This is a genomic window from Longimicrobium sp. (genome assembly GCF_048594345.1).
Taxonomy (GTDB): domain Bacteria; phylum Gemmatimonadota; class Gemmatimonadetes; order Longimicrobiales; family Longimicrobiaceae; genus Longimicrobium.
In genome coordinates this window covers 1-54,371 of the sequence record NZ_JBMDXM010000051.1, presented here as the reverse complement: position 1 = coordinate 54,371, position 54,371 = coordinate 1, and the positions used below count along the sequence as shown (strand labels likewise).

The 54,371-nt window shown below is 69.0% G+C and carries 59 protein-coding genes (1 of these 59 running past the window's edge); 52 read left to right on the top strand and 7 right to left on the bottom strand.

Annotated elements, in window-relative coordinates; all coding sequences use genetic code 11:
* From ACOJUJ_RS06040 to ACOJUJ_RS05925, 24 genes are all read left to right on the top strand, one after another.
* Positions 1–97 carry the end of a DUF1801 domain-containing protein gene (locus ACOJUJ_RS06040; protein WP_420125953.1) on the top strand. It extends 299 nt beyond the left edge of the window, so only the last 97 of its 396 coding nucleotides appear in the window; its start codon lies off the left edge, out of view; it ends in the stop codon at positions 95–97.
* Between the two features lie 49 nt (positions 98–146).
* Positions 147–431, top strand: a complete 285-nt coding sequence (locus tag ACOJUJ_RS06035; RefSeq protein ID WP_420125952.1) for a thioredoxin family protein — start codon at positions 147–149, stop codon at positions 429–431.
* A gap of 150 nt (positions 432–581) precedes the next feature.
* Positions 582–989, top strand: coding sequence for a hypothetical protein (locus tag ACOJUJ_RS06030; RefSeq protein ID WP_420125951.1), 408 nt, complete (start codon positions 582–584; stop codon positions 987–989).
* 164 nt (positions 990–1,153) lie between these two features.
* Entirely contained in the window at positions 1,154–1,891 is a 738-nt protein-coding gene (locus tag ACOJUJ_RS06025; RefSeq protein ID WP_420125950.1) for a carboxypeptidase-like regulatory domain-containing protein, read from the top strand.
* A 48-nt stretch (positions 1,892–1,939) separates the two neighbouring features.
* The gene (locus tag ACOJUJ_RS06020; protein ID WP_420125949.1) at positions 1,940–2,992 is read left to right on the top strand and encodes a hypothetical protein; all 1,053 of its coding nucleotides are present in this window, start codon (positions 1,940–1,942) and stop codon (positions 2,990–2,992) included.
* Positions 2,993–3,658: 666 nt separating this feature from the next.
* Positions 3,659–5,200, top strand: coding sequence for a TolB family protein (locus tag ACOJUJ_RS06015; RefSeq protein WP_420125948.1), 1,542 nt, complete (start codon positions 3,659–3,661; stop codon positions 5,198–5,200).
* Positions 5,201–5,225: 25 nt separating this feature from the next.
* The gene (locus ACOJUJ_RS06010) at positions 5,226–5,498 is read left to right on the top strand and encodes a DUF1905 domain-containing protein (RefSeq protein ID WP_420125947.1); all 273 of its coding nucleotides are present in this window, start codon (positions 5,226–5,228) and stop codon (positions 5,496–5,498) included.
* A gap of 387 nt (positions 5,499–5,885) precedes the next feature.
* Entirely contained in the window at positions 5,886–6,422 is a 537-nt protein-coding gene (locus ACOJUJ_RS06005) for a YdcF family protein (RefSeq protein WP_420125946.1), read from the top strand.
* A 420-nt stretch (positions 6,423–6,842) separates the two neighbouring features.
* Positions 6,843–7,646 (top strand): class I SAM-dependent methyltransferase, encoded by an 804-nt coding sequence (locus tag ACOJUJ_RS06000; protein WP_420125945.1) that lies wholly within the window; start codon positions 6,843–6,845, stop codon positions 7,644–7,646.
* 51 nt (positions 7,647–7,697) lie between these two features.
* The gene (locus ACOJUJ_RS05995; protein WP_420125944.1) at positions 7,698–8,204 is read left to right on the top strand and encodes a response regulator transcription factor; all 507 of its coding nucleotides are present in this window, start codon (positions 7,698–7,700) and stop codon (positions 8,202–8,204) included.
* 124 nt (positions 8,205–8,328) lie between these two features.
* Positions 8,329–8,877, top strand: a complete 549-nt coding sequence (locus ACOJUJ_RS05990) for a DUF4199 domain-containing protein (protein ID WP_420125943.1) — start codon at positions 8,329–8,331, stop codon at positions 8,875–8,877.
* Positions 8,878–8,942: 65 nt separating this feature from the next.
* Positions 8,943–9,314 (top strand): VOC family protein, encoded by a 372-nt coding sequence (locus ACOJUJ_RS05985; RefSeq protein ID WP_420125942.1) that lies wholly within the window; start codon positions 8,943–8,945, stop codon positions 9,312–9,314.
* A gap of 100 nt (positions 9,315–9,414) precedes the next feature.
* On the top strand, positions 9,415–9,861 hold the full coding sequence (locus ACOJUJ_RS05980) for a globin family protein (RefSeq protein ID WP_420125941.1): 447 nt from the start codon (positions 9,415–9,417) through the stop codon (positions 9,859–9,861).
* A 742-nt stretch (positions 9,862–10,603) separates the two neighbouring features.
* Positions 10,604–11,110, top strand: a complete 507-nt coding sequence (locus ACOJUJ_RS05975) for a DUF6653 family protein (RefSeq protein ID WP_420125940.1) — start codon at positions 10,604–10,606, stop codon at positions 11,108–11,110.
* A gap of 38 nt (positions 11,111–11,148) precedes the next feature.
* Positions 11,149–12,219 carry a S41 family peptidase gene (locus tag ACOJUJ_RS05970; protein ID WP_420125939.1) on the top strand — a complete coding sequence of 357 codons (1,071 nt, stop codon included), beginning with the start codon at positions 11,149–11,151 and terminating at the stop codon, positions 12,217–12,219.
* Between the two features lie 414 nt (positions 12,220–12,633).
* Positions 12,634–13,782, top strand: coding sequence for a TolB family protein (locus ACOJUJ_RS05965; protein ID WP_420125938.1), 1,149 nt, complete (start codon positions 12,634–12,636; stop codon positions 13,780–13,782).
* 153 nt (positions 13,783–13,935) lie between these two features.
* Positions 13,936–15,048 carry a DUF5700 domain-containing putative Zn-dependent protease gene (locus ACOJUJ_RS05960; RefSeq protein ID WP_420125937.1) on the top strand — a complete coding sequence of 371 codons (1,113 nt, stop codon included), beginning with the start codon at positions 13,936–13,938 and terminating at the stop codon, positions 15,046–15,048.
* A gap of 135 nt (positions 15,049–15,183) precedes the next feature.
* Positions 15,184–15,939: an Ig-like domain-containing protein gene (locus ACOJUJ_RS05955; protein WP_420125936.1), complete on the top strand. Its 756-nt coding sequence runs from the start codon at positions 15,184–15,186 to the stop codon at positions 15,937–15,939.
* A gap of 556 nt (positions 15,940–16,495) precedes the next feature.
* A complete protein-coding gene (locus tag ACOJUJ_RS05950; protein WP_420125935.1) occupies positions 16,496–17,614 on the top strand; it encodes a serine hydrolase domain-containing protein in 1,119 nt (372 codons plus the stop codon).
* A gap of 97 nt (positions 17,615–17,711) precedes the next feature.
* Positions 17,712–18,257 carry a GrpB family protein gene (locus ACOJUJ_RS05945; RefSeq protein ID WP_420125934.1) on the top strand — a complete coding sequence of 182 codons (546 nt, stop codon included), beginning with the start codon at positions 17,712–17,714 and terminating at the stop codon, positions 18,255–18,257.
* Positions 18,247–18,807, top strand: coding sequence for a GrpB family protein (locus ACOJUJ_RS05940; RefSeq protein WP_420125933.1), 561 nt, complete (start codon positions 18,247–18,249; stop codon positions 18,805–18,807). The genes ACOJUJ_RS05945 and ACOJUJ_RS05940 overlap by 11 nt, the downstream gene beginning before the upstream one ends.
* Complete coding sequence (locus ACOJUJ_RS05935; RefSeq protein WP_420125932.1) at positions 18,800–19,597, top strand: RDD family protein; 798 nt, start codon at positions 18,800–18,802, stop codon at positions 19,595–19,597. The genes ACOJUJ_RS05940 and ACOJUJ_RS05935 overlap by 8 nt, the downstream gene beginning before the upstream one ends.
* 207 nt (positions 19,598–19,804) lie before the next feature.
* Positions 19,805–20,581, top strand: a complete 777-nt coding sequence (locus ACOJUJ_RS05930; RefSeq protein WP_420125931.1) for a methyltransferase domain-containing protein — start codon at positions 19,805–19,807, stop codon at positions 20,579–20,581.
* Between the two features lie 531 nt (positions 20,582–21,112).
* On the top strand, positions 21,113–21,613 hold the full coding sequence (locus ACOJUJ_RS05925) for a VOC family protein (RefSeq protein ID WP_420125930.1): 501 nt from the start codon (positions 21,113–21,115) through the stop codon (positions 21,611–21,613).
* A gap of 152 nt (positions 21,614–21,765) precedes the next feature.
* Here ACOJUJ_RS05925 and ACOJUJ_RS05920 read toward each other — a convergent pair whose 3' ends face one another.
* Positions 21,766–23,040, bottom strand: coding sequence for a M12 family metallo-peptidase (locus ACOJUJ_RS05920; protein WP_420125929.1), 1,275 nt, complete (start codon positions 23,038–23,040; stop codon positions 21,766–21,768).
* Positions 23,041–23,460: 420 nt separating this feature from the next.
* Between ACOJUJ_RS05920 and ACOJUJ_RS05915 the strand changes: the two genes are divergently transcribed.
* The 8 genes from ACOJUJ_RS05915 (at position 23,461) to ACOJUJ_RS05880 (ending at position 29,605) form a co-directional block, all read left to right on the top strand.
* Positions 23,461–24,426, top strand: coding sequence for an alpha/beta fold hydrolase (locus ACOJUJ_RS05915; RefSeq protein ID WP_420125928.1), 966 nt, complete (start codon positions 23,461–23,463; stop codon positions 24,424–24,426).
* Between the two features lie 239 nt (positions 24,427–24,665).
* Positions 24,666–25,472 (top strand): FRG domain-containing protein, encoded by an 807-nt coding sequence (locus ACOJUJ_RS05910; protein ID WP_420125927.1) that lies wholly within the window; start codon positions 24,666–24,668, stop codon positions 25,470–25,472.
* Between the two features lie 34 nt (positions 25,473–25,506).
* Positions 25,507–26,058: a contact-dependent growth inhibition system immunity protein gene (locus tag ACOJUJ_RS05905; RefSeq protein WP_420125926.1), complete on the top strand. Its 552-nt coding sequence runs from the start codon at positions 25,507–25,509 to the stop codon at positions 26,056–26,058.
* A gap of 162 nt (positions 26,059–26,220) precedes the next feature.
* Positions 26,221–27,045, top strand: coding sequence for a GNAT family N-acetyltransferase (locus ACOJUJ_RS05900; protein WP_420125925.1), 825 nt, complete (start codon positions 26,221–26,223; stop codon positions 27,043–27,045).
* 82 nt (positions 27,046–27,127) lie between these two features.
* Positions 27,128–27,748 carry a class I SAM-dependent methyltransferase gene (locus tag ACOJUJ_RS05895; RefSeq protein WP_420125924.1) on the top strand — a complete coding sequence of 207 codons (621 nt, stop codon included), beginning with the start codon at positions 27,128–27,130 and terminating at the stop codon, positions 27,746–27,748.
* The gene (locus ACOJUJ_RS05890) at positions 27,741–28,424 is read left to right on the top strand and encodes a TolB family protein (protein WP_420125923.1); all 684 of its coding nucleotides are present in this window, start codon (positions 27,741–27,743) and stop codon (positions 28,422–28,424) included. Before ACOJUJ_RS05895 ends, ACOJUJ_RS05890 begins: the two co-directional genes overlap by 8 nt.
* Before the next feature lie 5 nt (positions 28,425–28,429).
* Entirely contained in the window at positions 28,430–28,903 is a 474-nt protein-coding gene (locus ACOJUJ_RS05885; protein WP_420125922.1) for a GNAT family N-acetyltransferase, read from the top strand.
* A gap of 207 nt (positions 28,904–29,110) precedes the next feature.
* Positions 29,111–29,605, top strand: a complete 495-nt coding sequence (locus ACOJUJ_RS05880; RefSeq protein WP_420125921.1) for a TspO/MBR family protein — start codon at positions 29,111–29,113, stop codon at positions 29,603–29,605.
* 207 nt (positions 29,606–29,812) lie between these two features.
* On the opposite strand, the gene ACOJUJ_RS05875 is transcribed toward ACOJUJ_RS05880, so the two are convergent.
* Positions 29,813–31,618 carry a DUF885 domain-containing protein gene (locus ACOJUJ_RS05875; RefSeq protein WP_420125920.1) on the bottom strand — a complete coding sequence of 602 codons (1,806 nt, stop codon included), beginning with the start codon at positions 31,616–31,618 and terminating at the stop codon, positions 29,813–29,815.
* 23 nt (positions 31,619–31,641) lie between these two features.
* The gene (locus tag ACOJUJ_RS05870; protein ID WP_420125919.1) at positions 31,642–32,319 is read right to left on the bottom strand and encodes a TetR/AcrR family transcriptional regulator; all 678 of its coding nucleotides are present in this window, start codon (positions 32,317–32,319) and stop codon (positions 31,642–31,644) included.
* Positions 32,320–32,992: 673 nt separating this feature from the next.
* Between ACOJUJ_RS05870 and ACOJUJ_RS05865 the strand changes: the two genes are divergently transcribed.
* The 9 genes from ACOJUJ_RS05865 to ACOJUJ_RS05825 all read left to right on the top strand — a co-directional run bounded on the left by ACOJUJ_RS05865 (position 32,993) and on the right by ACOJUJ_RS05825 (position 41,775).
* Positions 32,993–33,490, top strand: coding sequence for a GyrI-like domain-containing protein (locus ACOJUJ_RS05865; RefSeq protein ID WP_420125918.1), 498 nt, complete (start codon positions 32,993–32,995; stop codon positions 33,488–33,490).
* A gap of 40 nt (positions 33,491–33,530) precedes the next feature.
* Positions 33,531–34,472, top strand: a complete 942-nt coding sequence (locus ACOJUJ_RS05860; protein ID WP_420125917.1) for an aminoglycoside phosphotransferase family protein — start codon at positions 33,531–33,533, stop codon at positions 34,470–34,472.
* A gap of 418 nt (positions 34,473–34,890) precedes the next feature.
* Complete coding sequence (locus ACOJUJ_RS05855) at positions 34,891–35,445, top strand: GNAT family N-acetyltransferase (protein ID WP_420125916.1); 555 nt, start codon at positions 34,891–34,893, stop codon at positions 35,443–35,445.
* A 40-nt stretch (positions 35,446–35,485) separates the two neighbouring features.
* Positions 35,486–36,313: an alpha/beta hydrolase gene (locus ACOJUJ_RS05850; RefSeq protein ID WP_420125915.1), complete on the top strand. Its 828-nt coding sequence runs from the start codon at positions 35,486–35,488 to the stop codon at positions 36,311–36,313.
* A 401-nt stretch (positions 36,314–36,714) separates the two neighbouring features.
* Positions 36,715–38,310, top strand: coding sequence for a serine hydrolase domain-containing protein (locus ACOJUJ_RS05845; RefSeq protein ID WP_420125914.1), 1,596 nt, complete (start codon positions 36,715–36,717; stop codon positions 38,308–38,310).
* A gap of 127 nt (positions 38,311–38,437) precedes the next feature.
* A complete protein-coding gene (locus tag ACOJUJ_RS05840; RefSeq protein ID WP_420125913.1) occupies positions 38,438–38,746 on the top strand; it encodes a hypothetical protein in 309 nt (102 codons plus the stop codon).
* 2 nt (positions 38,747–38,748) lie between these two features.
* Complete coding sequence (locus ACOJUJ_RS05835; protein WP_420125912.1) at positions 38,749–39,312, top strand: GNAT family N-acetyltransferase; 564 nt, start codon at positions 38,749–38,751, stop codon at positions 39,310–39,312.
* 432 nt (positions 39,313–39,744) lie between these two features.
* Positions 39,745–40,881 carry a S1 family peptidase gene (locus ACOJUJ_RS05830; RefSeq protein WP_420125911.1) on the top strand — a complete coding sequence of 379 codons (1,137 nt, stop codon included), beginning with the start codon at positions 39,745–39,747 and terminating at the stop codon, positions 40,879–40,881.
* Between the two features lie 336 nt (positions 40,882–41,217).
* Entirely contained in the window at positions 41,218–41,775 is a 558-nt protein-coding gene (locus ACOJUJ_RS05825) for a hypothetical protein (RefSeq protein WP_420125910.1), read from the top strand.
* Between the two features lie 12 nt (positions 41,776–41,787).
* Here the strand turns inward: ACOJUJ_RS05825 and ACOJUJ_RS05820 are convergent, their stop codons facing one another.
* Entirely contained in the window at positions 41,788–42,024 is a 237-nt protein-coding gene (locus tag ACOJUJ_RS05820; protein WP_420125909.1) for a hypothetical protein, read from the bottom strand.
* A 155-nt stretch (positions 42,025–42,179) separates the two neighbouring features.
* On the opposite strand from ACOJUJ_RS05820, the gene ACOJUJ_RS05815 reads away from it, so the two are divergent.
* The 5 genes from ACOJUJ_RS05815 (at position 42,180) to ACOJUJ_RS05795 (ending at position 45,389) form a co-directional block, all read left to right on the top strand.
* The gene (locus tag ACOJUJ_RS05815) at positions 42,180–42,410 is read left to right on the top strand and encodes a helix-turn-helix domain-containing protein (protein WP_420125908.1); all 231 of its coding nucleotides are present in this window, start codon (positions 42,180–42,182) and stop codon (positions 42,408–42,410) included.
* A 459-nt stretch (positions 42,411–42,869) separates the two neighbouring features.
* A complete protein-coding gene (locus tag ACOJUJ_RS05810; RefSeq protein ID WP_420125994.1) occupies positions 42,870–43,163 on the top strand; it encodes a GIY-YIG nuclease family protein in 294 nt (97 codons plus the stop codon).
* 91 nt (positions 43,164–43,254) lie between these two features.
* A complete protein-coding gene (locus ACOJUJ_RS05805; protein ID WP_420125907.1) occupies positions 43,255–43,956 on the top strand; it encodes a hypothetical protein in 702 nt (233 codons plus the stop codon).
* A gap of 188 nt (positions 43,957–44,144) precedes the next feature.
* Positions 44,145–44,492, top strand: coding sequence for a hypothetical protein (locus ACOJUJ_RS05800; protein WP_420125906.1), 348 nt, complete (start codon positions 44,145–44,147; stop codon positions 44,490–44,492).
* Between the two features lie 99 nt (positions 44,493–44,591).
* The gene (locus ACOJUJ_RS05795) at positions 44,592–45,389 is read left to right on the top strand and encodes a carbon-nitrogen hydrolase family protein (protein WP_420125905.1); all 798 of its coding nucleotides are present in this window, start codon (positions 44,592–44,594) and stop codon (positions 45,387–45,389) included.
* A gap of 302 nt (positions 45,390–45,691) precedes the next feature.
* Here the strand turns inward: ACOJUJ_RS05795 and ACOJUJ_RS05790 are convergent, their stop codons facing one another.
* Together ACOJUJ_RS05790 and ACOJUJ_RS05785 are read right to left on the bottom strand one after the other, a co-directional pair.
* Positions 45,692–47,434: a hypothetical protein gene (locus tag ACOJUJ_RS05790; RefSeq protein WP_420125904.1), complete on the bottom strand. Its 1,743-nt coding sequence runs from the start codon at positions 47,432–47,434 to the stop codon at positions 45,692–45,694.
* Between the two features lie 93 nt (positions 47,435–47,527).
* A complete protein-coding gene (locus ACOJUJ_RS05785) occupies positions 47,528–49,318 on the bottom strand; it encodes a hypothetical protein (RefSeq protein WP_420125903.1) in 1,791 nt (596 codons plus the stop codon).
* A gap of 155 nt (positions 49,319–49,473) precedes the next feature.
* Between ACOJUJ_RS05785 and ACOJUJ_RS05780 the strand changes: the two genes are divergently transcribed.
* The 6 genes from ACOJUJ_RS05780 to ACOJUJ_RS05755 all read left to right on the top strand — a co-directional run bounded on the left by ACOJUJ_RS05780 (position 49,474) and on the right by ACOJUJ_RS05755 (position 53,741).
* A complete protein-coding gene (locus ACOJUJ_RS05780) occupies positions 49,474–50,400 on the top strand; it encodes a LysR substrate-binding domain-containing protein (protein ID WP_420125902.1) in 927 nt (308 codons plus the stop codon).
* Between the two features lie 172 nt (positions 50,401–50,572).
* On the top strand, positions 50,573–51,178 hold the full coding sequence (locus tag ACOJUJ_RS05775; RefSeq protein ID WP_420125901.1) for an SF0329 family protein: 606 nt from the start codon (positions 50,573–50,575) through the stop codon (positions 51,176–51,178).
* Positions 51,179–51,229: 51 nt separating this feature from the next.
* A complete protein-coding gene (locus tag ACOJUJ_RS05770; RefSeq protein ID WP_420125900.1) occupies positions 51,230–51,904 on the top strand; it encodes a hypothetical protein in 675 nt (224 codons plus the stop codon).
* Positions 51,905–52,206: 302 nt separating this feature from the next.
* On the top strand, positions 52,207–52,626 hold the full coding sequence (locus tag ACOJUJ_RS05765) for a DUF1801 domain-containing protein (RefSeq protein ID WP_420125899.1): 420 nt from the start codon (positions 52,207–52,209) through the stop codon (positions 52,624–52,626).
* A gap of 295 nt (positions 52,627–52,921) precedes the next feature.
* Entirely contained in the window at positions 52,922–53,362 is a 441-nt protein-coding gene (locus ACOJUJ_RS05760) for a DoxX family protein (RefSeq protein ID WP_420125898.1), read from the top strand.
* Positions 53,363–53,378: 16 nt separating this feature from the next.
* Positions 53,379–53,741 (top strand): iron chaperone, encoded by a 363-nt coding sequence (locus ACOJUJ_RS05755; RefSeq protein WP_420125897.1) that lies wholly within the window; start codon positions 53,379–53,381, stop codon positions 53,739–53,741.
* Positions 53,742–53,778: 37 nt separating this feature from the next.
* On the opposite strand, the gene ACOJUJ_RS05750 is transcribed toward ACOJUJ_RS05755, so the two are convergent.
* Positions 53,779–54,201, bottom strand: coding sequence for an amino acid-binding ACT domain-containing protein (locus tag ACOJUJ_RS05750; RefSeq protein WP_420125896.1), 423 nt, complete (start codon positions 54,199–54,201; stop codon positions 53,779–53,781).
* Positions 54,202–54,371: the final 170 nt, after the last annotated feature.

Here is a 54,371-nt window from a genome sequence, read left to right as displayed (position 1 = left end):
GACGGTCGATCCCCGGACGGTGCGCCGCCTGACGCGGGAGGCCGTCGCGCTGAACGGAACCCACGGCAATCCCACGGATGATGCCCGGCGGAGCTGACATGGAACCGGGTGGCTCGCCAGCGCACGGCGACGTAACGGGCGAACCCATGCACCTGGCCTATTTTCGCGCCCCCTGGTGCGGCGTCTGCCACGAGAAGGCGCCCGTCGTGGAGCAGATCGCGGCGCGGGCAGGGATGGAGCTGGCGCGCTGGGACATCGACGAGGACGATGGACGCGCGGAGGCCGATCGCCGGCGCATCAAAACGGTGCCTACCCTTGCGCTCATCCGCGGGGAGCGCGTTCCCTTTCGGCTGGTGGGACGGATGATCACCCCGGAGAACGTGCGGCACCTGCTGGCGCAGTGCGCCCCTGACCGGGACGTTGCGCCGTAGCGGCGACCGCAGGGCGGGGGAGAAGGCCGTGGCGAAAAGTATTGCTTCGCCGTGCGGATGTTCTTACTTCATCAGAAGTCCCGGCCCTGGATGGGCCGGGACGTGGTTCATCCCAGGCGGTTTTTCTTTCAATTTTCCGCGGAGGAAGTAATGGGTGCCGTAACCATCCTCAACTCGGCGCAAAACCAGCAAGAGGTGTCCGCGTCCGGCGTGAACTCGGCCCAGGCCCGGCTGCAGATCGGGCCGTACGCGGGAAGGGCTATGGTGCTCATCACCGCGTCCGGGTGGGCGCACTACAAGGGAACGCCCGCGGGTGCCGGGATCCTGCTGACGCTCAAGGTAGGTGGAAACGTGGTCGCCCAGGACGACTCGTTCGAAGGCGAGTCGTCGAACATCGGCTTCATGGCGTCGGCGGCGCACAACTTTTTCCTGCGGAAGGGGCAAACCTTTACCATCGAAGCGACGGTTGAGCCCCGGGGATCCGGCGGGGCAAGGAACACGAACGCGAAGGTAAATCTCTCCTGCTTTGCGCTGCAGGCTGAGCTCGCCGCCCCCTGAGCTGCCCCGGCCCGGGACGTACGCCATCAGCTTTCTTTCCCTTTGGGCTGTGTGCACCCGTCCCAAACGCGAATGCCGGAGCGGCTCCGGGCGCTCCGGCATTTCGTAATCAGAAAGAACACGGTCCGCCCGCGCGTTGCCGCGGGCTCACACCAGATAGTGAAATGGGTATCGTAGCACACTGCCTTGCGGGCTCGTGGCTTCGCGCCGCGGCTGCCGCGCTGGTCATCCTTTTCGTCCCGCTGTCCACCCCGGCGGCCGCGCAGATCGTCCGGGGGCGCGTCGTGGACGCGGAGTCCGGCGCGGCGGTGGCGCTGGCGCGCGTGGCGGTGATCGGCAGCGGCCAGCGCGCGCTGCGGACGACCACGGCGGCGGACGGGCGCTTTTCGGTTCGGCTCAGCCGCGGCGGGCCGTTCCGGGTGCAGGTCGTACGCGCGGGCTACGCCGAGGCCGGCCGCTCGAGCACGGTGGGACCCAACGACACGGTAGACGTGGACGTGCGCGTTGCCGCGGTCGCGCACCGGCTGGAGCCCGTCACGGTTACCGCGCGTCCGCGCCGTCTGCGGGTGGTGGGGGTCTTCGACCAGATTTCCGAGTTCCCGTACGCACGCGTGAACGCGGTCGCGCAGCGGCGGGGCGTGGGGGTACGCGGCTGGTTCCCCACGCCCAGCTTCTGCTATCACCTGTCCGGGAACGCCGAGCGCACGGGCTCCGTCATCACCCTGACCGTCCAGGCGCGCGCGACGGGCGAAGCCTGCGACGCGGGGAGCGGGTCGCTGTTCTACAACGTGGTGGTGCGCAGCCTGCCGCCCGGCGACTACATTTTCCGCGTCCTCCACACCTTTCAGGACGACGCCGCGCAGCCGGCGCTGGTGCTGGATACGACCCTGGCCGTCCGGTAATCGCGGACGCCGCGTTCATCCCCCGCCTGCTCAACCGGAGATGCGATCATGGTGAATGCGGCGCGTGTCTTTCTGCTCTCCACGGCGCTGATTGGATGCACGTCTCGTGCGGCTCCAGTGCTGAACGTTGCTCCCGACTCGCCGGGTGATTCCTTCGTGCCGCGGGCGAGCGCGCAAAGCTTCTGTCCGGGTGAGCGCTTCTCGATCAAGACACCGCCGCTCTCGAGTGAGCCGTACGTCGAGCTGACGGTGGGCGGCAGAAGGGGGCCTTTTCTGATCGACTACGGAGCCACGGCGTCGTCGGTGGAGAAGGGGTTGCTGGCCAACGGTGATGGTCCGGTGACGCTGGCGGGACCTGAACTCCCCGGGCTCCCCGAACGAAACCGGTTTGAAGTCTATGACCGAAACGTCGTTCAGCAGGGAGTTGGCGACCAGCTGGGTGTGATCGGCACCGATCTGCTGTCGAAGATGGTTGTGGAGATGCGGTTCGAGAACGCCAACGACGAGCACCTGGTGGTATCGGAACGTTGCGATACGGATGGGCTTGGCGCGCGAGGTTTCTGGCGGTTCGATCAGAAGGGATTCTTCAGCGCGAACCCCGTGGGGCAGAGCCGTGCGAACGTGCCGGTGCTCTACATCGACTTTCAGAACGGCTGGAGTGGCAACGCGATCGGAACCAGGACATGGGCACAGATAGACCCGGGTTATGGAGATGCCGTCTGGCCGTATTCGGTCGACATCAACGATGCGTACTACGCAATGCTGATCGCGGCCAACCTGCCGCTTGTCGAGGTGGCCAGTACCACGGTGGAGGACTGCGAAAAGGTTGCACGGACCGATCTGGTCTACGTACTACCCGGCCATCTTCTCCGCATCGAGGCTCCCGATGGAGCCGCCATGTATCGCCACTCTAGCGTTTACCTGGTGCGAAAAGGCAAAGGCTCGGGGGAGTGCGGCGGGATCGCGACGATCGGTGAGCCGGCGGCGCAACTCGGGTCTTCGTTTCTCAGGGTTTTGGGACGCATGATCTTTGACCCCGCGCGCGAAGCCGTGTGGATTCTGCCGACGATCTTCCGTGAGCAGGTGCCCGGGACCGACTGACGTTGCTCCTTTTGCGGTGCCTGGCAGCATCACGATGCGCGGACTTCTGACATTTACGGAAACGTGCTGGCGGGCGCAGCCACATGCAGTTCCGTGCAGGCCGGGATCAAGCCGATCCCCCGGCTGGCTACTGTAGAGCGATTGCACCGCGACGAACTGGTTCCGGGAGAACGTGAGCTTCATAGGCAGGCCGTACGGCTTTACCGTGAAAGGCTGATCGCGAGCCTTTTCCAGGCGAGCCGGTCCGGTCCGTCCGCGGTGCTTACGAAACCGATCGTACGCGCCCGCGCGCTGGTACCGGCTGGAGATCGCGTCCAGAAGATCACTCATTCTGAGGAAGGCGCGCGCCACGAGCGTGCGGAAACGCGCGGCGGTCCCGTGCGCCGACGGAAGAATCTCTTTTCGGAAACGGGCGGGTTCTCGCGCGGAACCCCACGCAGCCGACAGGACCGTGCGCCCATCCGGCAGATTCTTCGGTCGGCGCACGGGCGTCGGTGTGTCTGGAGAGGACCGAGTGCGCGCCTCTCTCAGAATGACACCTTCCGCCGGGTTTACCCGTGTTCTTTTCCGGATCCGGGTGAGTCCGTCCGGTTCCGGGGCTGCCAGATGTTCACGGCGCGTGGTATCTTTGTCCTCGTTCCCATCCACCCGCTTCGCTGTATCTCCATGCACCGCCGTCATTCCATCCTGGGGCTTGCCCTGGCACTCGTGCTGTCCGGCTGCGACGGGCTTACGGGTCCCGGCAAGGAGTCGGGCTCGCCCGGGCTGCACGTCATCGGCACGCTTCCCAGCGACACCGTGCTGAGCACACTGGAGAATCCGCTCGTCGTGGAGGTAAGGGATTCGCTGGGCAGGGTGGTGCCGGGGGTGGAAGTCCTGTTCCAGCCGGTCGGGCGTCCCCTGGAGCCCCCGCACTGGTCCGGGACCCAGCCGGTGCCGCGGGTGCTTGTCGGTGAGTCCGCCACGGGCGACTTCTTCGGCGGCTATCTGCCGCGCACCACGGACCGCAGCGGCCGCGCCGCCGTGCGCGTGCGCTTTGGGCAGTACGCCGACAGCGGCCAGGTGGTCGTTTCCGTCCCCAGCCTGGGGTACCAGGACACGGCCCGGTTCACCATCCTCCCCGGCCGCGCCGTGCGCGTGGTGGCCGAGCCGCGCGACAGCGCGCTGTACGTGAACGCCACGTACGCCCTTCGCGGCCACACGCGCGACATCTGGGGCAATCCGCGGCCCGATCCCGTGACGTTCGTACAGGAAAGCGGGCCGGTCGTGGTGAGCGGCGCCACGGTGCGCGGCACGGCGATTGGCCGGGCGCGCCTGATCGCCCGCTCGGGCACGTTCGCCGACACCGCGTGGGTGAGCGTGGTGCCCACCGGCACCCTGGCCGCCCGCACGCTCAAGCTCACGGAGCCGGACCTCTCCGGCCGGTACTCGGTGGTGCGGTTCGGGCTGGACGGCTCGGGGTACCAGCCGGTGCTGCGGCGCGAGGCGGTGGAGCTGGACCGGCATCCCGCCATCCGCTGGTCTCCCCAGGGCGACCACCTGCTCCTGACCGGGACCGCCCCCGACGGCGTCCTGAAGATCTTTCGTGCGGACATGGATGGCACCGCGCGGCCGCTGTTCCATCCGCCGGCCCGCACCTTTGACCTGGGCGGCGCGTATTCGCACGACATGGCCTGGATCTACTTCTCCCGCTCTCCGCGCGGCGAGCGGCAGGAGATCGACCTGTACCGGGCACGCCCGGACGGCACCGGCGTCGAGCGCATCTCGCCGGATCCCACCCAGTGGTTCTACGAGGATCACAACCCCGATCCGTCGCCGGACGGGCGGTACGTGGCCTACTCCACCAACCGCGACCGCGACTATAACGCGGGGCGGCTGGGCGACGGGTACCTGCGCATTCTGGACATGCAGACGGGCGGCGTGGTGGCGCTGGGGCTGGAGGCGTACCGGCCCGTATGGTCTCCGGACGGGCAGTGGATCGCGTTCGATGACGGCAGCTCGATCAAGGTCGTCCGGCCGAACGGTTCGGATCTCAAGGTCCTGTCGCAGCCCGGCTACTGGCACGGCGTCACGTGGTCGCCGGACGGGCAGTGGGTGGTGGCCGTCACAATCAGCGGCACCTTCATGCTGATGAGCGTGGACGGGCAGCACGCGCTGCCGCTGGCGTACACGGACGGGCTGCTGGATCCCGCCTGGCGGCCGCGGTAGGCAGCGCCCGCACGGGATCGCCGCAATGAACCACGGGGTGGAGTTCGCGTCGACGCTCTTCAGGACGGACGGCAAGGGCGGCTGGACCTTCGCCCCCGTGCCCGAGCACCTGGCGCCGCCGGTGACGGAGGGGTGGGGGCGCACGCCCGTCGTGGCGACGGTGGATGGGCGGGAGTGGAAGACGAGCGTCTGGCGCGAACGCTCCGGCCGCACCCTGCTGCCCGTCCCGAAGAACATCCGCGCGGGCAAGGAGCACGGTGACGTGGTCCAGGTCACCCTGCGGTTTGGCCTGGTGTGAAGGCGTGGATCGGGACCGTGCAGGATGCCGAGGCCAGCAGTGCAGAAAGGGATTGCCCGAGGCTGAGCGGGTGTTGCTGACCCCCCGCGCGAAACCCGTCATCCTGAGGCTGAGCGGGTGTTGCCAAACCTCCTCTGCTCCCCACGGAAGCACACTGTCATCCTGAGGGAGCGCACGCCCGCAACTTTCATTGCCGCAGAAGCTTGCGCGCGACCGAAGGATCTTTGTCGGGTCGCGCGAGGCCCAGCCACCGGGAGCCGTTCAAGGGCTCCTGGTTCTGCGGGCAAGGTCCTTCGGCTGGCGCCAAAGTGTTGCATGTCAGCAGGTTGCGGAGCGGCGCCTCCCTCAGGATGACTGGCTTTTGCGGTCGGATCACGAATCTCCCGAATGAGTCGCCTGTCTACCGCGCGAAGGATCATCAAGCGGATGCTGGTGGGTGTGGTGTGCGCGGTCGTGCTGTGGACGCTGTGCCTGGCGTGGCTGATTACCCGCTACGGCCGGCGGCACGATCCCGCGGCCGCGGACGTGGCGATCGTGCTGGGGGCCGCCGTGTGGGGCGCGGAGCCTTCGCCGGTGTTTGCCGCGCGGATTGACCACGCCATCGCGCTGTACCGCGGCGGCCGGGTGCGACGCATGGTATTCACGGGCGGCGTGGGCGCCGGCGAGCGCCACGCCGAGGCGGAGGTCGCCCGCCGCTACGCCGTCGCGGCGGGGATTCCCGAGAACCGGATCGCGGTGGAGACGCGCTCCCGTATCACGTACGGCAACCTGGTCGAAGCGCGGGCGCTCCTGGCGCCAGATGCCAGGCCCCGCGTGCTCATCGTCAGCGATCCCCTGCACATGCGCCGCTCCGTCACCATGGCGCGCGACCTGGGCATCGACGCGCATCCCGCGCCCACCCCCACCAGCCGGTATCGCACCTGACGCAGCAAGGCGCGGTTCCTGGGGCGGGAGATCTTCTTCTACTCGCTCTACCTCGTCCAGCGCCCGTTCGCGTGAACGCCCGATCGTGAGATGTTGATTCTGAGAGGTTGCTGAACCTCAAAGCACGAAGTGAAGCGGTGTCATCCTGAGGCTGAGAGGGTGTTGAGAAACCTCGAATCGTGCCAGTCATCCTGAGGGAGGCGCCGCTCCCTAACCTGCTCATACACAATCCTCTGGCGCCGACCGAAGGACCTTCTTTCCGCTCGCGAGCGGCCCGATCCACGCCGAAAATCCAGCCCCTCGACACTGCCGGCAAGGTCCTTCGGTCGGCGCCAAAGCCCTTCGTGCAAGCAGGATGCATCGCGGCGCCTCCCTCAGGACGACTGTCCATGGGGACCTCACCACCACCCGCACATTCCCGTGGATCCCACGATCGCCGCGTTCTACGCACGGTCTCCCGAGGAGGATCGCCATACGCGCGGGCTCGCGCAGCTGGAGGCGTACCGCACCCGGCAGCTGATCGAGCGGCACGCACCGCCGGCGCCGGCCACCGTGCTGGACGTGGGCGGCGCGGCGGGGGCGTACGCGGTGTGGCTGGCGGAGCGCGGCTACACCGTGCATCTGCTGGATCCCGTCCCGCGCCTGATCGACGAGGCGCGCATCCGCTCCGGCGGGCTCGCGCGGCCGCCCGCGTCGTGCGTGGTGGGCGACGCGCGGGCGCTGCCGTACGCGGACGGGTCCGCGCAGGTGGTGCTGCTGCTGGGCCCGCTGTACCACTTGACCGATTCGCTGGACCGGGCGCGGGCGCTGGCGGAGGCGGCGCGGGTGCTGGCGCCCGGCGGGGTGCTCTTTGCCGCCGCCATCACGCGCTGGGCGTACGCGCTGTACGGCCTGATGCGCGACCTGCTCGCCGACCCCGCGTTTGCGCGGATCGTCGACGCGTCCGTGCGCGACGGCGTGCACCGTCCCGGGCGGGACGGATTCTTCACCAACGCCTACTTCCATCGACCCGACGAGCTGGGTGACGAGTTGCGGAACGCGGGGTTCCGGGTGGATGGATGCTACGGCCTGGAGGGTCCCTGCGGCATGCTTCCGGACTTCGACGAGCGGTGGAGCGATCCCCAGCGCCGGGACGGGATGATCCGCATCGCGGAGATGGTGGAGGCCGAGCCATCGCTGCTCGGCATGAGCCCCCACATCCTCGCCGTCGCCCGGCGGAGCTGACGCCGAAACCGTCGTGGTGACAACGCCGCGGCGGGCGGCCATATTCGTCGCGTGAAAAAGATCATCCTGCTTTACGGCCTGCTGGGCGGCGTGCTGATCGCCGGCCTCAAGCTCATCGAATACCGATTTCTCGTCATCGAGCACTCGATCGAGATCTACGGCGGCCTTGTCGCGCTGCTCTTTTCCGTCCTGGGCATCTGGCTGGGCCTCAAGCTTACAAAGACGAAGGAACGCGTCATCGTCCGCGAGGTGCCGGTCGAGGTGCCCGTCGAAATCCACGTCCCCGTCGAAGTCCACGTGCCGGTGGAGGTGCCCGTGCGCGTGACCGAGCCGTTTGTCGCGGACCCGGAGCGGGTGCGGCAGCTGGGCATTACCCCGCGCGAGATGGAGATACTGGAGGCCATCGCCCAGGGGCTCAGCACGCGCGAGATCGCGGCCCGGCTGTTCGTCAGCGAGAACACGGTAAAGACGCACTCCAGCCGCCTGTTCGACAAGCTGAACGCCCGGCGCCGCACGCAGGCGGTGCAGATTGCCAAGAAGGCGGGGCTCATCGCCTGAACGGGTGATTTTGGGCCATCCGCGCCCGAATCACCCGTTCGGGTGACGCGCGCTTCTCCCCGCCGGGGCTACCGTTGCGGCACACGGAACGCCTCACCCATCTGCGCTTGCGGAGAACCGATCGATGAAGAAAACCGTCTGGACCTTTGGGCTGATCTCGGGCGCCATCCTGTCGGCGATGATGCTGCTGACGATGCCGTTCATGCACGAGATCGGCTACGACCGCGGGATGATCGTCGGCTATACGACGATGGTGCTCGCCTTTCTGCTCGTCTTCTTTGGCGTGCGCTCGTACCGCGACAACGTGGCCGGCGGCCGGGTGGGGTTCGGGCGGGCGTTCGTGGTGGGGGCGCTGATCGCGCTGGTGGCGTCGGCCTGCTACGTCGCCACCTGGGAGGTCATCTACTTCAAGCTCAACCCCGAGTACGCGGCCAGCATCCAGGAAGCGATGATCGAGCGGGCGCGGACCAGCGGCGAGAGCCCGGCGGTGATCGAGCAGAAGGTTGCCGAAGCGGAGCGCTTCATGGAGATGTACCGCAATCCCGCCGTCAACATCGCCTTTACTTTCCTGGAGCCGCTTCCCGTGGGACTGGTGTTCGCCCTGGTTTCCGCGGGCATCCTGAGCCGCGCCCGGCGCAGCGAAGAGCCCGAGCTGGAGACGGCCCTGGCGTAAGCCGGCGGGAGCGCGGCCTCCGCATCTCCCGATCCCCCAATTCTTTCATCCAACGGAGAAAACCCATGCAGCTCGGCGCGTTTTCCATCAGCCTGGCCGTGCAGGACCTCGCGGCGTCGCGGGCGTTCTACGAAAAGTTCGGATTTACCGCGTTTGGCGGCGACGCCTCGCAGAACTGGCTGATCCTGAAGAACGGTGACCACGTGATCGGCCTGTTCCAGGGGATGTTCGACCGCAACATGCTCACCTTCAACCCCGGCTGGGACAGCAACGCGCGCCCCGTCGACGGCTTTACCGACGTCCGCGAGCTGCAGCGCCGGCTCAAGGAGCAGGGCGTGGAGCTGATGGCCGAGGCGGACGAGACGACGACGGGTCCCGCGTACCTGATGGCCATCGACCCCGACGGAAACCCCGTCCTGATCGACCAGCACGTGTAGCCGGCGGGTCATTCTACCCATCTCCAGCGCCCGGCCGCACGCTACTTTCGCTCCAACCCGCACGACGCGGGATCCCCACCGGAGCCTGGAGAGAGCCACGATGGACGTTCGTGTGAAGCAGCTGGTGCAGGAAAGCTGGATGCAGGTGGAGCCGATCGCCGACACGGCCGCCACGCTGTTCTACGATCGGTTGTTCGAGCTGGACCCGGCGCTGCGTCCGCTGTTTCCCGCGACGGACCTGCGCGATCAGAAAAAGAAGCTGATGCAGACGCTCACGGTGGCCGTGCGCGGGCTGTACCGGCTGGAGGAGCTTGCCCCCGCGCTGGAGGCGCTGGGCCGCAGGCACGTGGGGTACGGCGTGCAGGACGCGCACTACGAGACGGTGGGCCAGGCGCTGCTCTGGACGCTGGAGCAGGGGCTGGGCGCGGCGTTCACCCCCGAGGTGCGCGACGCCTGGGCCGAGACGTACGCGCTGGTGACGTCGGTGATGCAGCGCGCCGCCCGCGAATCCGCCGAGGAAACCACGCTCCTCCGCGCGGCGGCCTGAGGTACGGGGCGTCGCCGGCCCCGTTCACGCCACAGCCAGTCATCCTGAGGGAGGCTCCGCGCTGCATCCTGTTTGTACGACGCGGCTTGGCGCCGACCGAAGACCTTGCCGGCAGAGCCGGAGGGCTGGATCTCTGCCCAGGAGCAGGCCTCACGGTGGCGGAGAGAAGGTCCTTCGGTCGCGCGCAGACGGCGGTGCGGGTGTCAGGGCTTTGCGCGGCGCTCCCTCAGGATGACTGATCTCGGAAAGTACGGGCGAGAACAGCTTTCGCCGGCCGTGTTGCGGCTGCGGCGCAAGGACGGGCAACGTGGGAGCGCTACTCGCTCACGGCCGAACCCCGCTCGGCGTACCTGATGCGCGGCCCTTCGCACACGGAGTGGGAGCACAGCATTCCCGGCGTGGATTCGCTCCGCTACTCGCTCACCTTCCGCACCCTGCGCGCGGGCCGCTGACGCCGGACATGGTCCGCTGTCCGACCCAATGCCCAAAGCCAGTCATCCTGAGGGAGCCGCCGCGCAGATCCTTGCCTTTGCACGATCTGTGGCGGCGACCGAAGGACCTTGCCGACAGAACCGCGGGGCTGGATTGCTGCCCAGGAGCAGGCCTCACGGTGGCGGAGAGAAGGTCCTTCGGTCGCGCAATCGATTGCGCGGGTCAGGGTTGGGCGTGGTGCGCTCCCTCAGGATGACTGTCTTGGTGACGTGATGCCCGACCCCTCCCACACCCCCGCAGCGGAGGACGGATGGCGTACGAGCAAGCGATGGCCAGCGCGTTCGGGATGGACGAGCGCACCTGGGCGCGCCACGCGAACCCGTGGAGCGTGTGGACGCGCAACACCGGGCTTCCGCTGCTGATCCTCGCCATCTGGAGCCGTACGTGGCTGGGCGGGTGGGCGGCGCCGGCCGTGGTCCTGGCGATGCTGTGGATCTGGATCAACCCGCGGCTTTTCCCGGTGCCGGCCTCCACGGACAACTGGGCTTCCCGCGCCGTGCTGGGCGAGCGCGTGTGGCTGGCGCGCGGCCAGGTGCCCGTCCCGCCGCACCACCGCCGCATGCCGCACCTGCTGAGCGCCGTGGCGGCGCTGGGCCTGCCCTTTCTGGCGTGGGGCCTGTATCATCTCCAGATCTGGCCCACGCTGTTCGGCACGCTGCTGGTGTTTTGCGGCAAGCTGTGGTTCCTGGACCGCATGGTCTGGCTGTACGGGGAGATGAAGGACGCACACCCCGACTACCGCCGCTGGCTGTACTGACGCCCTCGCGCGGCTCCACCCCCACCGGACGCTCCTCCATGCGCCGAGCCTTCCGCCCTCCGCTCCTCGTGTCGCTTGCCCTGGCCGCGGCCGCGTGCATGCCGGCGCAGGTGGAAAGCGACGATGATGCCGACCCCACACCGGCGGCGATGATCGAGAACATCGCGGAGGCGGTGGAGGGCCTGTACGTCTATCCGGATGCGGGCGCCCAGATGGGCCGGACCCTGCGCGCACGGCTCGCCCGCGGCGAATACGACGGGCTTCCGGTGGGCGAGGCGCTGGCCGATTCGCTCACCGCGCATCTGCGCGCCGTCCGCCACGACAAGCACCTGGAAGTCACCTTCATCCCCGATGCGCCCCAACCGCCGGCCGATGCCGAGTTCCCGGACGCGGCTCTCCGGGCGGCGGCGGACGAGATGCTGCGGGAGCAGATCGGCCTGGAGAAGGTGGAGATCCTGGAGGGAAACGTGGGCCTGCTGGACCTGCGCGTGTTCGGGTCCGCGGAGCTGCGGCCGGCGAGGGACGCAATCGCGGCGGCCATGGACTCGCTGGCCGGCACCGGCGCGCTGATCATCGACCTGCGGCGGAACCTGGGTGGTGACCCGGGGATGGTCCAGCTGCTGGCCAGCTACCTGTTCAGCCCGGAGCCGGTGCAGCTGAGCTCCATCTACTGGCGGCCGCGGGACCGCACGGTGGAGTTCTGGACCCGGCGCGAGCTGCCGGGCACGCGCTACGGCCCGGAGCGGCCCGTCTACCTGCTGACGAGCAGCCGCACCTTCTCCGCCGCGGAAGCGTTCGCGTACGACCTTAAGCACCTGCGGCGCGCCACCATCGTAGGCGAAACCACCGCGGGGGGCGCGCACCCGGCGGAGTTCAGCCCCGCGGGGCCCAACCTGGCGCTGCGGCTTCCCACGGGCCGGGCCATCAACCCGGTCACCGGCACCAACTGGGAAGGCACGGGCGTGCGGCCGGACGTGGAGACGGATGCCGGCGCCGCGCTCGATACCGCCCACGCGGCGGCGCTGCGCGCGATCCTGGCCACCACGCGCGACCCCGCCCGCCGCGCCACGCTGGAGCGTCTCATCCAGCAAATCGGCGAGGAACGATAGACACGGTTACGCGAGGAGAAGGAGCTTCACACATCACTGGATCTCACGCGAAGACGCGGAGGGCGCGGCGGATGTTTGCGCCGTTCCTCCGCGCCTCCGCGTGAGATTTTTGATTTCTGTGGATGATCCGTTTCCGGATCCGGAGCATTCCGAGGCATGGAAAACGGCACGGGAAAACGCCGATGGCTCCGCTAACTCCGTGTGAGCCCGATCCCTTACAGATCCGGCATCCGAAGCCGGTCCCTCGCGGGCATCCGAACACCCGCCGCGCGCCCGGACCGCTCTTTTTGAGGTTTCCGAACAGGCTGTCCGATCCGCTTCCGATCGATCGTTGTGTACCGTCACCAGCACGGGAGACCGGCTCCCGCTTTCGGCTTTCATGTCCGTTGCCCGATTCAGAGTGGAGAGGTCGCGATGAGTGTACGACCGCAGTTCCGCCGTGGTGCCCGCCTGGCAATCGCCGGCCTGTTCGCGCTGGGCGCCGCCGCCTGCGAGGACCTGGGCGTGGGATCGGGGGCGGAGCGGGAAGACCGGATCGTGTTCGTGAGCAATCGCGAGGTCCTGGACTCGGCCACGGTGCTCTACCCGCCCACGGACGTGTTCGTGATGAACGCGGACGGCACCGGCGTCCAGAACCTGACCCACGGCCCCGACTGGGACTTCCACAGCTCGGTCAGCGTGTCGCCCGACGGCGGCAGGATCGCGTTCGCCAGCGACCGCGCCACTCCGGGCTGCGCCCAGATCTTCACCATGCACACGGACGGATCGGCCAGGGCGCAGGTTACCACGGAGCACTGCAACTACGTTCCGCGCTGGTCGCCCGACGGCACCCGCCTGGCGTACCTGAGCCTGCGGGCGGGACGGGTCGCCGTGTTCACGATGAACGCCAACGGCACCAGCCAGCGTGACCTGTCCACCGCCACCCTGGCCGGGGCGGCGGGGTGCACCGCCACCCAGCCGCCGACCGTCGGGTTGCTGGGGTGGGTGCCGGGGGGACGGGTGACGTTCTACCACCACCGCTGCGGCGTGGGCTACCGCTACTTTGTCGCCCCCGGTGACGGCACCGGCGCCGTGGCGCAGCTGGACTACGACGCCTACGCCGCGTACTGGTCGCCCGACGGCGCCCGGGTGGCGTTCATCGACTGGCACGGCGGTGTCCTCAAGCTGCACGTGATGAACGCGGACGGCTCCAACCTGCGCGTGCTGACCACCGACGAAGTGGGTGACGGGCTGATGCCCCGCGTTCAGGCCATCGAGGTCAACCCCTGGTCGCCCGACGGCACCCGCCTGGTGTTCTCGCGGCACCTGTACAACGGCGACGGTACGGAGCAGAGCGGGATGTACGTGGTCAACGCGGATGGATCCGGCCTCCGGCGGCTGCCGCTGGACCACGCCACCGACTTCAACGGGTGGTCCCCGCGCGGCGACCGGCTGGCGTTCAGCGTGTGGGAGCAGCCCGGCCGGCGCGACGTGTACGTGGTCAACGCCGACGGCACCGGCCTGACCAACCTGACCAACAACCCGGCCGACGACCACGCCATCGGCTGGGTGCGCGGGCGGTAAGAGGCGGAGCGGGGGATCGGCACGGCGCGGGCCACGTGCGGGAAACGTGCGTTTAAACGCCGCCGCCTTCCGCCGCATCGCAGTGTGCGACGTTCTTCCGCCGGCGACCGGCCGGCGGGTGTAGAACGGACCCACACGCCACGCCGGGCTCCCATGAAAAACATCCTGTCGCTCTGTTCCGCGCTCCTGCTGGCCACGCTGGCCGGGTGTGCACCGGCGCCAGCGGCGAGCGCGCCCGTCGCGGCGCCGCTCTCCATGCGATTCGACTACGCGGGCGCCGAGGCGATCCTGCACGCCATCGAGCGGGACTCGCTGTCCGAGGCGGACGTGGACTCGCTGCTGCGCGTGCCCGGGGTGCGGGCGATGGTGGACAACGTGACGCGGTTCATCCCGCACGTGGGTGTTCCCCAGTTCCGGACGGACGTCCGCTCGTTCGCGCGGACCAAGGAAGCCGCGCGCAGCAACCCCTTCCAGCTCTACGCCCCGTGGCGGGAGAAGGAACGGATCCGCACCCTGATCGCCACGCTGCGGGCGGACGAGCCGCGGATTGTGCGCGAGGCGCTGGCGCAGCTGCAGCCGTACGCGCCCCAGACGGGGCCGATGACGATCGGCGTGTACTTTGTCGCCGGGGGCGTATCCACCGGCTTTGCGTTCGAGGACGACTCGCGGGCGTTCTACGCCAACCTGGCCCGGGCGGATGGCGATTACCACGGCGTCATCTGGAACACCGTGCACGAGGCGTATCACGTGCTGCAGATGGCGGCGCAGCGGCAGTCCGGCCACTTCAGCGCCTGGATCAGCGACGACGCGCTCCCCCCGGCCGAACGGCTGCTGGCGGGCACGCTCCTGGAGGGCACCGCCAACCTGGTCGCCGATCCCACGCGCCAGACGGGGAGCGGCCCGGCCATCGAAAGCGCGCGGGCCCGCTACCGGATGAACGCGGCACCGGAGCAGATCGCGGCCAACTTCGCCCTGTTCGACCGCACGCTCAAGGAGCTGCGGGAGGGGACGATCCCCTTCAAGACGGCCAGCGACCAGGGGTTCTCGGGCGACAACCCCGAGTTCTACTTCGTGGGCTACGAGATGGCGAAGGCGATCGAACGCCATTGCGGCGCGCGGTGCATCGGCGCGCTGTTCCGGCAGCCGCCGGCGGAGTTCTTTCGGCGGTACATCGCGCTGTACCGCGCGCATCCGGAGATCACCCGCCGCTTTTCGCGCGAAACCGAGGCGTACGTGGCGTCGCTGGCGGGCAGTCTCGACAGGTAAGCGGCCGGATTTGCGGCCGCGCGAAGGATCTTTCGTATTTCCCGGACCCGCCGCGGCCGGCGGGTCAGCAAGGCGCGAACCGCCGGCGGTACGATGCCGGGCGGTGAGCCCAACCCGTGTCCGCAAGGTGAAACAATGCGTATTCTTTCCGCCGCGCTCGTGGGCCTGCTGCTCCACGGCGCCGCCGCGTGCGGCGATGGCAAGGGCTCGCCGGTCGAGATGCCGGTCGCCGCGTCCGTGCAGAAGCTGGACGGCGACGAGCAGGAGGCCCTCGCCTTCAGCCCCCTTCCGGAGCCGCTGCGCGTGCGCGTTACGGACCGCGACGGCGATCCCGTGGCCGGGGTCAGCGTGAGCTGGCGGGTAAGCGCGGGAACGCTGTCGGCTCCACAGACGCTTACGGATGCGCAGGGCGTGGCCCTGGTCTACTGGGAGTTCCGCAACGGCAACAATTCCATGCCGCTGGGCCAGCAGGTGGCGGAGGCCACGGTCACCCACCTGCCGTCGGTCGTCTTCAACGGCTACGTGCGCTGGGGGATCAGCCTGCAGAGCGTGTCGTTCTCCCCCGCCGAGGTGAACGTGGCCTCCGGTCCGGCCACCGTGGAAATCACCGTTCACGCCACGGACGACTTTGGCGACGTGTTCGAAGGCGTTTTTCGCCTGTTCAGTCCGTCCACGCAGCAGTTTGTGGGCTACACGCCCTTTGCCATGGCCAGCGGCACCGGCAAGGACGGAATCTGGAAGGCCACCTTCCAGATTCCGCAGAACGCCGAGCCGGGCCAGTGGGCGCTGGAGCTAAGGCTGCGCAGCGACAAGATGTCGGTTTTCTGGCCCAACAGCGCGCTGGGCGGCACCCAGATCATGAAGTACATCACGGTCAAGACCACGCCGTAGTCCGCATTCAGGCTTTTGGCGGAACACGCAGCCGGGGCGCCCATCGTTTCTCACGGTTGATCGTCCTTTCGTGGCCGATCGGATGAACACCAGCTGCGCCTGCAGAACCGGGTATCTCACACGGGGTCAACGGTAAAGATCAAAACCGTTGACCCCGTTACTCCCGTGTGATGGTGATACCGAATCCGGAAAACAACATCGGGAGGTACAGAGGAACCGGGAACCGCCAGAGGAACAGAGGTGATCCGCATCCCTTCCCTGTTCCTCTGGCGGTTCTCCGTTCCTCTGTACCCTGACCTCTGTTTTCAGTAGCCCGACTTGAGGCGAGGTGTTCTGCCGCGTCAGCCTCGCGCGATCCGAGAGTAGATCCTCGGCCCCGCGACTTGTGGTGCAAGGGCCGGCGTCAGTGCGGGCGGAGTTCGGAATGACGATGCGTCGCATCCCGCAGGGCGCGGGCTGAATCCAAACCATCCTCCCATCCGCGGTATCCCATCCGGCAACGCGGGCGCGCCACCCACCGGCCTCCGCAATCCACCACGGATAACGGGATTTCCCCATGTACGCATATTCCTGCAGGCTGCTGGCCCTTGGATTGGCCGTAGCAGCGTGCGCCCCGCAGCGGTCCGCGGCCCAGGCGCCCACGGCCGCGATGGCACGCGAGCCCAATCTTGCCGCCGCGCTGGACGAAAAGGCGCCGCTGTGGCTGGCCGAGCACGACGTGCCCAGCATCTCCGTCGCCTACATCCGCGGCGGGCGGGTGCAGTGGACGCGCGTCTACGGCGAGCAGGCGGAGGGCGTGCCGGCGACGGAGTCCACGCTGTACAACGTCGCGTCGCTGGCCAAGCCCGTCTTTGCCGAGACCATGCTGCGGCTGGCGGCGCGCGGCGAGCTGTCGCTGGACGAGCCGCTGGCGGGCTACTGGGTAGACCCCGACGTCGCCGCCGACCCGCGCCACGCGCGCCTTACGCCGCGCATCGCGCTCAGCCACCGCACGGGGTTTCCCAACTGGCGCTTTCAGCAGCCCGGCCGCGTGCTGGCGTTTGAGCGCGATCCGGGAACGGAGCTGGGCTATTCCGGCGAAGGCTTTGAATACACCCGGCGGTTCGCGCAGCAAAAGCTGGGCACGCCGTTCGAAGCGCTGGTGGATCAGCACGTGTTCAGGCCGTTCGGGATGACGAGCACGGCGCACACGTGGCGGGACTGGTTCGCGGGGCGCATCGCCCTGCCGTACGGGCGCGAGGGCCGGTACCGCGAACCCACGATCGCCGATTCGGCCATGGCGTCCGACGACCTGTACACCACGGCCGCCGACTACGCGCGGTTCCTGATCGGCGTGATGGACCGCGACGGCCTGCCCGCCGCGTACGCCGCGCAGCGCGATTCCGTGCACGTGGTCAACGCGCGCGCCACCACGTCGTGCGACGCGGGCAAGACGGCGTGCCCGCGCGTGGGGATGGGGCTGGGGTGGGAGATCCTGGACTTTCCGGGCGAGACGGTGAGGATGCACAGCGGCGGCGACTGGGGTGAGAGCACGCTGGCGTTCTACTTTCCGGAAACACGCGACGGCGCCGTGCTGCTGACCAACGGGGCCAACGGGATGAAGGTGATGCTGCAGGTCATCCCCCTCCTGTTTCCGGATACCCAGCTGGCCGAGAACGCCCGCAGCTACGAGTGACGCGGCCCTTTCAGCCACGCGGGGCGCTGGCTGCGTCAGCCGGCGCCCTGTATTGTTGGGATTCTCCGCACCACACCGCGCCTGGCGCCGCATCCGTATGAAGAACGTGAAAGTCGTCCCGCACGATCCCCGCTGGCGCGCTGCGTTCGAGGTGGAGGCCCGGCACGTCGCCGCCGCGCTGGGCGAGAACGTTGTCGCGGTTCACCACGTCGGCAGCACCTCCATTCCGGGGATCCACGCAAAGCCAATCATCGACCTGCTGGTGGAGCTCAACGACGTCGGTCAGGCGGACGCGCGCAGCCCGGCGATGGAGTCGCTGGGCTACCAGGTGATGGGCGAGTACGGCCTCCCCGGCCGCCGGTACTATCGCAAGGACGATCCGGATGGCATCCGGACGCATCACGTGCACGCGTTCCAGGCCGGTTCGGAGCAGGTGGTGCGGCACCTGGCGTTCCGCGACTACCTGCGCGCCCATCCCGCGGATGCGCAGGCGTACGGCGAGCTGAAGCAGAAGCTGGCGCGGGAGCATCCCCAGGACATGAACGGCTACATGGACGGCAAGGACGGCTTCATCAAGGAGATGGACCGCAGGGCGGCGGCGTGGCGTGCATCGTTTTCGGATGAGCACGCCGATGGAGTCTGACGAGCCGGTGCTGGGCCTGCGGCAGGGTGCGGTGCGCCTGGCCGCGCACACCGCGCGATGGGCGGAGCTGTACCGCGAGGAAGAATCGCGGCTGCGTACGGCGCTGGAGGGGGTGCTGATCGACATCCAGCACTTTGGCAGCACGTCCATCCCCGGCATCCACGCCAAGCCGATCCTGGACATTCTGGTCGCCGTCCGGCGGCGCGACGACGTTCTGGAGCGGCGTCCGCAATTGCGGGCGCTGGGCTACGGGTACGTGCCGGGCGCGGGGGTGCCGGGGCATCACGTGTTCGGAAAGGGCCAGCCCCGCACGCACCTGCTGCACGTGGTGGAGCACGCGAGCCGCACCTGGACCGAGAACCTGTGGTTTCGCGACCGGCTGCGCGCCGACCCCGCGCTGGCGGCGGAGTACGACGCGCTCAAGCTGCGCCTGGCGCAGGCGCATCCCGACAACCGGGCCCGCTACACGGAGGAGAAAAGCGCCTTTGTCCAGCGCATCCGCCAGCAGGCGCCGGTGGATCCATCCCCATCGAATCCCCGCGATGCGTGATCCAGGCCTGACGGTGGCGGCTGCGGCGCCGGATGATGTGTGGTACGGACGCTTTCCCCGGCGCATCCAGGCCGTGGTGGTGGACGGGGCAATCCTGGCGTCCCTGCTGCTGCTGGGCCCCGCGCTGGCCGGGGTGCTTCCGGCCGCCGCTTCGCGCACCGTGAACCGCGCGGTGCTCCTGTGCGTGGTGCTGTACGAGCCGGTGATGGTGAGCGTGTGGGGCGGCACGGTGGGGCACACGCTCCTGAACCTGAAGGTGGTTTCGGCCAGCACCGGGGGACGGCTGCCGTTTCACCGGGCGCTGGTGCGCTTCGTTACCAAGACCGTCTTCGGGCTCATCTCCTTTCTCTTTATCGCGCTCACCGCGCGGCACCAGGCGCTGCACGACATGGCCGCCGCGGCGGTGGTGCAGGTGCGCGACCGGTCGCGCGCCAATCCCGCGGACTTCGCGACGGAGCGGGTTGCCGACGCCGGGCCGGCCGCGCCTGCATCGGGGTGGCGGCGCGCGGGTATCGCCGCCGTCTACATGGTGGGCACGTTTCTGCTGGTTTCGGTGATGGCGGCGCTGCTGGTATCCCCGGAGTGCCTGGACGCCGGCCTGTGCTCCGGTGCGGAGAACAACGCGCTCGACGTGGCCTTTGCCGTGTGGGCGCTGCTGTGGGGCACCATCGCGGTGCTGGCCTGGCGCGGGCGCCTTCCCGGCGCGCGGCACCACGCGGGCGATGGCGACCAGGCGCAGGCGCCGGAATCGTGGGAAGCCCAGGGCGATGGAGCCGGCGATCCCCGTTGATGATCCGCCGCTGAGCCCGAGGCGCCGGGGGTGGCGCTTCGTTCCAGCAACGTGCGAGTCCGCCCGCGGGAGCGAATTAAATTCGCCGCTGGAAAATCGCAAAGTCCACCTCCGTAGACTCGGCGGCCGGGCGGCACGGCGAATCCCAAGCACCGGCGCGTCCGCGGCGGGGAGAGTACCGCGCCCGACGTTCTCACAATCCCCATCATGTACCCAGAACTGCACGACGACCTTCGCGAGCACCGGGACTGGCTGCTGTCGTTCATCGACCTGCCCCCCGGCGGCACCTTCGTGGACCTGGGGTGCGGCAGCGGGGGCGATCTGGCCGCGCTCGCGGCCCGGCATCCCGATCCCGCCGCGCGCTTTATCGGCATCGACGCGGCGGAGACGGGCGTCGCGGCGGCGGCGGCGCGCAGCGCGCACGACCCGCGCATCTCCATCCGCCAGCACCGCCTGGTCGGCGGACAGGTGCCGCTGGACGACGGTGGCGTGGACGCGGTGTATTCGCACAACCTGCTGGAGTGCATCGGCGACCGGGATGCGTTCGTGCGGGAGGTTGCGCGGGTGCTGCGGCCGGGTGGCGTGGCGGTGATGGCGCACTGGGACTTCGACTCGCAGACGCTGGACGGCACCGACCGGGCCGCCATCCGCCGGCTGGTGCACGCCTTTGCCGACTGGAAGCAGCCCTGGATGGAGCACGCCGACGGCTGGATGGGGCGGCGGCTGTGGGGCACGTTCGCGCCCAGCGGCCTGTTTGACGGCGCGGTGCACGCGCGCGTGCTCACCAACACGGTGTTCGCGGCGCCGTGGTACGGCCACGCGCGGGTGCAGGATTTCGGCAGCCTGGTCAAACGCGGGTTGGCGAGCGAGGATGACTACCGCCGCGTGATCGCGGATCTGGAGGCGCTGGACCGGGAGGGCCGCTACTTCTACGGCATCACGGGATATGTGTACGTAGGCCGGCGGCGGGCGGCGGCGCGGTGAAGCAGCGGCGGCGGCGTCCTCGGCCGCTGGACCGGCGGCCCGCGCGCAAAGGCGCGGCCACCCTCTCGCACCCCGGACGCTGGATGCCCTCGTGCATCAACCGGCAGCGCTTGAAGATGCTGGGCGGCTGCGGCGCAACCGGCATGCTGATTTTCGGGCCGATCTTCAACGGGCCGCGATCCGCGCCGTGTGCCGGGCGACGATCCGCGTTCGTTCGAGTGTCATACCGTTTCTGCTAATTCGCTGTGCATTCTGGCCTTTACAACTACATCTCACGCGGAGGCGCGGAGTACGCGGAGGCGCGGAGAAGCGTGATTTCTCCGCGTCTCCGCCCTCCGCGCCTCCGCGTGAGCCCGGCAGTAGAACTCGGAGTGCACGTTAAATCATGGAAGTCGGTATCCGGATGCGGATGTCGATTTCCCACGTGCTGCTTCGACATAGAAGTGAGGGAGGCGAGCACGCGTCCCCTGAGGGAGGAGGGCGCCGGCCGCCAGACGCCTCCCGATCAACCTTTAGCCACCGGGAGACACCATGGCCATCACCCCGCGCATCCGCCCCTGCCTGTGGTTCGACGACCAGGGCGAAGAAGCCGCCCGCTTCTACACGGGCATCTTTCCCAATTCGCGCATCGTGGCGACCACGTACTTCGGCGAGGCGGGCTTCGAGATCCACAAGCGCCCCGCCGGCTCGGTGATGACCGTCGTCTTCGAGCTGGACGGCCAGCAGTTCACCGCGCTGAACGGCGGCCCCATGTTCACCTTCAGCGAGGCCATCTCGCTTGAGGTGCACTGCGCCAACCAGGAAGAGGTGGACTACTACTGGGAGCGGCTGGGCGAGGGGGGCGACCCCGCGGCGCAGCAGTGTGGCTGGCTCAAGGACCGCTTCGGCGTGTCGTGGCAGGTGATCCCCACGGCCATGGAGCGGATGTTCGACGATCCCGAATCGGCGGCCACCCAGCGCGCCACGAACGCCATGCTGCAGATGAAGAAGCTGGACCTGGCCGAGCTGGAGCGCGCCTACGCCGGCGAGTAACGCCGAATCCGGAAAACCAACATCGGAAGGTACAGAGGGACGGAGAACAGCCAGGGGAACAGAGGTGATCCGCATTCCTCCTCCGTTCCCCTGGCTGTTCTCCTGTCCCTCTGTACCCTGACCTCTGTTTCCTGTAGTCCCGCTGGTGACGGCTACCGGTAGGCGGCGATCGTCGCGGCGGTGTTGTTGAGCACCCGCGCGTTGTCCTCGTACAGCGCCGTCCCCATCACCTGTCCCGTGAGCGGGTAGGTCTTCAGGGGGCTGCTCCACCACTGGATGCGCGTGCAGTTGCTGCAGTTGTTGCCGTACGCCATCACCGTGCGCCAGGTCTTGGTGGACGGGATGAAGCCGTGGCCGTACGGGTACGGCGTGGTGCTGGCGTCCACGAAGCGGTCGTGGCGGGCGCCCTGCAGGTGGCCGATCTCGTGGCCAAACGAGTAGTAGCCCGTGATGCAGCTGTAGTGCGCCACGGCGAACGCCGAGCTGGCCGTGGAGCCGATGCCGGCGGCCTGTCCGCACGCCTCGCTGTCGTTCACCACCAGCACCACCACGTCGGCCGCGTAGGTGTTGCGCAGGGTGTGCACGTTGTCCATCAGCCCGTCCGTGGTGTTGCGCAGCGCGGTGACGTGCTGCGAAAAGCTGCGGCCGCTCTCGTTGTACGTGACCTGCGCGGTGTGCACGCGCACCATGTTGATGTTGATGCCGCTGTTGACGTACGACAGGTTGGTCTCGTCCACCGCCAGCTGGATCTTGCTCGCGATGGTGCCGGCGGCGGTGGCGGCGGAGGCGGTGTAGACCACCAGCACGTTGATGGTGCTGGTGGCCGCGATGCCCACCTCACCCGTGCCGGGCGCGCGGGCGGCCAGCGGGGTGTGGGGCGGCGCGGGGTCCAGCACGCCGGTGGGGTTGTCGGGGGTGTGCTCCGGGGGGAAGCCGTTCTGGTTGAGCAGCGAAACGGCGTGCACCCCGCCGCCCAGCGGCTCGATGCTGTACTGCGCCGTGCCGATGGTCACCGTACCCACCACGCCGCCTTCCGCCAGCACCAGCTGCACCGAGCCGTGCTGCCCCTGCGTGGCGCCGCTCCACGAGATGTCGTTGGCCGCGCGCTGCTGCACGCGCTCACCCACCGCCACCACCTGAACGCCCGGCGCCACCGGCACGCGCAGCACGCTTCCCTGCTTCATCAGCTGGCCCGGGGCCGTGGCCACGCGCGCCAGGTGCACCGACGCGGTGCTGGACCGGCCGCGGATGGTGGCCAGGCGGCCCTGCTGCACGTTGTCCAGCGCCTGGTCGGGCACCAGCGTGAACAGGTTCTGCTGCGCTGCGGCGGCGCTCATCGAGGTATCGCCGGGGGTGATGTCGTCGCCGCCCTGGCAGGCGGCCAGGCCAAAGGAAGCGGCCACGATCAACGGCAGTACTGCTCTCATGGGGCGTTCTCCAGGGAGAGATGGGTGGGGAGATGTGGGTACGTTTCCCGACAAGCTAAGAGCTAACGGCCGAACTTCCTAGAGTCTTGTTTTTGTCCGTTCTTAGATCCCGAAACAATCGTCCATGTAGACGTTTAACCTGCGGATGCACATTTCTCGGTGCTTCCGCAACCGCACCTTACCGTCCGCAAACGTTCGATTCCATCCTCTGCCTCCGCGGGTGCTTGACGAAATCATCAGGCCGATTCGGGACGCATCGGATGTCCCCGGGGTGAGCGGAAATGGGCGACGTGAGAGGTCGGCGCGGATCGCGGTCGGGGCGTCTGTCGATCCGGGGACTCCTCGTTCGACGTGGAGGTAGAGAGACGACGGCGAGCGCCAGCCGGCCGCCGCGACCCTACCACCACGGAGGAGACGCCCATGCCGCACACGTTGAGGATCACCGGGAGCGCAATGCTGGCCGCCGCGCTCGTCGCCACCGCCGCGGCCACGCCGGCCGCGCCCATCCACGCCCAGGGAGAAGGGACCGCCATGCAGCCCGCCACGTCCGCCCCCGCCCGCACCGGCTACGTGCAGGCCAACGGAGTCCGCTACTACTACGAGATCCACGGCCAGGGCGAGCCGCTTCTGCTGCTGCACGGGGGGCTGGGCTCCATCCAGATGTTCGGGCCGGTGCTCCCCGAGCTGGCGCGCGGCCGCCAGGTGATCGGTGTGGATCTGCACGGCCACGGCCGCACCGAGCTGGGCAGCCGCCCCATCAGCCTGATCGACATGGGCGACGACATGGCGACCGTGCTGCGTGAGCTGGGCTACGGCCAGGTGGACGTAATGGGGTACTCGATGGGCGGCGGGGTGGCGTTCCGGCTGGCCGCGCAGCATCCAGAGATGGTGCGGCGCCTAGTGATGGTGTCCGCCGGCTTTTCGCGGGATGGGTTCTATCCCGAGATGCTGCCGCAGCAGGCGCAGGTGGGTGCCGCCCTGGCCGACATGATGAAGGAAACCCCCATGTACCAGTCGTACGCCGCGGTCGCGCCGCGTCCGGAGGATTTTCCCCGGCTGCTGGACCGCATGGGCGAGCTGATGCGCACGCCGTACAACTGGGCCGAAGACGTGCGCAAGCTGTCGATGCCCACGATGATCGTGTTTGGCGACAGCGACATGTACCGCCCCGAGCACGTGGTGGAGTTCTACCAGTTGCTGGGCGGCGGGCAGCGTGACGCCGGGTGGCAGCGCGAGCACATGTCGCGCAACCGCCTGGCCATTCTCCCCAACCTGACGCACTACGAGATGTTCATGTCGCCCGCGCTGGTCGCCACCACGCTCCCCTTTCTGAACGGCGACACCGCCGCCCCCAGCTGGGCCGAGCAGGTCGCGCAGGGCAACTGATCGCGGCACGGAGGGATGAACCGCGGCCGGGGCGCTGATCAGGCGCCGCGGCCGCTTTGCAATACCTTGTAATATAATACTCAAATTACGAGACAGTATTCACTTCACTCGTGTGGCTGTATTGCATCCTCTGGCAGTACTCTATATAGTAGTGGGCTGCAACGGGCCCGAATGAACCTGCCTTATCACCACGTAGCTGGCAGCCGGTTGCGCATACCACCCAAGCTTTCTCTTGTCCGATGAAAGTCAAAGTACGGCCGAAGTTCGGTGCAGTGAAAAATGGAATGGCTGAGATCAGGCTGAACGACTGGGAGGAATTTCATTGGTTTATCGAATCGGAGATGCTTGATTATCGAGAGTATATTTACCGCGGACAATCACGCGCAGACTGGCCGTTGAGAACCACTTTGGACCGATTGGCCATGCAGGCTCGAGGACGTGCCTTGACGGAGGCCGAAATGAAAGATCATCTCCTTCGATTCAAGTACTCCACTCGAGGACGCCTTCCGACCACCTTTCATGAGGACTTGGGGGATAATCACTGGTGGGCAGTGGGGCAGCATTTCGGATTGGCGACCCCTTTGCTTGATTGGACAGAATCCCCTTACGTAGCTGCGTATTTTGCCTTCGCTGAGCCAAGTGGAACGGACAATGAGCCCCTTCCCGACAGAGCGATATATGCTCTTGATTCCGTGTCATTGATAGCAAGGTCAAAGGAGCTTGCTTCCGCCGACCCGCAACGGAACGCCGAGTTTGTGGAGGTTTTCTCTCCGCTTGCGGGCGAAAACAACCGATTGGTAAGCCAACGGGGCTTGTTTACCCGATTGCCCGTTGGGCAAGATCTGGAGGACTGGATTCGGACGCACTTCAAGGGAGAGTCAAATTTGTTGATACTTGTCAAAATTGTCATCCCTGAACGAGTGGGAGATCGGACGAGATTCTTCCGTGTCTTGAATCGTATGAATGTGAATGCCCTGACTCTTTTTCCGGATTTGGCCGGTGCAAGTCTTCATTGTAACCACGACCTGGCAATCGAGAACTATTGAGTGCGCTCTGAGTCCGGAGTGTGAGTGGAGTGTCTTGCTCGTTCTGGCGCGGATCGACACGGCCGTCCTCGTCCGCTTGTGGTGGTCACGAAACCTGGAGAGTGTGGTGAAGGCAGACCCGCGGCAGGTGCTCCGGATGACCCTGGATGAGCTGGAGGGCGTCGCGTGGGGGCCGCCCACCCTCGACAGCGGGCTCGTCACCACGTGCCACCGGCTGCGCACAAAGCCGCTCGGCGCGTACGATACGGAAGACCTGCGCATCATGATCGGCCAGAACATCGGGCTGCCCTGGCTGCTGCCCGTGGCGATCGGCCGGCTGGAGGAAGACCGGTGGACGTCGGGCGACCATTATCCCGGTGATCTGCTCGCGATGACGGTCCGTGCGAAGTTCTCCTGGATCACGCAGCCGGATCTGCGCGAACGACTGCGCGCGGTCATCGAGCAGGCGCTCCGCGACCTCGCGTCGCAACCCGGCGCCGGCGAGGGGGATTTCGAGATTCCTTCCGGAAAGCTCGCGGCCACGCTCATCGAGGAGCTTCGGACGGCCCGGGCTCGCCTGGATGCGGATACGGAGCACGCGGGCTGACGGCGTGCCGCTCGCGTCCCCGGGAACAACGATGGATCAAGGGTGATTCAGTACAGCCGGCGAGCGGAAACGCTACGACCGCGACGTGGGGCGCTGGAGCCGTCCGGTCGCCGCGGAAACCTGTGATCGCTTCGCACCGATCCAATCCGTACGAGGATCTGCATGACAAACGAAGGCGCGGCCCGATTCGAGAAGAACGTCCCCGGTCCGTTCTACGGCACGGGGGACTGCATGGCCTGTGGCGCGCCGGAACTGGAGGCGCCGCACCTGCTGGCTCCCCTCGAGGGCGACAACTACCACACCTACTTTGTACGGCAGCCCGCCACGCCGGACGAAGTGGAGCAGGCCTGCCGCGCGCTGGAATCGTGCTGTGTGGCTGCGCTGCGCTATGGTGGGCGAGATCCCCTGATCATTCAGCGGCTGGGGAATGATCCAGAGTTTTGCGATCATCTGCTGCCCGGCCCTCCCGTCCCGCGTCCGCAATGGCGGGACGCCAAAGCCCCGGCCGCGACCATCACCATCACCGGCGCCGCACTGACGGACGACGTGAGCCGCACGCTGATCCAGGAGCTCAACGCGGAGCTGAGCGGGATGTATCCGGAGCCGGGCGCGAACCACTTTGGCCTCCATCCGGACGAGGTCCAGCCTGGGCGCGGCGCGTTTCTGGTCGTCCATCGCGACGGCACGCCGCTTGGCTGCGGCGCGCTGCGGCGGCTCGATGACGAGACGGGGGAGCTGAAGCGGATGTACGTGGCGCCCGCGGCGCGCGGGCTGGGGCTGGGCCGCCGGCTGGTGGACGCGCTGGAGGCGGAGGCGCGGGCGCTGGGCCTCCGGCGGCTGGTGCTGGAAACCGGCACCCGGCAGGAGGCGGCGATCGCGCTGTACCGCGCCACCGGCTTCGACATCATCCCCCTCTACGGCGAATACCTGAACTCGCCGGAAACCAGCGTCTGCATGGGCAAGGAGATTCCTGCCCACGAGCCGTGACATCCAGCGTTTACAGCCGGGCGCGTCCGATGCAGCTTGTGTGGGACTCGCCTGATCCCGTCTCCTCCGATTGCACACCTCCATGACCCGATTCACTCCTGGTTTCTTCGATTCCATCTACCGGGATACGCCGCCGTGGGACATCGGGGCGGCGCAGCCCGCCATCGACGCGCTGCTGGACGAGTATCCACCCACGGGCCCGGTGCTGGACTTGGGCTGCGGGTCCGGCGACCACGCGGTGGCGCTGGCGCGGCGCGGGCTGCAGGTGCTGGGGATCGACGTGGTGGAAGCCGCAATCGCGCAGGCACGCGCCAAGGCGGACGCACTTCCGCCGCAGGTGGCACGTCTGCTGGAGTTCGAGGTGGCCGACGCGCTGCGGCCGACGCTGCTGGGGCGGCGGTTTGGCGCGGTGGTGGACTCCGGGTTCTACCACCTGTTCGAGCAGGACCAGCGCGACGCCCTGGCGGCGGAGCTTGCGGGCACGCTGCGCCCCGGCGGTCGGCTGTACCTGCTGGAGTTCGTGACGGAGTTCGACATGCCCAACACGCCGCGCAAGGTGAGCGAGGACGAGCTGCGGGCGCGGTTCACCGAGACGAACGGCTGGCGCATCCTGGCGGTGCGGCCGGCGCAGTTCGAAAGCCGCATTGCGCCGGTACCGGCCGTAGCGGCGTGCATCGAGCGGCTGGAGGCGGATGATGCCTGATCGTCGCTCTCCGATGCGCGTGCGGCTCGTCCAGCTGCTGCCGATGCTTGCCATCTTCCTCCTCGCCCCCGGCAAGCTCTTCGCGCAGAGCGTGACGGCCGAGGCGGGCAACCTCTTCTACCGCCCATCCGCCAGCGCCGCGCCGCGGCAGCTCACCACGACCGGGCTGGACAGCGAGCCCGTGCTTTCCCCCGATGGCCGGACGATCGCGTTCATCCGCGGCACGCCGGGGGATTCCGTGGATACGGTGCTGGGACGGGAAGAAGGGACTTCGCTGTGGATCGTCGGGGTGGATGGAAGCGGTGCGCGCATGCTGGTGCGGGGCCGGTCCTCGGAAACCCCCAGCGAGGCTCTGGCGATGCTGCAGTCGCCGGCATTCTCGCCGGACGGACAGCGGATCTACTTCCTCAGCGCGGGGTGGGCGACGTCGGGCGCCGTGCACGTGGTGGACGTGGCCACGGGCGCCGAGCAGTTTCTGGCACCCGGCAACAGCCTCGAGGTGATCCCCAGCGGCGACTACGCGGGGTTCCTGCTGGTCTCGCAGCACCGCAACTTTCTGGCGGGCGGCTCCTACGACTGGTACTGGCTGGTGTCGCCGGAAGGGCGCGAGATCGATCCGGTGGGCGAAGATGAGGCTGCGCTGGAGGAGTTCCGCGCGATGTACGTCGAGCCCTGAACGCGGTGCCCGAGCCCGTGGGCATCGCCATCCGCCCCGCGCGCCCCGGCGAGGCGGCGGCGCTGACGGCGATCGCGCACGCAGCCAAGCGGCACTGGGGATATCCCGAGGCATGGATTGCGCGATGGCGTGACGCGCTGACCCTCGCGCCGGCGTACGTCCGCGACCACATCGTGGTCGTGGCGGTGGATGCCGCGGATCGGCCCTGCGGCTTCTACGCACTGGTGATCGAGGGAGCCGGCGCGACGCTCGACCACCTGTGGGTGGAGCCGGAGTCAATGGGGCGCGGCCTGGGGCGGGCGCTGCTGAGCCACGCGCGGGAGACCGCGCGCACGCACGGTGCGGCGCGGCTGGAGATTGATTCCGATCCCCACGCCGAGGCGTTCTACCGCCGCATGGGCGCGCGCCGCATCGGCGAGGTGCGCGCGGACGTGGACGACGTCCCGCGGGTGCTGCCGCGGATGGAGATCGTGCTCTGAACGGCGCACCGCGGCTTCGGCCTGCAACGTGCCCCGCCCGCGGGTGCGAATGATGAATTCGCCGCTGGAAAATCGGCAAAGTCCACCTCCGTGGACTCGGAGGCCCGGGGGTGTGCGGCGTTCCACGCACCTGTGCGTCCGCAACCGCGAGATCGCCGGCGCGATCCGCGATCAGCACGGCATCACACGCACGCAAACGCGAGATCCATGGATCATTCCGCGCGGAGGCAGGGGATCGGGCTGGCCGGGTGGCTGCTGGGGAGCTTCGCGGCGGCCGCGGTGGGCGGCGTGGCCAGCGCCAACGCGGGCGACTTTTACCAGCAGTTCGTGCGGCCGGGGTGGGCGCCGCCGCCGTGGCTGTTCGGGCCCGTGTGGAGCGTGCTGTACCTGCTGATGGGGATCGCCGCATTCCTGGTGTGGCGTGAACGCGGCTGGCGCGGCGCCCGCGCGGCGCTCACGCTGTTCGTGGTGCAGCTGGCGGCGAACGCGCTGTGGACGTGGCTGTTCTTCGCGTGGCGGCGCGGTGCGCTGGCCTTTGGCGAGATCCTGCTGCTGTGGGTGCTGATCGCGGCCACCATCGTTGCGTTCTGGCGCGTAAAGCCGCTCGCGGGGGCGCTGCTCATCCCCTACCTGCTGTGGGTGTCCTTTGCCACCGCGCTCACCTGGGCGGTGTGGCAGATGAATCCCGCGGTGCTGGGGTGACGCGGCGGCGCCGCACGAGAGGGTGTTGTCCCGATCCCGGGTACCGGAAGAAGCACGCGGGCGTGTGGAAAGGCGTCGCCGCGGTCGCGTAGTCTGCAAAAGCTCACGCGGAGACGCGGAGGAAAAGAAGAGCCGCGGAGAACTTCATCTGTTCTCCGCGGCTCTCTTTTCCCCTCCGCGCCTCCGCGTGAAATCGCTTTTCGTGCTTTACGCCGCGGACTTTTCGGAGGCGATCCAGCGCTCCACCTTGGCGCGCAGCATGGGGAGCGTCACGGGGCCGTCGTCCAGCACCACGTCGTGAAAGCGGCGCAGGTCGAACGCGCTGCCCAATTCGCGGCGCGCCTGCTCGCGCAGGTTCACGATCTCCAGGTAGCCGGTCATGTAGGTGATCAGCTGCCCCGGCGTGGCGGCGTGGCGGTCCGCGTACACCTCGGCCTGGGCGCGGGGGCGGCGGGAGATGGTCATCATGGAATCCACCGCCTGCTCGCGCGTCCAGCGGCCCACGTGAACGCCGGGGTCGATCTCCAGCGCCACCAGCGCGTCGGCCAGGTGCGCGTAGACGCCCGCCCGCATCAGCGGATCGCCAAACGCGCCGATCTCGTCCGCCACCCGCTCCGCGTACATCCCCCATCCCTCCGTGAACGCCGACGTCCCCAGCAGCCGGATCACGTCGTGCGGCACCGGGCGCTCCTGCAGCCACGCGCGCTGCAGGTGGTGGCCCGGCCACCCCTCGTGCGAGGTGGCGGTGGACAGCTCCATGCGCGGCGCGCGCTCGGCGTTGCCCAGGTTGATGTAGAACACGGCCGGACGGCTGCCGTCCATGGGCGCGTCGTCGTACCAGGCGCCGGGGCGCGAGCGCTCCATGTACGCCGCGCCCGGCTCCACGATCAGCGGCGTGGTAGGCACGCGCGAAAAGGCGCGCGGCATCAGCGTGCGCAGGGTGTCGATCTGCGCGCGGGCGGCGGCCAGCTTGGCCTCGCGCGAGCCGAACGTGAGCGCCGGGTCCATGCGCAGCCGCTCGCGGGCCGCGCCCAGCTCCGTCTCGCCCGTGGCCGCGGTGGCCAGCGGAAGAAGCTCCGCCTCCAGCTCCATCCGCGCCGCGCGGGCCATGCGCGCCAGCTCTTCCGGCGCCACGTCCAGCGAGGTGCTGCGGCGGATGACGCCGCGGTAGCAGGCCGCGCCGTCCGGCAGCGACCACAGCCCCACGTCGGTGCGGGCGCGCGGCAGGTAGTCCGTGTGCAGGAACGCCAGGTACGCGCGCAGGACGGGGTACACGTCATCGCGGACGATGGCCGTCATCTCCCGCACGAACGCCGGATCGTCCGAACGCGTGGTGAGCGCCCAGAACGGCGACGCCGGTACGGAATCCGGCACCAGCCCCTGCACCTGGTCGATCACGCGCAGCACGTTCTCGCGCGGGGCGGCGTATCCGGCGGCCAGGCCGGTGCGCAGGTTCTCCATCTCCACGCCGACGAAGCGGGGCAGGTCGCGCCAGCGGGCCAGCGTGCGCGCGCGGTCCTCGGGTGTCTCCGCGCGGGCGGTGGCGGCCTGCTGGCTGGCGCTGATCTGCCAGCCAAAGATCTGGTCCACCTCGCCCCACAGCTCGAAGCGGCACACGCGCGTGGCGGCGGCGCCCTCCAGCGACTCGCGCAGCATTCCGTGGATGAGCCACTCCGGCTGGCCGAACAGCCCGTCGGCGTTCACCCCGCGCAGGCGATCGAGGTAGGCGTCCTGCTCGCGGCTCCACGCGGCCTGAAAGGCGAGCGAGTTGTCGCTCCAGCGCTCGGGCGCGGGGCCGCTGCCCAGCGACTCCTGGATTCCCGGAAAGTTGCGGATGAGCGCGGCCAGGTACTCGTCGGCGATCCGCCGCACCTGCACCGCTTCGGCGGACGCCGGCGCGGGGGACGAGGGCGACGCGGGGGACGGCTGCTGCGCGGCGGCGGGCTGCGCCAGCGCGGCCGCGGCGGCGACGAACAAGGTGCGCAGGCCGGCGCGCACGGGGATGGCGTTCATGGTCGGGATCTCGGTTGGATGGATCAGGCGCTGTCGGCGCCGGCGGGAAAGGGGACGCCCAGGTAGCTGCAGAACATGCGCGCCAGCTCGCGCGCCATCACGCCCTCGTCCACGGGGCCCATGGACGGAGACATGTGCCCAAAAAGCAGGCTTTCGCGCAGCGCCGACGACACGGCGCTAAAGGCAAAGCGCAGGGCGAACGGCGGATCGGGGTGGCGAATCTCGCCCATGCGGTCCGCGATCAGCTGGCGAAACGGCTCGGTAACGCCTTGCCGGAACGCGGCCCACGCGGCGCTGTGCGCCACCGTCTCGGGGTTGCCGCGCGTGCGGTGCACGATCTCGCGCAGCACGGGGCCGTGTTCGCGCGCGGCGGCCAGCATCAGCGCGAAGTAGGCGTGGGCGACGGGCGCGATGCCGGCGCCGGCCCACCGCGCGGGATCCAGGTCGCGCTCCGCCAGCGCCAGCGCGTCGCGCACGTAGCCGGCGTACATGGCGTGCAGCAGCAGGTCGTCCTTGCTGGCGAAGCGGGCGTAAAAGCCGCCCACCGACACGCCCGCGCGCCCCGCCACCTGCTGCACGGACACGTCCTCGAAGCGCGCGCTGCCCAGCAGCTCGCCAAACGCCTGGACGATGCGCTCTTCGGTCTGCCTGCTGCGCGGCTGGCGCGGGGTGCGGGTGGATGCGGATGCTGGATCGGCCACGGAACCCCGGTGGTGCGGGCGGATGGATGGAAATGCGAATCTCATTCTTATTTACCTTCACGAAGGTGGTTCGTCAAGGATGTTGTGCGCGTGGGGCCCTCCCCCGGCGGCGCCCAGGAGCGCGCCACCCCCTCCCGCAAACTGCGCGGGAGGGGGGATATACGGCACCGGCGTCGGGGCGCCTCGGCAGCGCGTGGGGCGAGGGGCGGCGCCCCCTCCGGGCTCGTAAACCTCGCCTACCGCCCCCAAAAAAGACTGGGGGCGGTTGGGTGTGGGGCGGGCGGCGGTACGCTTCGGAAGGCTCCGCGCAGGCCCCCTCCGGGCCGGCACCACCGGCCCACCTCCCCCGAAACTGCCGGGGGAGGTAGGGTGCACCCGACCGGCTGTCGAAGCGGGACCGAAGTTCTCCCCTCTCCGTGAGGAACGAACGGGGAGGGGCCGGGGGAGGGGCACCCCGTCGGGCGCCAGTTCGATGCCGGCCGCCGCGCCCGGGCTCATCGGCGACGATCTGCCCCGCAGCCAGGATCGCGCGACGCGTGGTCATCGCCTAGCTTGATCGCGGCGCCTCGGTCCGCGCGCTGATCCAGCACACCGACCGTGTGGCCGAGGTGCACAACACGCTGCGCGGAGGAACCGCCGTGGAACGGATCGACCCACCGGATTTCGACGACCGATGACACTCATGGAGCCGGATCGCATCGTGGAGCGCGGGGGCATGCTGCTGGCGGGGCTGCGCCGCGTGCACACGTTCAGCGGGGCGGGGGAAAGCATCCCGGAGCAGTGGCGGGCGTTCCGCGAGCTGGGAACGCTGCCGGGGCAGCAGGGGACGGCGGCGTACGGCGTGATGTGCGGCGCCGACCTGCAGGCGCAGACCTTTGAGTACATGACCGCCGCGGAGGTGGCGGGGTTCGACGGGGTGGGGCCCGGGTACGGGCGGATGCGCGTTCCGGCGCAGCAGTACGCCGTGTTCAAGCACCGCGGCCCTGCCTCCGCACTGCAGGCCACCTGGGACGCCATCTGGCACCAGTGGCTGCCGCGATCGGGCTATGAGCTGGCGAACACGCCGGAGTTCGAGGTCTACGACGCGGACTACGATCCGCGCACCGGAGCGGGGGTGATCGAGGTCTGGGCCTCTATCCGGCCGGCGGAACGAAGCGATCCGGCGCCGTGATGGGGTACGTGCTCCGATTTCCCCGCCGCGGAGCCGCGCGTTGACCGATTCCATCCTCCCCGGCGACGTGGCCGCGCGCGTGGTCGGCGCCCGCGGCGATGAGGGCGCCGCGTGGCTCCGGCGGCTTCCGGAGCACCGGGCCTTCGCGATGGCCGCGTGGGGACTGGCGGAGGATGGCGCACCGTACGCCGAAGCCAGCGCGGCGCTCGTGGTTCCCGTGCGCGGGCCGGACGGCGCGTCGCTCGTCCTGAAGCTGGCGCCCGCGACGGAGTGGCTGGCGCACGAGGCGCGCACGCTGGCCCACTGGGCGGGGCGCGGCGCCGTGCGCCTGCAGGCGGCGGATCTGTCGCGCGGCGCGCTGCTGCTGGAGCGGGCGGTGCCGGGCACGCCGCTGGCGGAGCTTTGCGCCGGTGACGACCGCGCGGCGACGGCGGCCGCGGCGGACGTGATCGTCCGGCTCGGCGCCCTTCCCGGCCCCGCGCGCCACCCCCTGCCGACGCTCGCGTCGTCCGTCGAGGCACTGGGCTCCGCGGGCGTCTGTGACGGCGTTCCCGAGCTGGCGACGGCGTGCCGCGAGGCGCGGTCGCTCGCCGCCGAGCTGCTGGCCGATACGTCCGGTGCATCGGTGTTGCACGGCGACCTGCATCATCACAACCTGCTGCGCGCGGAGCGGCTCCCCTGGCTGGCGGCGGATCCCAAGGGCGTGATCGGCCCGCGCGAGGCGGAGCCGGCGGCGCTGCTGCGCAATCCCCGCCGCTTGGTCCTGTCGCATCCGCACCCCGTCGCCCTGCTGTCGGACCGGCTGGACGTGCTGGCGGAGCGCCTGGGGGATGACGTGCGGCGGCTGGCCGGGTGGGGGTACGCGCTGGCCGTGCTGGCGGCGTTCTGGGCCGCGGAAGACCGGGATGAGGATGAAGTGCGCCGCTGGCTGGGCTGCGCGCAATCGCTACGGGCGGTGGCACGGGTGCGAGGGGCGCTGTGAGGAGTGTTCGTGATACCGCCGATCAGGGCTCATACCATCTCCCGGATTTCGATGTGCAGTGAGGGGAACGATTTTCACGCGGAGGCGCGGAGAAAACAGAAGAGGCGCGGAGGGAGCGCCCAAAACGCCTCCGTGCCTCATCAGTTCCTCCGCGCCTCCGCGTGATGCTTTTCCGTCGTTCCTCTGATTGCACAACGAACTGCGAGAAATGGTATCAGTCATCCTGAGGGAGCGCACCACGGGTAACCAGCCTTCACGCAACCGCTTGCGCGCGACCGAAGGACCTTCTCTCCGCCGCCGTAAGGCATGCTCCGAGGCAGAAATCCAGCCGAGCCGTTGTGTCGGCAAGCTCCTTCGGTCGCCGCCGTAGATCCTGCAAGGGCAACGATTTGTGCGGCGGCTCCGGATGACTGGTCGTGTGGATCGCCAGAACACCATCATCGGGGATCTGTGGATGGATGACGGCCCGCGCGTGAGCGCCGAAGACCCGCTTTCGCCGGACGCGGCGGCGCTGATGGAGGAGCTTACGCGCACCCTCACGCGCATCACGGGCGAGGGTGGGACGGGCTCGTTCAGCGTGGCGGACGTGTGCGGGCCCGGCGGCGCGTTCGTGGTGGCTCGCTCGGCCAGCGGCGAGGCGCTGGGGTGCGGCGCGATCCGGCCGTTCGCGGACGGCGTGGCGGAGGTGAAGCGGATGTACGCGCGGCCGGGCTCCCGCGGCGTCGGCTCGGCCGTGCTCGCGGACCTGGAGGCGCGGGCGCGGAGCCTGGGATACCAGGCCCTGTGGCTGGAGACGCGGCGCGTGAACACTGCCGCGGTCGCCTTCTACACGCGCCGCGGGTACGAGCCCATCCACAACTACGGGCGCTACGCCGGCCGCGACGAGTGCGTGTGTCTGGGCAAGATCCTGCATCACGACGCCGCATCGCCATCGGCCGCGCCGCCGCCGGAGCGCTCCGCCGACGCTCCGTGATCCACCCCTTTCGCGCTCCGGCGCACCCGACCAGACGATGATGATGCCCAGGCGAATCAAGCAGGTGCTGCCGATCGCGTCCCTCCTCTTTACCGGCGGCTTTGCGGCGGAATCTGCGGCGCAGGAGCCGCTGCCGCTGCACGAGACGTTCACCCTGCACTCCAACGCGACGGGGGAGACGCGGCGCATCAACGTCTACACGCCGCCGGGCTACGCCGACGGCGCGCGGTATCCCGTGCTGTACATGCCCGACGGCGGCATCCAGGAGGACTTTCCGCACATAGCCGCGACGGTGGACGCCGGCATCCGCGCCGGCGAGATGCGGCCGATGCTGGTGGTGGGGATCGAAAACACGGAGCGGCGGCGCGACATGACGGGGCCCACCGAGGTGGCGGAGGACCGTGCCATCGCGCCGCGCGTGGGCGGATCGGCCGCGTTTCTCCGGTTCATCGGCGACGAGCTGATGCCGGAGGTGGAGCGCCGCTACCGCGTGTCGGACGAGACGGCCATCATCGGCGAGTCGCTGGCGGGGCTGTTCATCGTGGAAACGTTCTTCATGCGGCCTGAGCTGTTCGATACGTACATCGCGCTCAGCCCCAGCCTGTGGTGGAACCGGGAGGCCGTGGTACGCGCCGCCGGCGAGCGCCTGCGCGCCCGTCCCGGGCTGGAAGGCCGCCTCTACCTGTCGTCCGCGGACGAGGAGGAGATCGTCGCCGCCACCACGCGCCTGCAGCAGGTGCTGCGCGACGACGCACCCGCCGGGCTGCGCTGGTGGTACCGCCCCCGGCCCGATCTGACGCACGCCACCATCTACCGCGCGCTCGCCCCGCCGGTGCTGCGCGAGCTGTTCGCGCCGGAGTGTCCGTAGCGGCTGATAGAAGTGATGTGAGGCTCGGCGAAGGGCACCGCACTGGCGTCCGCGGGCCCTCACCCCCGGCCCCTCTCCCGCAAACTGCGCGGGAGAGGGGAGAATCCAATCCCGCTTCGACCTCGTCCGAAGCGTGCTGAACCCCCGGTGCACACAACCCCTCCCCCGAAGTTGGGGGAGGGGTCGCCGGCTGTCGCGAGGAACGAGCGAATGGCCCGGCGGGGGAGAGGGCCCGGGGGCGGGCTCACTACCGCGAGTCGTGGACCTGCACGTCAACGCGCATCCGGGTCTCCACCGCGTCAACCTGCGTAACCCGCCGTCCGCATTACGTCTTGCGGTGGATGGAAACGAGCGTCAGCTTCGCCTGCCACGCCTCATCCCGCCGAGCGGAGAGAAATCCCATGATCCCGCGTATCCTGCTCGCCACGCTCTGCGCATTCCTCGCGCTGCCGCCCTCGACGGCCTCGGCGCAGTCGACGGGCGCGGGTGGCGCGGCTTCGCCCGCCGGGTTCGCCGACCCGGATCGTCTCGCCAGGCTGAGTGCGGCGTTCCCCGAGATCGACCGGGTGATGCGCGAGTTCGCGGAGCGGTCGCGGGTGCCGGGGATCGCGTACGGCATCGTGATCGACGGGCGGCTGGCGCACGTGGGGACGGCCGGGTACCGCGAGCTGCCGTCGCGCGCGCCGGTGGACACGGGAACGGTGTTCCGCATCGCCTCCATGACCAAGAGCTTTACCGCGGCGGCCATCCTTCAGCTGCGCGACGCGGGAATGCTTTCGCTGGATGACCCGGCGGAGCGCTACGTGCCGGAGCTTGCCGGTTTGCGCTACCCGACGGCGGACGCGCCGAAGATCACCATCCGCCACCTCCTCTCCCACTCCGCCGGCTTTCCCGAGGACAACCCGTGGGGCGACCAGCAGCTCGCGGCCACGGACGCGGAGATGTCGGCGATGATGCGCGGCGGCATTCCGTTCTCTACCGCGCCCGGGAGCGGCTATGAGTACTCCAACTTTGGCTTCGCCATCCTGGGGCGCATTGTGGCCAACGTGTCGGGGATGCCGTACCCGCGGTACGTCACCGAGCGCGTGCTGCTGCCGCTGGGGATGACCTCGACCACGCTGGAGGCCTCGGCCGTGCCGCCGCATCGGCTGGCGCACGGCTACCGGCTGCGCGACGGCGAGTGGATCGAGGAGCCGCAGCTGCCGGACGGCGCGTTCGGGCCCATGGGCGGCATGCTCACCTCCATCGCCGACCTGGGGCGCTGGGTGGGCTTCATGCTCGACGCGTTTCCCTCGCGTGACGAGGCGGAGCGCGGGCCGCTGCGCCGCGCGTCCGTCCGCGAGATGCAGCAGGTGTGGCGCTACAGCGGCGCCTCGGCCGCGCGCGACACGGCGGCGGGGACGGTGACGCTGAGCGCGGGCGGGTACGGCTACGGGCTGGGCATCCGGCAGACGTGCCTGTTCCGCACCGTCGTCTCGCACAGCGGCGGGTTGCCGGGGTTCGGGTCGCTGATGCGCTGGCTGCCGGAGCACGGCGTGGGGATCGTCGCCATGGGCAACCTGACCTACACCGGCTGGGGCGGCGTTACCGAGCAGGCGCTGGGAATCCTGTCCCGCACCGGTGCCCTGACCGCGCGCGCGCCGCAGCCCGCGCCGATCCTGCTGCGGCGGCAGGAGCAGGTGTCGCGGCTGGTGGCGCGCTGGGACGATGCCCTCGCCGACAGCCTGGCCGCGATGAACCTGTTCCTGGACGAGCCGAAGGAGCGGCGGCGCGCGGCGATGGACCGCCTGGTTGCGCAGGCCGGAGGCGACTGCCGCGCCGACGGGCCGATCGTGGCGGAGAACGCGCTTCGCGGCAGCTGGCGGATGCGGTGCCGCAGCGGCGACCTGGGCGTGTCCATCACCCTGGCCCCCACGGAGCCCGCCGGCGTGCAGTTCCTGGAAGTGCGCCCCCTGCCCCGCGACGAACGAATGACGCCGGCGCCCGTGTGCCGGTGATGCGCGGCGAGGCCGCGAACCGTGTGCCGCCGGTCGTGGTGAGTGCCGACTTCGGCCATGCTCTATTTGTCAGCCCCGCTCCCGCCGCGCCCACAACCTGGCGAATCATTAGACGCAGAGGAGAAACATGCCGACATTTCCGTTAACACTGCGGCAAACCTACTTCAATGAAGGATTCTTCTATGTGATCGTGGATTATGATCGCTACGTGCGCAAAGCAGAAGGAGCGGTACGGCTTCGCTTAGGACGGCGCGGTGTCGAGATCGAGGCGAAGCTTGATCGCCGCGCGAACATGAACGGCACAGCGCGCATCCGCGGCGGTGCGCCTCTGCGCAATTGGTTCCACAGTAACTTTGAACCCATGGATATAGTGGCGGTTGATCTCTCCTCAGAAGAAATCATCATCTTGAACAAGCTGACCTCTGAGCGTGGCTAGGTGTGAATCCGCACACCATCCGCCCGCTGCAGCCGTCCGATCCCGCGCCGATCGCCCTGGCGTTCGAGGCGATCGGCTGGGCTAAGCCGCGCGAGCAGTACGAGCGCTACCTGGGGGAGCAGGCGGCGGGGGATCGCCACGTCTTCGTGGCGTGGATGGGGGATGCGTTCGCCGGGTACGTCACGCTCAACTGGCGGCCGGAGTATCCGCCGTTCCGCGCGGAGGGGATACCGGTGATCGAAGACTTCAACGTGCTTCCCGCGTTCCGGCGGCGCGGCATCGGCTCCGCGCTGATGGACGCGGCGGAAGCGGCGGCGGGAGCGCGGAGCCGCGTGGTGGGGATCGGCGTGGGGCTTGATCCGGACTACGGCCCTGCGCAGCGGCTGTACGCGCTGCGCGGGTACGTTCCCGACGGGCGCGGGATCTCGTGGCAAAATCGCACGGTGGCGTATCGCGATCAGGTGCTGGTGGATGACGATCTGGTCCTGTGGCTCACCCGGACTCTATCGGCAGTGACGGAGACGATGGAAAACGCTCGCGACACGGCGGAGCACGTAACAGGCTGAAACAAGTCACGGTATCCAATGGCTGGCTCGACGGTTGGACTATGAGCGGATCGGCTGATTCGGAGCGGTGTTTCGCGAGAGAGACAGTAATTCCGAATCCGGAAAACAACATCTGGGCAACAGAAGAACAGAGCCAAACCCAGGAATAGAAACGAGTCTCATTACCCATCTCCGTCTGTCCAGCTCTGTTCCTTGTACGCTTGTTCTCTTCAGGTTCTACAATCAGCATGAGTGCACCATTCTGCAGCCCGCCGCACCGGATGAAGGCACGGCATCCATCCCCAATCTGTTTACGAGAAACGAGGTAAACGGAAGTGTGGCAGCAAGGTAGGTGCGTGGGGCAGTAATTCGCAATTCATGGCGGATTACTTGCCTTCATAGGGGGTGCGGAGCGACACGCTCCAGAGCCCATCCACCCCCAAGGAGGACCTCATGCACCAACGCTTCAGGACCCCCGCGCTGCTGGTCGCCACCATGGCCTTCACGGCCGCCTGCGACCGGCTTCCCTCCGACGCCGCCGTTCCCGCTCCGGACGGCGAAGCCCGCTCCGAAGCCGTCGTGGACGGCATTCAGCAGGACGCTGCCGTCTACGCCGCCACCTTTGGCGTAAGCGCGCAGGAAGGCGCGCGCCGGCTGCAGCTGCAGGAGGCCGTCGACGCGCTGAACGCCCGCCTCACGGCGGAGCAGGCCGCGACCTTTGCCGGGCTGAGCATCGAGCACGCCCCGGAGTTTCACGTGGTCGCCCGCTTTACCCGCAAGGGCGAGGAGACCATCCGCCCGTACCTGACGCCGGAGCTGGCGCAGGTGGTGCGCGTGGAGCCGGCCCGCTTTACGCTGCAGCAGCTGGAGCGCCGGCTTGAGGCCAGCTACCACCGTGTGCGCAACAGCGGCATCCCGGCGGCGGGCGGCGTTGACGTGCGCGCCAACCGGGCCGAGGTGCACGTGCAGCGCGGCCGCTCGGCCGCCGCACGGGCGGTGCTGGCGGCCGGTGAGGCGGCGGTGGTCGAGGTGGACCATCTTCCCAAGGAGGAGATCGCCATGTACGGCGGACTGGGGATCTCCACCTGCACCACCGGCTTTACCGTCTACAACTCCTCCGGCAGCCGCGGCGTGAGCACCGCCGGGCACTGCGGCAACAGCCAGTCGCTCTCCGGCTACGCGCTCACCTTCCGCGGCGAGGCGTACAGCGGCTCGTACGACATCCAGTGGCACAACGCCAGCGGCCACACGTATCCCAATACCATCAAGGTGAGCACCTCCACCCGTGCCATCACCGGCACCCGCTCGCGCACCAGCCAGACCGTGGGCTCGCAGGTGTGCAAGCAGGGCAAGACCACCGGCTACACCTGCGGCACCATCGCCACCATCTCCTACTGCGCGAGCGGGGCCTGCACCTGGGTGCAGGTGGCGGGCAACGGCGTGAACCTTTCCGAGGGCGGCGACAGCGGCGGCCCCTGGTTCTCGGGCAACACCGCCTACGGGTCGCACACCTACGGCATGGGCAACGACTCGGCCTACATGCCCATCAACTACATCTCGGGGATCTCGGTTACCGTAGCCACAAGTTGACGACTCACGAGAGCCGGGCAGGATATGGAGCCGCGGGGGGCAGGTGCCCCCCGCGGCTTCCGCGCGTCAGGGCCATCGGGGCGCTGACAGGACGCTCTCGGGCTCCGCCGCACGCTGAAACATGTTCGCGCGGGAGGGAGACGAGCGAGAACACCCCGTCGCGCCGCGTCGGCCCGCGCCGTATGTTCGGGTGACGCTTCCCCCGCGTTGCGCGCTTCTGATCCACGAACCATGAGCGTCATGATGATACACACTCCCGCATCATGGAACGCCGGTCGCGCGGTGGGCGGGAGTGCCCTCGGCGGCCACGCGCGCCCGCGAGGCGTGGCGTAGCCAATGCTGCCGCGCGACGGTTCGGTGGAGATTCGCTGCCCGCGCTGCGGCGGGCGCGCCGCGTGGGACGAGCCCTTTCAATTCATCAGCGGGCGAGCCGCGGCGGGCCTGCCGCAGGATGAGGTGAAGCGGTGGGGCGGATGGCACGTGCGCGAGAAGTTTCCCTCGCTTCTCCGCTGGAACGCGCCGCGTGGGCCGGAGCAGTACCTGACCACGGGCCGCGATCGCCCGGGCGGCGGATACCGGCTGTGGCACCGCGGCGTGGTCCGCTGCCGGGCGTGCCACCTGGCGGCGGTGCACGTGCTGCGCTGGCCGGCCGACGCGTACTTTCAATGGAACGTGCGCGGAACGCGATTGTGGGCGGTGGATGCCGGTCACGCGCGCGTGCTGCTGCACTACATCGCAAGCACCCTGCGCGACCCCGCGCGCTACCCGGCCTACCAGCGCTCGCTGCGAAAGCTGCCCGCCGCCATCCTTGCCGCGCGCAACCGCGACGTCGTCGCGAAAAAGATCCGCGCTACCCTGCAGGCCTCCGGCGAAAGCGCCGAGCTTTCCGTCTGACCCGTTGCCGGGTCAGGCGTTCCCTCGCGCCCGCCCCGCAGCGGCATCGCGCGCAACGCGCAGGTCCTCGCCGAACTCCAGCACCGCCTCCGCAACATGCGTTTCCATCGGCCGCTCCTCGTCCGGCGCCACGCGGGCCAGCGTGATGCTGGAGGAGGCGAGCGCCTCGAACGCCCCGAATCGATCCGACAGCATCTCCAGCAGCCGCGTGGGCGAGGCCTGCTGATGGTGCGCTGTACTGGCTGGCATCGAAATCCTCCTCTCGTCGCGTTTGCGCCGTTCGCACGGCACGCCTACAATCCACGGTTGCCGCATCGGTGGGCTGACACCCAGCCGCACTCTTGGTTGCGTCGTAGTCTAATGTGACTCCGACTCGCTGTCAAATATGACTACGAGAATACGCCTTGGCAGACCCGGATAAGGTGCAGATCGTCGTCCGTGAAGTGATCGAGGAGAGCGGGTTGCCGCGCACCCTGATCGCTGAAGACGCGGACGTGAGCCGCGCGGCGATCATTGCGTGGCTGGCCGGCACGCGCACGCCCCAGCCGGAGAGCGTCGCGCGGCTTGCCGATGGACTGGAGAAGCGCGCAAAGCTCATCCAGGCCCAAGTTGCCAGACTTCGCAAACTGCAATGAGGGCAACATCGAAGAATCAAGGGAGATGATGTGCAGGTGAGTGCATGGCACAATGGAAGGGGTGTATACGGGCTCAAGATCGGCAAATTGAACCGTAACCGTTATTTCGACGCTACTTGGAAGGCGATCCAGGTCGAAATTGACAGAGAGGTTCACAGCCTTCCGCTTTTACCGGGTTTTTGGGTAGACTGTCCCGAGGTCCGGAGTTCAATCATCAAGGATTGGTTGCGGCGAAACGGTCGACTTCCCTGGCCCAAGTACCAGCCGCCGCACTTTGAACTGACGCCGCTTGGCGGCAGTCGGTTCCGCCTGACTGCCTGATTTCTCGTTTCTTCGCCCCACGCAATCTCCCGGTTATCCCCCAAGCCCCGCCCTGCGCTAGCTCGCCGAGAGGTGGGATGCCATTCCGCGGCTGAGCGTCGACTTGCAATCTACGGACGGTGTCGAGCTGTGACGGACGTGCCGCGTACCAGCGTGATCTACAAAATCACGTACCCCAATGGGAAGATCTACGTTGGGAAGGATCTAACCAACAGCATCAACTATTTCGGGAGCGCGGCTGATCATTTGATCGCTGCCGACTTCACGTTGGAGCAACGGCGAGACTTCTCGGTCCGACGGGAGATACTCTGGGAATCCGACTCCGCATCCGATTCAGAAGTAGCATTGAAGGAAGCTGAGTTCATCAGGGCGTTGCGTTCTAATGATCCGTCTATCGGGTATAATCGATGGCCCAAGTTCCGGGGTCCCTGAAGGTGTTCGTGTGGGTTTGGCTCGATCCGGCCGTAGTGGCCACGTGTCCCTGCTCTCCCCGTCCCGAACCGTAGACGCGAAGCAACCCGCAATGAAATTTCGATACATTCCCACCGTGCTTCGTGGCCACTGGCTTACGATCGCGCTGGCCTGCGTGCTGGGCGCGTGTGCCGCGGACGGGGCGCCCGCCGGCGCGCAGACGCTGGGCGTGGAGTCGCCGGAGGTGTACGTGGAGATCAATCCCGCCAACGGGTATCTGTTCGTCCGGGAGTACTACCTCAGCACGCTGGAGCAGGATTCGACGGCGATCGCGGCGCAGGTGGCGGAGATTTCGGCGCTGGTGCAGAACCGCGGCTACTGCAAGGCGCGGTACGCGTTCGCGGAGTTTACCTCCATGGAGGAGAAGCTGTACCGCGACCGCGACTTTATCGCCGTGGAGTGCTCGATGCTTTCGCGCGGGCGCAACCTGCGCACGCAGTTCACGGACGCGTTTGGCCGCGTGCTGAACCGGTCCGTGGCGGTGAGCATCGACAGCACGGTCGGGCTCTCGTACCGTGGTCTGGACGTGCAGGTGCGCGGAAACAATTCGCTCGGCGTCCACGGAAAAGACGACGAGAGCGTGATCTTCTGGCGCAACGGGACTCCGTCTTTCGAGATCGTCTTTGGGCCGGCGGACCGCGAGGTATCGACGTATCGATCCCTCGCCCCGTACGTCGCCGCCGACGTCGCCAGCCCAACCGTGACCAAAGCCGAGGTCGACGCATGGCGGCGCGGCTCCGCGGATCCACCCTGATCGATTCGGGGGTGGAGTGATCCGAGGCGGTCGCGTCCATGCGGCTGGCGGCGCTGCGCGTGTCGCCGTGCGGCATCGTCGTCCGCATCGCGATCTCCTGATCCCGCGGTGCCCGCCGCGGCGCGGGCGTATCAATTGCCTCTGCGTTCCGCCGCAGCTACCCGCGACACGCCTGCGATTGGAATGCGATGCGCCCGCCGCGATTCAGATTCTCCAACGAAGTCCGCGAAACCACCCGCACCATCGCCATGCGGATGGTGGACGACGGCGGCATCGCCCGCACGCCGCGGGAGCTGGACGGCTGGATCGCGGGCGCGCCGGACGAGCGTGAATCGCTGGAGCGCGGCGGATACGGCCAGGAGTTCACGGCGGAGGATCTGTTCCCGCTGCTGGAGGTGTTCATCGTGCAGGCGGGCGGGCCGGCGCGGGAACCGGATACGCCTCCCGAGCCTCCCATGACCTGGTCGCGCGTGGCGCTTATCCTCTTCATCATTGTCCTGATGATGGCTACCCTGGCCGTGGCGATGATGATGTAAGCGTCGCCGTCCGTCCCGCACGCCATCGACCCGCGTGGTCCGCGCCACGCCGCCGAGCCATCACACCCGCCGCCCGCTCACGCGGATGAGAACCGACCGATGATTATCGCACTCGCTTCACCGCGCGTCGCCACCAGCCTGGACGACGGGCTGAGCCGCGTCGAGCGCCTGTTGTCGCAGGCGTCGGCGCAGGGCGCGCGCATCGTGTGCTTTCCCGAGGCGTACCTGCCGGGGCTGCACGGCGTCGACATCGACGTGCTTCCCTTCGATCGCGGCGACGAGGCGCGTGTGCTGCAGGCCCTGTCGCGCCTGTCCAGGACGTACGGCGTGGCGACCATCATGGGGATGGAGCGGATCACGGACGGCGGGCGGCAGAACGTGGCCGTCGTCCATGGCGCGGAGGGGCGGATGCTGGGAAGCCAGACCAAGAACCAGCTGGCGCCCAGCGAGGATCCGTTCTACGTCCCGGGCGACACGCGGCGCATCTTCGAGGTGGATGGGGTGCGGTTCGGCGTCGTCATCTGCCACGAGGGGTGGCGCTATCCCGAGACGGTGCGATGGGCGGCGACGCGGGGCGCCAGCATCGTCTTTCATCCGCAGCACACGGGGAGCAACACCGGGGGCGCCGCGCTGACGGAGTGGGGGAGCGCCGCCGCGCCGTACTACGAGCGCGCGATGATGATGCGCTCCATCGAGAACACCATCTACTTCGCCAGCGTCAACTACGCCCTGCGCTTTCCTGAATCCGCCACCTGCCTGATCGATCCCTCCGGCGCGTGCCAGGCGTACCTGCCGTACGGCGAAGAAGGCGTGCTGGTGCAGCCCATCGACGTGCGCAGCGCCACCGGCCTGATCGCCACCCGCTTTGCCCCCGCCCGCTACGCCGAAGCCGGCTGACACTGCCTGAACTAGACCAGGCCGACTTCCCTCAGAACGTCAACGGCTTCTCTGATCCCTGATCCGCAAATACACTGCGTATTCCCCAACTGCAGGTTCTCACGCAGAGGGAGCAGAGGTTTTTACCTGCAGTTCTCTGCTTCCTCCGCTTCCTCTGCGTGCCCAATGCTTTTGCGGATTCGGTATGACGATGACAGGATGCGGTCCGCAGTGGCATTGCATCCCGCGTCTCCGCGCCTCCGCGCCCTCCGCGTCTCCGCGTGAGATCGGTTGTTTGACGGTCCGGAATCATCCTGGCCGCATCAACCCCCGGCGTGGATGACCTGGAAGATGGCTTCCAGCGCGGGGTCGCGGCCGGCGAAGTAGGCTTCGGCGGTCAGCTGCACGGGGATCTGCGGGCTGATCTCGCGCCGGGCGTCGAACACCGTGCCGCTCAGGTTCCACTTCATCCCCGTCACCTCGCCCTGAATGCCGCTGTAGGGAAGCGTCACAAAGCTGGGATCCCCGTTCAGGTGGCAGCACTCGCCGCTGGCCTCGCCCACGAAGAACGGGAACGCCAGCCGCTCCAGGTCCGTGATCAGGTTGGCCGTCGCCGAAAAGGTGCGCCGGCCGATCATCACGTACACCCGCTTTCCCGGCTGCGCGCTGAAAGCCGTCACGGTGCGCAGGAACTCCGTGTACAGGTTGGTGCTGCCGCCGTTGTTGTGCCGCAGGTCCACGATCAGGTTGGCCGGGTTCTGCTCCGCCAGCACCGTGCGCAGCCGCTGCCCGAACGCCTGCAGGGTCTCGTCGGGATCGTCGGACACGTTGTTCATCTGCACGTACAGGGCGTCGTGCTCCGGCAGCGCCTGCTCCCAGTGCTTCTGGTCCATCCGGCTCAGGAACAGCGGCGGCGCGGCGCCCGGGGGCGGCACCATGCGGTCCTGCCGCCCGGCCGGCGCCGTGGCGCGCGTGGGCAGCGTAACCCGGCGCGTTTCCCCGCCCGGCGCCTGCAGCGTCACCGTGACGGCGGCGGTTTCGCGGATGGCGCCCAGCCCCTTGAGGTAGTACGTGGAGGCCAGCGTGCTCACCGACCACATCACCTCCATCTCGCCGTCGCGGTTGCGTGCCTCGCCCATCCGCCGCACCGCCTCCTCCGTCGGCATCTCCTCGAACGCCACGACGCGTGACCCGATGAGCGACGCGTGCTCCGGCGCGGCTTCGATGATGAACAGGCCTTCCGGAAACGCGTACAGCCGCACGGGGAGAAAACGTGCGTCCGGTGTGATGAAAAGGTGCGTGTGCCCCTGGCGCAGCGGGGCCAGCATGTGGTTCATCCGGACGAAGATCTCCTCGTCCGACAGCGTGGGCACGTCGCGCTTGAGCTGCTCGTAGCGGCGCGTGACCTCGGCGGGGAAAGGAGCGGCGTGGTAGTCGGGGTTCACGCGCTTCGTCTCCTCGTACAGGTAGTCTACGTCCAGCCGCCATCCCTCGTCCCGGCTGAGTCCGGACACGTCAGGCCGGCCGGCGATCTCGCGGAACTCCGGCTCGTCGCGCAGCGGCTGCAGCGCGGGGACGTCCCACAGCCCCTGGCGGCGGATGCTGCGCTCCTGGAACACCAGCCGGCGCAGCAGGTCCAGCGCGCCGCGGCGGTCGCCGGCGGCCATCCGGCTGGTGGCCGCGAACACCCCGGGGTCTCCCGGCATGCCGTAGTGCCAGCCCAGCAGCGGCCCCGCGCGCTCAAACGCCTCCGCCGCCTCCCTGTGCCTGCCCAGCGCGGCGCGGGTATGGCCCAGCCGCATCCAGTTCTGCCCGTCGCGCGGATAGGCGCGCGCCACCTCGTCCAGCAGCGGCTCGGCCTGGGCGTACAGGCGCTGCGACATCAGCCGCCGCGCCTGGCTGCGCAGGTGGAGGTACGCGGGCCCGTCGGCGGGGGCGGCCAGCAACTCCATCCCCGGCGCGGGGCGCGGCACGGACAGGCGCGTGGAGTCGGCCGGCTGCGCGCCCACGGCTCCGGCGTGCAGAAGCGCGGCGGCCGCGGCGCAGGCGGCGGTCTTGAGATGCATGGGTGGTCATTCGATGGAAGGGTCGTGCGTCGCCGGACGGGTGCATTCCCGCGACCGGCGAGAAAAGTCGGGTGCGGCGGATGCGGATCGCGGTCAGGGCGCCGGGGGACGGGAACGCATCAGCGCCCGCACGGCGTCCATCACGGGATCGCGGTTGGCGAAGTAGTCGGCGGCGGTAAGCCGCACCGGCACCTCGGGCGCGACCCACGAGCGGTCGTCTTCGGGCGTGGTGAGCTGCCAGTAGCGGTCGGCCAGCATGGCCCACGCGCCGCTCCACGGCAGCTGGAACAGCACCGCGTCGCCGTGCAGCTTGGGCTGCCCCAGCGTGCGCTCGCCCACGATCAGCGGATCGGCGAAGCGCTCTAGGTCCAGCGTAAGGTTCAGCGCGGCCGAGAACACGTGGCGGTCGATGAGCAGGTAGACCTGGCGCCCCGGCCTGGCGCGGAACCCGATGATGTTGCCCGCCAGCTCGGCGTACGATTGCGTCCGTCCGCCCTCGTTTCCGCGGATGTCCACGATCAGGCGCGTCGCCGCCGTGCTGTCCGCCGCGCGCGCGAGTTGGCGGCCCAGCTGGGCCATCGACAGGCCGGGCTGGTCCCGGATCTCCCGGATGCGCACGTACAGCGCGGAATCGTCCGGCAGCGCCTGCAGCCAGAGCGGCTCGGCGGGGCGGCTCATGTACAGCGGCACGGGCCCGGCCCCGGGCAGCCGGGAGGGCGGCAGGTCGCCGTACCGGTGGCCGGGGGTGGATACCAGGTTCTCCGCGCGCCGGCGTCCCGCCGCGTCCACGAAGCCGAACGTGGCCCGGTCGGGCGCGCGCGAAACGCCCAGCGCGTGCAGCACGTGCGGCTGGATCACGTAGCGCTCGATCAGCAGGTCCTGCTCGGGGTTGCCCTCGCGCATCATCAGCGGCCGGATCGCCGCGGCGACGCGGTCCACCGGGGTTCCATCCACCGAAACCAGCCGCTGCCCCACCAGGTGCGCCAGCCCGCTGTCCGCCTCCACCACGTAGAGGCCTTCGGGAAAGTCGCGCAGGGTGATGGGGAGCGGCTCGGGAAACCGGACGCGCGTGGGCTGGCGGTGCGTAAAGACCTCGCCGTGGCTGCGGCCGATCATGGCGACGATGCGCTGCATCTGCACCAGCACCCCCGCGTCCGTCAGCTCCGGGATGCGCCGGCGCAGCCGCTCGGCCGCGGCGGCCACGCTGTCCGGCAGCGGCGCCAGGGAATGGACGGCGTCCACGCGCCGGATCTCGGCCATCAGGTAGTCCAGGTCGTGCCGCCACCCCTCGTCCCGCGTGAGCGAATCCCCCGGCGCGGCGCCGGCCAGCGTCCGGAACTCCGGGTTCTGCCACAGGCTGGCGAGGGTGGTGTCCCGCAGCAGCCCGCGCCGCCAGAGCGAGCGCTGCTGGAACAGCCCGTGGCGAATCCAGGCCGGGGCGCTGTCCGCCTGTCCCAGCGCCGCGAAGCAGCGGGCGCCGGAAAGCACGTGGTCCGCCGCCCTCCATGAACCCAGCCGCAGCGCCCGGCGGTACGCCGGAAGGGCGCCGACGCAGTCGCCCGACAGCCGGCGGGTGTCGCCCAGGGCGGCCCACAGGTCGCCGTCCACCGGGTGCGCCGCCGCGAGCCGCGTGTACGCCGCCGCGGCCCCCGCAAAGTCCCGCTCCTCGCGCAGCCGCGCCGCCTCGCGCAGGAGCGCATCGTACTCCACCGGCGGCAGCGCGCGCGGCGGGGATGCGGCGGATTCCGCATAAGCGCTCGTGGCCTGCGTGGCGAGCGGCCGCGCGCCGGCGACGATGGCGAGGGACGCGGCCAGCAGGCAGAGCGTCCACGCGCTGGCGGCGCGGGTGTGCGGGAACGGGAAGGTGGGACGTTCAGAGTACATGGATTGGAGCACTTCAGTTTGTACGGGCACCCGGCCCGCGGCGCGCGTAGGGATGACGGACGGCGGCTGGTGCGCGGCCCCTCCGCAACACTACGTTAGACGGAGCCATAGGGGAAATATCGGTTCGATTGGCCATTGAGACGATCGAGGTATGAATGACTCCGGATTTGCGCCAGCTCCGCTACTTTGTGGCCGTCGCGGAGGAATTGCACTTCAGCCGTGCGGCGCGGCGCCTTCACATGGCGCAGCCGCCGCTCAGCCAGCAGATCAACGAGCTGGAGCGCAAGCTGGGGGTGCAGCTGTTCGTCCGCTCCACGCGCCGGGTTGAGCTTACGCCGGCGGGATCGGCGTTCCTGGCGGGTGCGCGGCGGGTGCTGGCCGAGGCGGACCGCGCGGTGGAGGTGGCGCAGCGCGCCAGCCGCGGCGAGATGGAGACGCTGCGCGTGAGCTTTGCCGACGCGGCCGCACTGAGCGTGCTGCCGCAGGCTGTGCGGCTGTTTCGCGAGGCGTTTCCCAGCGTGCACCTGGAGATGCGCGAGGACGCCGGTGCCGCGGAGCAGTTTGATGCGGTGCGCCGCGACCTGGTGGACGTGGCGCTGGCCCGGGGCCCGCTGGTGGACCAGGTGCTGCACGTGGAGGTGCTGCTGGAGGAGCCGTTCTGCATCGCGCTGTGGAAGGGACACCCGCTGGCGGAGCTCCCCGTCATCCCGCTCCCCCTGCTGGCCGAGCTGCCGTTCGTCCTGTTTCCGCGCCACCTTTCGCCGGTCTACTATGACCAGCTGGTGGGGATGTGCCAGAACGCCGGCTTTACCCCGCGGGTGGTGTTCGAGGTGGCCAAGGTGCACTCCACGTTCAGCCTGGTTGCCGCCCGGGCCGGAGTGGCCTTCATCCCGCGCTCCATGGGCACGCTGCTGCTGCCCGACGTGGTGGTGCGCGAGCTTTCCGGGTGCACCGCCACCGCGCAGGTGGTCGCCGCCTACCGCCCCAACCGCCCGTCGGTCGCGCTCGAAGGCCTGCTGGCCGCCCTGCGCGAGCCCGGCCTCGCCGCCGCCCGCGCCCACGCATCCGCCGTGGACGGGTAGCCACACCGAAAAGTCCGACGCCGGTGCGGGCCGGCTCGCGGCCACGCAGGATCACGCGGAAGTGCGGCGGGACGGACCCTGGCGGTTGACGGGGTACGGGCTCCCGCGGCGCCTTTCGCACGCAGGGGTCTGCCCCTGGAGCACAGTCTGACGATCTGGAGATGAAGCAGGGATGCGGTGGAGCCAGTTGAAGCACCAGGTGGAAGCGCGGTTCGCGCCGTCGCTGCAGGGGCGGGTGCAGGTGTGGGCCGCCGTCTACCGCAAACCCGCCACGACCGACGGGCGGGGGTGGATCACCCTGGACGGCGAGCAGATCCACAGCATGGCCGACATCCAGAGCGACGCCGCGCGGGCGGCGCAGAGCCGGGCGATTGAAGCGGCGGACGCCGCCGAGCCGGGCTCTCCCGAAAGCGACTGGACGCGCGGGATGCTCTTTGGCTACGGCGACTTTCTCGATGCGCTGGAGTGCTGCCTCCACAACGGCATCGACGACCTGCTCGCCAGCCCGTGGCCACTGAACCGCGCGCTGGCCATGCTGGACCGCCGCGTGGGCAAGCGCCGCTTTCTGCGCCTGGAGCGGATGGACGTGGAGCACCCGCTGGTTCAGCGGCTCTACCGCATTCGCGCAGAGGCGGAAGGGTGGCCCGACGCCCTCGCGGTCCCCTCGTCCGCTTCATCCCGCTTCGCCCCTCCACGCCTGCCACAGGGAGTCGTGCCCCCAGCGCCTGTCGCCCCGGGTCCCCGCAACGCCCGCGGCCCCGGCGACGAGCTGGACTGAGCCCTCCGCTCCGTCCTTGCCCGTCGCGCGTGCCGGTGAGATGATGGGTGGATGACGACAGGCTCGGAGCGATCCTCATCCTCCCCGCGGGCGCCGATCGTCTGCCTGGAGGGGCCCAGCGCGGTGGGAAAGACCACGCTGGCGGCGGCGCTGGCGCGGCGGACGGGCGCGGCCGTGATCCCGGAGCTGGACGCGAGCGGCGCCCCGCCGGCCGCGGAATCCGCCGCGTGGTTCGTGGATGCGCACGCCGCGGAGTGGCGGCGCGCGCGGGCGCTCGCGGGGGAGGCGCCGCTGGTGGTAAAGGACTGCGACCCGTTCAAGGGCCTGTGGTTCAACTGGGTGTTCGCCGATCAGGACTGGCCCGGGATCGACGTGCAGGTGCCGCTGCACCGCGCGCGGGTCGACGCCGGCACGCTGGCGTTCCCGGACCTGTACGTGGTACTGCTGGCGACGGAGGCACAGCTTCGCGCGCGCCGCGCCGGCGACCCCACGCGCACGCGCAGCAACCACGAGATGCACCTGCGCCTCATCCGCCCGCAGCGCCGCTACTTCGAAGCGCTGCAGGCCGCCGATCCGCCCCGCGTGCTGCTGCTCGACACCACGGAGCGGGAACGGCTGGTCGACCGGGTGCTCGCCGCCGTCGCGGCGCTTCCGCCCGGTCCGCCGGACTCCGCGCGCCTTTTCGACCTCATGGCCCGCTGGGTCGCCACGCACGATCCGGCCTGACGCGGCGGTGCCCCTCCCCCGGCCCCTCCCCGTTCGTTCCTCACGGAGAGGGGAGAACTTCGATGGCGTTTCCGAAGGTGCGTCGCACCTCCCTCCCCCGCGCAGTTTGCGGGGGAGGGTCGGGGAGGGGGGCGGCTCACCATCCCGCACAACCCCATCCGCAGCGCTTCGAACTTTGCCCCACACCAACCTCCCCCGGCAGTTTCGGGGGAGGTGGGCGAGTGGTGCTCGCCCGGAGGGGGCGCCGCGGGTCGCGGCAAACCCGCCGCCTCACCACATCCTCAGCACACGGGAGTACGATCGTGAAGTCTTCGGCCAGCAGGCAGGGCGGGCGCGGTGCACCGGCGGGGGATGACGTGCAGGCGTTCCTGGACACGTTGGATCATCCGCACAAGCCGGAGGTCCTGGCACTGCGGCGGATCATCCTCGACGCCGATCCCGCGATCGCGGAAGGAATCAAGTGGAACGCCCCCAGCTTTCGCGCCGCGGAGTGGTTCGCCACCTTCCACCTGCGCGCCAGAACCGGCGTGCAGATCATCCTGCACTTTGGCGCCAAGGTGCGCGACAAGTCCGGCGCCCGCGCCGCCATCGCGGATCCGGAGTCCATCCTCACCTGGCTCGGCGACGACCGCGCATCCATCACGTTTCGCGACGGGGCCGACGTGGAGACGCGGCAATCCGCCTTCGCGGACATCATCCGCCAATGGATCCGGCACGTGTGATCCCGACTCCCCGCGGTTCATCGTGGGACCCGATCCCGGATCATGGAAAAGACTCGTCTCACACGGGGTCAACGTTTTGATCTTTACCGTTGACCCCGTTGACCCCGTGTGAGTTATCCAATTCTGGAGGTGCAATTGGTGTTCACGCGATGCGCCGAATGCACCACGAACCGTGAGAAGCGGTATGAATGAAACCGATTGTTTCGCGGATGTCGATTCCGTGATGCCCCGTTCGTCGGACAGGTAGAGGCGGGCAGAAGAACCGGCTCTCCATCCGACACCACGAGGAGCGACGATGAGCATCACGGCGACGATCAAGCAGGGACGCGCGGCCGGCACCGCGCGCGGCGCGACGGCGAAGGCGGGCGGGAGCGGGATGGTGCTGGCGGGGCGGATCATCAGCGGGTTCGCCGCGCTGTTCCTGCTGGTGGACGGCGTGCTGCGGACGGTGCGCTTTCAGCCGTACGTGGACGGCACCGTGCAGTTTGGATATCCCGAGCACCTGGCGACGACGATCGGCGTGGTGCTGACCGTTTGCACGCTGCTGTACCTGGTGCCGCGCACGGCCGTGCTGGGCGCCATCCTGCTGACCGGCTACCTGGGCGGCGCCACCGCGTCGCACGTGCGGGTGGAGGATCCGTTCTTTGCGTTCGCCGCCGTGTTCGGCGTGCTGGTGTGGGCCGGCCTGTACCTGCGCGAGCCGCGGCTGCGGGCGCTGCTCCCCCTCCGCTCCTGACCCCGGAGCCCCGCTGATGCCCAGGCCGACGAGCCCGGATGAGTACCTGGCCGCCCTCCCGCAGGACAAGCGCGACGCGCTGGAGCAGTTGCGGCGCACCATCCGGGCGGCGGCCCCGCGGGCGGAGGAGTGCATCAGCTACTCGCTCCCCGCCTTTCGCCAGAACGGGCCGCTGGTCGGGTACGGCGCCACGGCGAAGCACTGCGCCTTGTACCTGATGAGCGGCTCCACCGTGGATGCGCACCGCGACGCGCTGGCGGGCTACGACACCAGCAAGGGCACCATCCGCTTCGCCGCGGACAAGCCCCTGCCGGACGCCCTGGTCCACGCGCTGGTGCAGGCGCGCATCGCGGAGAACGAGCGCCTGCGAAACGGTTGAGTTCCGCGGCGTGGAACGCGCCAGGGGTGATGGCGGATCACGCGTCTGGCCGTCTCCGTGACGGCGCCGCCGCCTGATCCCGGGTCCAGGCTGCGGAGACGGCGCGGCCGGCCTCCAGGTCGTCCACCACCAGGATAAGCTGGTGGTCGTGGTCGCTGTAGAGCACTTCGATGTTCACGCCCGCCTCCGCGATGCGCCGGGTGATGGCACCCAGCTGGCCCGGCACATCCTGCCTGAGCCGCTGCACCAGCACCTCGCGCTCCCGCACCACGCGGATCCCCGCGGTTTCCAGCGCCGCGCGCGCGGCCGCGCCATCCGCCACCAGAAAGTGCGCCGCCCCGCTCCCGCCCACCACCCAGGCGCCGCCGCCCTCGATGCTCACGCCGGCACGACCCAGCGCGTCGCCCATGTCCGCCAGCGCCCCCGGCCGGTCCTCCAGCTCGATCGTCAGATCCTTCATCGTCATCCCCTCCTGAAAGTAGTGGTGGCGGACGGAGATCCGTCGCCCACTGAAGGTGTTTCTCGGACTCCTCAACGAAGCCCAGTCATCCAGTGGGAGCGCCGCGGGGAACCTGGTCGTTCGCCCTGCACCCCGCGCGCGCCCGAAGGGCCATCTATCCGCGGGCGGGT

What these genes read in the sequence shown, in the direction of transcription:
- ACOJUJ_RS05955 (WP_420125936.1), top strand. Translation starts at nt 15,184, where the DNA reads ATGCGTATTCTTTCCGCCGCGCTCGTGGGCCTGCTGCTCCACGGCGCC.
- ACOJUJ_RS05880 (WP_420125921.1), top strand. Translation starts at nt 29,111, where the DNA reads ATGGATCATTCCGCGCGGAGGCAGGGGATCGGGCTGGCCGGGTGGCTG.
- ACOJUJ_RS05770 (WP_420125900.1), top strand. Translation starts at nt 51,230, where the DNA reads ATGACGACAGGCTCGGAGCGATCCTCATCCTCCCCGCGGGCGCCGATC.
- ACOJUJ_RS05910 (WP_420125927.1), top strand. Translation starts at nt 24,666, where the DNA reads ATGAAAGTCAAAGTACGGCCGAAGTTCGGTGCAGTGAAAAATGGAATG.
- ACOJUJ_RS05915 (WP_420125928.1), top strand. Translation starts at nt 23,461, where the DNA reads ATGCCGCACACGTTGAGGATCACCGGGAGCGCAATGCTGGCCGCCGCG.
- ACOJUJ_RS05960 (WP_420125937.1), top strand. Translation starts at nt 13,936, where the DNA reads ATGAAAAACATCCTGTCGCTCTGTTCCGCGCTCCTGCTGGCCACGCTG.
- ACOJUJ_RS05785 (WP_420125903.1), bottom strand. Translation starts at nt 49,318, where the DNA reads ATGTACTCTGAACGTCCCACCTTCCCGTTCCCGCACACCCGCGCCGCC.
- ACOJUJ_RS05925 (WP_420125930.1), top strand. Translation starts at nt 21,113, where the DNA reads ATGGCCATCACCCCGCGCATCCGCCCCTGCCTGTGGTTCGACGACCAG.
- ACOJUJ_RS06020 (WP_420125949.1), top strand. Translation starts at nt 1,940, where the DNA reads ATGGTGAATGCGGCGCGTGTCTTTCTGCTCTCCACGGCGCTGATTGGA.
- ACOJUJ_RS06010 (WP_420125947.1), top strand. Translation starts at nt 5,226, where the DNA reads ATGAACCACGGGGTGGAGTTCGCGTCGACGCTCTTCAGGACGGACGGC.
- ACOJUJ_RS06025 (WP_420125950.1), top strand. Translation starts at nt 1,154, where the DNA reads ATGGGTATCGTAGCACACTGCCTTGCGGGCTCGTGGCTTCGCGCCGCG.
- ACOJUJ_RS05775 (WP_420125901.1), top strand. Translation starts at nt 50,573, where the DNA reads ATGCGGTGGAGCCAGTTGAAGCACCAGGTGGAAGCGCGGTTCGCGCCG.
- ACOJUJ_RS05795 (WP_420125905.1), top strand. Translation starts at nt 44,592, where the DNA reads ATGATTATCGCACTCGCTTCACCGCGCGTCGCCACCAGCCTGGACGAC.
- ACOJUJ_RS05985 (WP_420125942.1), top strand. Translation starts at nt 8,943, where the DNA reads ATGCAGCTCGGCGCGTTTTCCATCAGCCTGGCCGTGCAGGACCTCGCG.
- ACOJUJ_RS05820 (WP_420125909.1), bottom strand. Translation starts at nt 42,024, where the DNA reads ATGCCAGCCAGTACAGCGCACCATCAGCAGGCCTCGCCCACGCGGCTG.
- ACOJUJ_RS05875 (WP_420125920.1), bottom strand. Translation starts at nt 31,618, where the DNA reads ATGAACGCCATCCCCGTGCGCGCCGGCCTGCGCACCTTGTTCGTCGCC.
- ACOJUJ_RS05950 (WP_420125935.1), top strand. Translation starts at nt 16,496, where the DNA reads ATGTACGCATATTCCTGCAGGCTGCTGGCCCTTGGATTGGCCGTAGCA.
- ACOJUJ_RS05830 (WP_420125911.1), top strand. Translation starts at nt 39,745, where the DNA reads ATGCACCAACGCTTCAGGACCCCCGCGCTGCTGGTCGCCACCATGGCC.
- ACOJUJ_RS05755 (WP_420125897.1), top strand. Translation starts at nt 53,379, where the DNA reads ATGCCCAGGCCGACGAGCCCGGATGAGTACCTGGCCGCCCTCCCGCAG.
- ACOJUJ_RS06035 (WP_420125952.1), top strand. Translation starts at nt 147, where the DNA reads ATGCACCTGGCCTATTTTCGCGCCCCCTGGTGCGGCGTCTGCCACGAG.
- ACOJUJ_RS05980 (WP_420125941.1), top strand. Translation starts at nt 9,415, where the DNA reads ATGGACGTTCGTGTGAAGCAGCTGGTGCAGGAAAGCTGGATGCAGGTG.
- ACOJUJ_RS06005 (WP_420125946.1), top strand. Translation starts at nt 5,886, where the DNA reads ATGAGTCGCCTGTCTACCGCGCGAAGGATCATCAAGCGGATGCTGGTG.
- ACOJUJ_RS05840 (WP_420125913.1), top strand. Translation starts at nt 38,438, where the DNA reads ATGCCGACATTTCCGTTAACACTGCGGCAAACCTACTTCAATGAAGGA.
- ACOJUJ_RS05805 (WP_420125907.1), top strand. Translation starts at nt 43,255, where the DNA reads ATGAAATTTCGATACATTCCCACCGTGCTTCGTGGCCACTGGCTTACG.
- ACOJUJ_RS05825 (WP_420125910.1), top strand. Translation starts at nt 41,218, where the DNA reads ATGCTGCCGCGCGACGGTTCGGTGGAGATTCGCTGCCCGCGCTGCGGC.
- ACOJUJ_RS05990 (WP_420125943.1), top strand. Translation starts at nt 8,329, where the DNA reads ATGAAGAAAACCGTCTGGACCTTTGGGCTGATCTCGGGCGCCATCCTG.
- ACOJUJ_RS05760 (WP_420125898.1), top strand. Translation starts at nt 52,922, where the DNA reads ATGAGCATCACGGCGACGATCAAGCAGGGACGCGCGGCCGGCACCGCG.
- ACOJUJ_RS05940 (WP_420125933.1), top strand. Translation starts at nt 18,247, where the DNA reads ATGGAGTCTGACGAGCCGGTGCTGGGCCTGCGGCAGGGTGCGGTGCGC.
- ACOJUJ_RS05890 (WP_420125923.1), top strand. Translation starts at nt 27,741, where the DNA reads ATGCCTGATCGTCGCTCTCCGATGCGCGTGCGGCTCGTCCAGCTGCTG.
- ACOJUJ_RS05865 (WP_420125918.1), top strand. Translation starts at nt 32,993, where the DNA reads ATGACACTCATGGAGCCGGATCGCATCGTGGAGCGCGGGGGCATGCTG.
- ACOJUJ_RS05895 (WP_420125924.1), top strand. Translation starts at nt 27,128, where the DNA reads ATGACCCGATTCACTCCTGGTTTCTTCGATTCCATCTACCGGGATACG.
- ACOJUJ_RS05945 (WP_420125934.1), top strand. Translation starts at nt 17,712, where the DNA reads ATGAAGAACGTGAAAGTCGTCCCGCACGATCCCCGCTGGCGCGCTGCG.
- ACOJUJ_RS05970 (WP_420125939.1), top strand. Translation starts at nt 11,149, where the DNA reads ATGCGCCGAGCCTTCCGCCCTCCGCTCCTCGTGTCGCTTGCCCTGGCC.
- ACOJUJ_RS05780 (WP_420125902.1), top strand. Translation starts at nt 49,474, where the DNA reads ATGACTCCGGATTTGCGCCAGCTCCGCTACTTTGTGGCCGTCGCGGAG.
- ACOJUJ_RS06030 (WP_420125951.1), top strand. Translation starts at nt 582, where the DNA reads ATGGGTGCCGTAACCATCCTCAACTCGGCGCAAAACCAGCAAGAGGTG.
- ACOJUJ_RS05790 (WP_420125904.1), bottom strand. Translation starts at nt 47,434, where the DNA reads ATGCATCTCAAGACCGCCGCCTGCGCCGCGGCCGCCGCGCTTCTGCAC.
- ACOJUJ_RS06015 (WP_420125948.1), top strand. Translation starts at nt 3,659, where the DNA reads ATGCACCGCCGTCATTCCATCCTGGGGCTTGCCCTGGCACTCGTGCTG.
- ACOJUJ_RS05920 (WP_420125929.1), bottom strand. Translation starts at nt 23,040, where the DNA reads ATGAGAGCAGTACTGCCGTTGATCGTGGCCGCTTCCTTTGGCCTGGCC.
- ACOJUJ_RS05750 (WP_420125896.1), bottom strand. Translation starts at nt 54,201, where the DNA reads ATGAAGGATCTGACGATCGAGCTGGAGGACCGGCCGGGGGCGCTGGCG.
- ACOJUJ_RS05965 (WP_420125938.1), top strand. Translation starts at nt 12,634, where the DNA reads ATGAGTGTACGACCGCAGTTCCGCCGTGGTGCCCGCCTGGCAATCGCC.
- ACOJUJ_RS05935 (WP_420125932.1), top strand. Translation starts at nt 18,800, where the DNA reads ATGCGTGATCCAGGCCTGACGGTGGCGGCTGCGGCGCCGGATGATGTG.
- ACOJUJ_RS05845 (WP_420125914.1), top strand. Translation starts at nt 36,715, where the DNA reads ATGATCCCGCGTATCCTGCTCGCCACGCTCTGCGCATTCCTCGCGCTG.
- ACOJUJ_RS05800 (WP_420125906.1), top strand. Translation starts at nt 44,145, where the DNA reads ATGCGCCCGCCGCGATTCAGATTCTCCAACGAAGTCCGCGAAACCACC.
- ACOJUJ_RS05930 (WP_420125931.1), top strand. Translation starts at nt 19,805, where the DNA reads ATGTACCCAGAACTGCACGACGACCTTCGCGAGCACCGGGACTGGCTG.
- ACOJUJ_RS05975 (WP_420125940.1), top strand. Translation starts at nt 10,604, where the DNA reads ATGGCGTACGAGCAAGCGATGGCCAGCGCGTTCGGGATGGACGAGCGC.
- ACOJUJ_RS05900 (WP_420125925.1), top strand. Translation starts at nt 26,221, where the DNA reads ATGACAAACGAAGGCGCGGCCCGATTCGAGAAGAACGTCCCCGGTCCG.
- ACOJUJ_RS05850 (WP_420125915.1), top strand. Translation starts at nt 35,486, where the DNA reads ATGATGCCCAGGCGAATCAAGCAGGTGCTGCCGATCGCGTCCCTCCTC.